54 protein-coding genes and 1 tRNA gene (1 of these 55 running past the window's edge) are annotated in these 56,195 nt (G+C 59.1%); 36 read left to right on the top strand and 19 right to left on the bottom strand.

The window, feature by feature from the left end; genetic code table 11:
- Positions 1-412, bottom strand: the 5' end (the start) of a protein-coding gene (locus ACR0AI_RS10695; RefSeq protein WP_480674138.1) for an SLC13 family permease. Its footprint begins 1,361 nt before the window's first position; only the first 412 of its 1,773 coding nucleotides appear in the window; the start codon lies at positions 410-412; the stop codon falls past the left edge of the window.
- A 110-nt stretch (positions 413-522) separates the two neighbouring features.
- Between ACR0AI_RS10695 and ACR0AI_RS10690 the strand changes: the two genes are divergently transcribed.
- Both ACR0AI_RS10690 and ACR0AI_RS10685 read left to right on the top strand, forming a co-directional pair.
- Positions 523-1,263, top strand: a complete 741-nt coding sequence (locus ACR0AI_RS10690; RefSeq protein ID WP_170352472.1) for a YebC/PmpR family DNA-binding transcriptional regulator — start codon at positions 523-525, stop codon at positions 1,261-1,263.
- 156 nt (positions 1,264-1,419) lie between these two features.
- Complete coding sequence (locus ACR0AI_RS10685; RefSeq protein WP_480674140.1) at positions 1,420-2,700, top strand: MFS transporter; 1,281 nt, start codon at positions 1,420-1,422, stop codon at positions 2,698-2,700.
- A gap of 17 nt (positions 2,701-2,717) precedes the next feature.
- Here the strand turns inward: ACR0AI_RS10685 and ACR0AI_RS10680 are convergent, their stop codons facing one another.
- Together ACR0AI_RS10680 and ACR0AI_RS10675 are read right to left on the bottom strand one after the other, a co-directional pair.
- Positions 2,718-3,407: a nitroreductase family protein gene (locus ACR0AI_RS10680; protein ID WP_480674142.1), complete on the bottom strand. Its 690-nt coding sequence runs from the start codon at positions 3,405-3,407 to the stop codon at positions 2,718-2,720.
- Positions 3,408-3,411: 4 nt separating this feature from the next.
- A complete protein-coding gene (locus ACR0AI_RS10675) occupies positions 3,412-4,329 on the bottom strand; it encodes a LysR family transcriptional regulator ArgP (protein ID WP_480674144.1) in 918 nt (305 codons plus the stop codon).
- 86 nt (positions 4,330-4,415) lie between these two features.
- Here ACR0AI_RS10675 and ACR0AI_RS10670 point away from each other — a divergent pair, with 86 nt between their 5' ends.
- The 6 genes from ACR0AI_RS10670 to ACR0AI_RS10645 all read left to right on the top strand — a co-directional run bounded on the left by ACR0AI_RS10670 (position 4,416) and on the right by ACR0AI_RS10645 (position 10,190).
- The gene (locus tag ACR0AI_RS10670; RefSeq protein WP_480674146.1) at positions 4,416-5,015 is read left to right on the top strand and encodes a LysE/ArgO family amino acid transporter; all 600 of its coding nucleotides are present in this window, start codon (positions 4,416-4,418) and stop codon (positions 5,013-5,015) included.
- A 40-nt stretch (positions 5,016-5,055) separates the two neighbouring features.
- Complete coding sequence (locus ACR0AI_RS10665; protein WP_170766030.1) at positions 5,056-5,964, top strand: DMT family transporter; 909 nt, start codon at positions 5,056-5,058, stop codon at positions 5,962-5,964.
- Between the two features lie 87 nt (positions 5,965-6,051).
- Positions 6,052-6,624, top strand: a complete 573-nt coding sequence (betI, locus tag ACR0AI_RS10660; RefSeq protein ID WP_480674148.1) for a choline-binding transcriptional repressor BetI — start codon at positions 6,052-6,054, stop codon at positions 6,622-6,624.
- Entirely contained in the window at positions 6,621-8,129 is a 1,509-nt protein-coding gene (betC, locus tag ACR0AI_RS10655; RefSeq protein ID WP_480674150.1) for a choline-sulfatase, read from the top strand. Before betI ends, betC begins: the two co-directional genes overlap by 4 nt.
- 83 nt (positions 8,130-8,212) lie before the next feature.
- Positions 8,213-9,871 carry a choline dehydrogenase gene (gene betA / locus ACR0AI_RS10650; RefSeq protein WP_480674152.1) on the top strand — a complete coding sequence of 553 codons (1,659 nt, stop codon included), beginning with the start codon at positions 8,213-8,215 and terminating at the stop codon, positions 9,869-9,871.
- A gap of 79 nt (positions 9,872-9,950) precedes the next feature.
- Positions 9,951-10,190, top strand: a complete 240-nt coding sequence (locus ACR0AI_RS10645) for an HP1242/YdcH family protein (RefSeq protein ID WP_170378021.1) — start codon at positions 9,951-9,953, stop codon at positions 10,188-10,190.
- Between the two features lie 57 nt (positions 10,191-10,247).
- Here ACR0AI_RS10645 and ACR0AI_RS10640 read toward each other — a convergent pair whose 3' ends face one another.
- Together ACR0AI_RS10640 and ACR0AI_RS10635 are read right to left on the bottom strand one after the other, a co-directional pair.
- Positions 10,248-11,648 (bottom strand): helix-turn-helix domain-containing protein, encoded by a 1,401-nt coding sequence (locus ACR0AI_RS10640; protein ID WP_170378023.1) that lies wholly within the window; start codon positions 11,646-11,648, stop codon positions 10,248-10,250.
- Positions 11,649-11,714: 66 nt separating this feature from the next.
- Entirely contained in the window at positions 11,715-12,920 is a 1,206-nt protein-coding gene (locus ACR0AI_RS10635; RefSeq protein ID WP_475220687.1) for a multidrug effflux MFS transporter, read from the bottom strand.
- Between the two features lie 181 nt (positions 12,921-13,101).
- Between ACR0AI_RS10635 and ACR0AI_RS10630 the strand changes: the two genes are divergently transcribed.
- From ACR0AI_RS10630 to ACR0AI_RS10620, 3 genes are all read left to right on the top strand, one after another.
- Positions 13,102-14,634: an acyl-CoA carboxylase subunit beta gene (locus ACR0AI_RS10630; protein WP_480674155.1), complete on the top strand. Its 1,533-nt coding sequence runs from the start codon at positions 13,102-13,104 to the stop codon at positions 14,632-14,634.
- A gap of 212 nt (positions 14,635-14,846) precedes the next feature.
- Positions 14,847-15,224, top strand: a complete 378-nt coding sequence (locus ACR0AI_RS10625) for a DUF6497 family protein (protein ID WP_480554784.1) — start codon at positions 14,847-14,849, stop codon at positions 15,222-15,224.
- A 130-nt stretch (positions 15,225-15,354) separates the two neighbouring features.
- Positions 15,355-15,705, top strand: coding sequence for a hypothetical protein (locus ACR0AI_RS10620; RefSeq protein WP_480674157.1), 351 nt, complete (start codon positions 15,355-15,357; stop codon positions 15,703-15,705).
- 81 nt (positions 15,706-15,786) lie between these two features.
- Here ACR0AI_RS10620 and ACR0AI_RS10615 read toward each other — a convergent pair whose 3' ends face one another.
- Positions 15,787-16,959 (bottom strand): DcaP family trimeric outer membrane transporter, encoded by a 1,173-nt coding sequence (locus ACR0AI_RS10615; protein WP_480674159.1) that lies wholly within the window; start codon positions 16,957-16,959, stop codon positions 15,787-15,789.
- A 650-nt stretch (positions 16,960-17,609) separates the two neighbouring features.
- Here ACR0AI_RS10615 and ACR0AI_RS10610 point away from each other — a divergent pair.
- Both ACR0AI_RS10610 and ACR0AI_RS10605 read left to right on the top strand, forming a co-directional pair.
- Complete coding sequence (locus ACR0AI_RS10610) at positions 17,610-17,813, top strand: hypothetical protein (protein ID WP_170665566.1); 204 nt, start codon at positions 17,610-17,612, stop codon at positions 17,811-17,813.
- Positions 17,814-17,929: 116 nt separating this feature from the next.
- Complete coding sequence (locus ACR0AI_RS10605; RefSeq protein WP_480674162.1) at positions 17,930-19,975, top strand: acetyl-CoA carboxylase biotin carboxylase subunit; 2,046 nt, start codon at positions 17,930-17,932, stop codon at positions 19,973-19,975.
- A gap of 76 nt (positions 19,976-20,051) precedes the next feature.
- Here the strand turns inward: ACR0AI_RS10605 and ACR0AI_RS10600 are convergent, their stop codons facing one another.
- Positions 20,052-20,498 carry a DUF4174 domain-containing protein gene (locus ACR0AI_RS10600; protein ID WP_480674164.1) on the bottom strand — a complete coding sequence of 149 codons (447 nt, stop codon included), beginning with the start codon at positions 20,496-20,498 and terminating at the stop codon, positions 20,052-20,054.
- Between the two features lie 165 nt (positions 20,499-20,663).
- On the opposite strand from ACR0AI_RS10600, the gene scpA reads away from it, so the two are divergent.
- The 6 genes from scpA (at position 20,664) to ACR0AI_RS10570 (ending at position 26,148) form a co-directional block, all read left to right on the top strand.
- Entirely contained in the window at positions 20,664-22,790 is a 2,127-nt protein-coding gene (gene scpA, locus ACR0AI_RS10595) for a methylmalonyl-CoA mutase (RefSeq protein WP_480674166.1), read from the top strand.
- Positions 22,791-22,926: 136 nt separating this feature from the next.
- Positions 22,927-23,529 carry a VOC family protein gene (locus tag ACR0AI_RS10590; protein ID WP_480674168.1) on the top strand — a complete coding sequence of 201 codons (603 nt, stop codon included), beginning with the start codon at positions 22,927-22,929 and terminating at the stop codon, positions 23,527-23,529.
- A complete protein-coding gene (locus ACR0AI_RS10585; protein WP_480674170.1) occupies positions 23,526-24,014 on the top strand; it encodes an N-acetyltransferase family protein in 489 nt (162 codons plus the stop codon). The genes ACR0AI_RS10590 and ACR0AI_RS10585 overlap by 4 nt, the downstream gene beginning before the upstream one ends.
- A 45-nt stretch (positions 24,015-24,059) precedes the next feature.
- A complete protein-coding gene (locus tag ACR0AI_RS10580; protein ID WP_170665555.1) occupies positions 24,060-24,740 on the top strand; it encodes a TerB family tellurite resistance protein in 681 nt (226 codons plus the stop codon).
- A 3-nt stretch (positions 24,741-24,743) separates the two neighbouring features.
- Positions 24,744-25,736, top strand: a complete 993-nt coding sequence (locus tag ACR0AI_RS10575) for an endonuclease/exonuclease/phosphatase family protein (protein ID WP_480674173.1) — start codon at positions 24,744-24,746, stop codon at positions 25,734-25,736.
- A 37-nt stretch (positions 25,737-25,773) separates the two neighbouring features.
- Positions 25,774-26,148 (top strand): hypothetical protein, encoded by a 375-nt coding sequence (locus ACR0AI_RS10570; RefSeq protein ID WP_170378053.1) that lies wholly within the window; start codon positions 25,774-25,776, stop codon positions 26,146-26,148.
- 7 nt (positions 26,149-26,155) lie between these two features.
- Here ACR0AI_RS10570 and ACR0AI_RS10565 read toward each other — a convergent pair whose 3' ends face one another.
- The 5 genes from ACR0AI_RS10565 to ACR0AI_RS10545 all read right to left on the bottom strand — a co-directional run bounded on the left by ACR0AI_RS10565 (position 26,156) and on the right by ACR0AI_RS10545 (position 31,941).
- Positions 26,156-27,700 carry a Ppx/GppA family phosphatase gene (locus tag ACR0AI_RS10565; RefSeq protein WP_480674175.1) on the bottom strand — a complete coding sequence of 515 codons (1,545 nt, stop codon included), beginning with the start codon at positions 27,698-27,700 and terminating at the stop codon, positions 26,156-26,158.
- Between the two features lie 49 nt (positions 27,701-27,749).
- Entirely contained in the window at positions 27,750-28,439 is a 690-nt protein-coding gene (locus ACR0AI_RS10560; protein WP_480674177.1) for a P-loop NTPase family protein, read from the bottom strand.
- Positions 28,440-29,513 (bottom strand): AI-2E family transporter, encoded by a 1,074-nt coding sequence (locus tag ACR0AI_RS10555; RefSeq protein ID WP_480674179.1) that lies wholly within the window; start codon positions 29,511-29,513, stop codon positions 28,440-28,442.
- A gap of 89 nt (positions 29,514-29,602) precedes the next feature.
- Positions 29,603-30,577, bottom strand: coding sequence for an isopenicillin N synthase family dioxygenase (locus tag ACR0AI_RS10550; RefSeq protein ID WP_480674181.1), 975 nt, complete (start codon positions 30,575-30,577; stop codon positions 29,603-29,605).
- Entirely contained in the window at positions 30,577-31,941 is a 1,365-nt protein-coding gene (locus ACR0AI_RS10545; RefSeq protein ID WP_480674183.1) for an FAD-dependent oxidoreductase, read from the bottom strand. Before ACR0AI_RS10545 ends, ACR0AI_RS10550 begins: the two co-directional genes overlap by 1 nt.
- A gap of 168 nt (positions 31,942-32,109) precedes the next feature.
- Between ACR0AI_RS10545 and proS the strand changes: the two genes are divergently transcribed.
- Together proS and ACR0AI_RS10535 are read left to right on the top strand one after the other, a co-directional pair.
- Positions 32,110-33,450 (top strand): proline--tRNA ligase, encoded by a 1,341-nt coding sequence (gene proS / locus ACR0AI_RS10540; protein ID WP_480674185.1) that lies wholly within the window; start codon positions 32,110-32,112, stop codon positions 33,448-33,450.
- Positions 33,434-34,315 carry a glycosyltransferase family 2 protein gene (locus ACR0AI_RS10535; protein WP_480674187.1) on the top strand — a complete coding sequence of 294 codons (882 nt, stop codon included), beginning with the start codon at positions 33,434-33,436 and terminating at the stop codon, positions 34,313-34,315. Before proS ends, ACR0AI_RS10535 begins: the two co-directional genes overlap by 17 nt.
- On the opposite strand, the gene ACR0AI_RS10530 is transcribed toward ACR0AI_RS10535, so the two are convergent.
- Positions 34,312-34,668: a hypothetical protein gene (locus ACR0AI_RS10530; RefSeq protein ID WP_480674189.1), complete on the bottom strand. Its 357-nt coding sequence runs from the start codon at positions 34,666-34,668 to the stop codon at positions 34,312-34,314. The two genes, ACR0AI_RS10535 and ACR0AI_RS10530, sit on opposite strands and share 4 nt — an antisense overlap.
- A 397-nt stretch (positions 34,669-35,065) precedes the next feature.
- Here ACR0AI_RS10530 and ACR0AI_RS10525 point away from each other — a divergent pair, with 397 nt between their 5' ends.
- From ACR0AI_RS10525 to ACR0AI_RS10515, 3 genes are all read left to right on the top strand, one after another.
- Positions 35,066-35,986, top strand: a complete 921-nt coding sequence (locus ACR0AI_RS10525; protein WP_480674191.1) for a DUF6492 family protein — start codon at positions 35,066-35,068, stop codon at positions 35,984-35,986.
- Between the two features lie 79 nt (positions 35,987-36,065).
- A complete protein-coding gene (locus tag ACR0AI_RS10520; RefSeq protein ID WP_480563735.1) occupies positions 36,066-37,361 on the top strand; it encodes a lipoprotein-releasing ABC transporter permease subunit in 1,296 nt (431 codons plus the stop codon).
- Complete coding sequence (locus ACR0AI_RS10515; RefSeq protein WP_480563737.1) at positions 37,354-38,040, top strand: ABC transporter ATP-binding protein; 687 nt, start codon at positions 37,354-37,356, stop codon at positions 38,038-38,040. The genes ACR0AI_RS10520 and ACR0AI_RS10515 overlap by 8 nt, the downstream gene beginning before the upstream one ends.
- Here the strand turns inward: ACR0AI_RS10515 and ACR0AI_RS10510 are convergent.
- Positions 38,024-38,461 (bottom strand): DMT family transporter, encoded by a 438-nt coding sequence (locus tag ACR0AI_RS10510; RefSeq protein WP_480674194.1) that lies wholly within the window; start codon positions 38,459-38,461, stop codon positions 38,024-38,026. The two genes, ACR0AI_RS10515 and ACR0AI_RS10510, sit on opposite strands and share 17 nt — an antisense overlap.
- 98 nt (positions 38,462-38,559) lie before the next feature.
- On the opposite strand from ACR0AI_RS10510, the gene ACR0AI_RS10505 reads away from it, so the two are divergent.
- Positions 38,560-38,964, top strand: a complete 405-nt coding sequence (locus ACR0AI_RS10505; protein ID WP_170461977.1) for a c-type cytochrome — start codon at positions 38,560-38,562, stop codon at positions 38,962-38,964.
- Between the two features lie 3 nt (positions 38,965-38,967).
- Here the strand turns inward: ACR0AI_RS10505 and ACR0AI_RS10500 are convergent, their stop codons facing one another.
- A complete protein-coding gene (locus tag ACR0AI_RS10500; RefSeq protein WP_480701320.1) occupies positions 38,968-39,633 on the bottom strand; it encodes a hypothetical protein in 666 nt (221 codons plus the stop codon).
- Between the two features lie 162 nt (positions 39,634-39,795).
- Between ACR0AI_RS10500 and ACR0AI_RS10495 the strand changes: the two genes are divergently transcribed.
- The 5 genes from ACR0AI_RS10495 (at position 39,796) to ACR0AI_RS10475 (ending at position 43,710) form a co-directional block, all read left to right on the top strand.
- Positions 39,796-40,461: an NnrU family protein gene (locus tag ACR0AI_RS10495; protein WP_480674197.1), complete on the top strand. Its 666-nt coding sequence runs from the start codon at positions 39,796-39,798 to the stop codon at positions 40,459-40,461.
- 70 nt (positions 40,462-40,531) lie between these two features.
- Complete coding sequence (locus tag ACR0AI_RS10490) at positions 40,532-41,053, top strand: DUF2478 domain-containing protein (RefSeq protein ID WP_170489822.1); 522 nt, start codon at positions 40,532-40,534, stop codon at positions 41,051-41,053.
- Between the two features lie 88 nt (positions 41,054-41,141).
- A complete protein-coding gene (locus tag ACR0AI_RS10485; RefSeq protein ID WP_480674199.1) occupies positions 41,142-42,389 on the top strand; it encodes a D-arabinono-1,4-lactone oxidase in 1,248 nt (415 codons plus the stop codon).
- The gene (locus ACR0AI_RS10480) at positions 42,386-43,504 is read left to right on the top strand and encodes an alanine racemase (RefSeq protein WP_480674201.1); all 1,119 of its coding nucleotides are present in this window, start codon (positions 42,386-42,388) and stop codon (positions 43,502-43,504) included. Before ACR0AI_RS10485 ends, ACR0AI_RS10480 begins: the two co-directional genes overlap by 4 nt.
- Before the next feature lie 120 nt (positions 43,505-43,624).
- Positions 43,625-43,710 (top strand) — tRNA-Leu (locus ACR0AI_RS10475).
- A gap of 11 nt (positions 43,711-43,721) precedes the next feature.
- On the opposite strand, the gene ACR0AI_RS10470 is transcribed toward ACR0AI_RS10475, so the two are convergent.
- Complete coding sequence (locus tag ACR0AI_RS10470) at positions 43,722-44,237, bottom strand: hypothetical protein (RefSeq protein ID WP_480539872.1); 516 nt, start codon at positions 44,235-44,237, stop codon at positions 43,722-43,724.
- Positions 44,212-44,964 (bottom strand): helix-turn-helix domain-containing protein, encoded by a 753-nt coding sequence (locus ACR0AI_RS10465; RefSeq protein ID WP_480674204.1) that lies wholly within the window; start codon positions 44,962-44,964, stop codon positions 44,212-44,214. The genes ACR0AI_RS10470 and ACR0AI_RS10465 overlap by 26 nt, the downstream gene beginning before the upstream one ends.
- Positions 44,965-45,567: 603 nt before the next feature.
- On the opposite strand from ACR0AI_RS10465, the gene ACR0AI_RS10460 reads away from it, so the two are divergent.
- The 5 genes from ACR0AI_RS10460 to ACR0AI_RS10440 all read left to right on the top strand — a co-directional run bounded on the left by ACR0AI_RS10460 (position 45,568) and on the right by ACR0AI_RS10440 (position 54,336).
- The gene (locus ACR0AI_RS10460; protein WP_480674206.1) at positions 45,568-48,210 is read left to right on the top strand and encodes a beta strand repeat-containing protein; all 2,643 of its coding nucleotides are present in this window, start codon (positions 45,568-45,570) and stop codon (positions 48,208-48,210) included.
- 132 nt (positions 48,211-48,342) lie between these two features.
- Positions 48,343-50,274, top strand: a complete 1,932-nt coding sequence (locus ACR0AI_RS10455; RefSeq protein ID WP_480674208.1) for a type I secretion protein — start codon at positions 48,343-48,345, stop codon at positions 50,272-50,274.
- 38 nt (positions 50,275-50,312) lie between these two features.
- Positions 50,313-52,529 (top strand): type I secretion system permease/ATPase, encoded by a 2,217-nt coding sequence (locus ACR0AI_RS10450; RefSeq protein ID WP_480701318.1) that lies wholly within the window; start codon positions 50,313-50,315, stop codon positions 52,527-52,529.
- A 2-nt stretch (positions 52,530-52,531) separates the two neighbouring features.
- Complete coding sequence (locus ACR0AI_RS10445) at positions 52,532-53,884, top strand: HlyD family type I secretion periplasmic adaptor subunit (protein WP_480674212.1); 1,353 nt, start codon at positions 52,532-52,534, stop codon at positions 53,882-53,884.
- Between the two features lie 74 nt (positions 53,885-53,958).
- On the top strand, positions 53,959-54,336 hold the full coding sequence (locus ACR0AI_RS10440) for a rhodanese-like domain-containing protein (protein WP_480674214.1): 378 nt from the start codon (positions 53,959-53,961) through the stop codon (positions 54,334-54,336).
- Between the two features lie 9 nt (positions 54,337-54,345).
- Here the strand turns inward: ACR0AI_RS10440 and ACR0AI_RS10435 are convergent, their stop codons facing one another.
- The gene (locus ACR0AI_RS10435) at positions 54,346-55,104 is read right to left on the bottom strand and encodes an alpha/beta fold hydrolase (protein ID WP_480674216.1); all 759 of its coding nucleotides are present in this window, start codon (positions 55,102-55,104) and stop codon (positions 54,346-54,348) included.
- Positions 55,105-55,193: 89 nt separating this feature from the next.
- On the opposite strand from ACR0AI_RS10435, the gene ACR0AI_RS10430 reads away from it, so the two are divergent.
- Positions 55,194-55,568 carry a hypothetical protein gene (locus ACR0AI_RS10430; RefSeq protein ID WP_480674218.1) on the top strand — a complete coding sequence of 125 codons (375 nt, stop codon included), beginning with the start codon at positions 55,194-55,196 and terminating at the stop codon, positions 55,566-55,568.
- Between the two features lie 70 nt (positions 55,569-55,638).
- Here ACR0AI_RS10430 and ACR0AI_RS10425 read toward each other — a convergent pair.
- Positions 55,639-56,195 (bottom strand): PLP-dependent aminotransferase family protein (locus tag ACR0AI_RS10425; RefSeq protein WP_480674220.1); only part of this gene is annotated, 557 nt, incomplete at its 5' end.

Below are 56,195 nucleotides of genomic sequence, written 5' to 3'. Positions count from 1 at the left end.
GCATGAGCGTCAGCCCCACAGCGCGCCCCGCTTTGCGCGCAGTCTGTATGTCAACCGGCATCAGAAGGGCCAGTGCGGCCACGTTGTTCATGAAGGCTGACAAAACCGCGCCGATCCCGCCCATCAGTGCGATATGGGCGCCAAGACCGCGCGAGGCATCCACGAGGGTGCGTGTGATCAGGAACACGGCACCTGACCGGACAAGCCCGGCCGAGACCACCAGCACTAGGGCAACGATGATCGTTGCGGGGTGCCCGAACCCGGCAAAGGCGTTGTCGACTGGCACAACACCCAGAGTGACCCCGATCATCAGGGCGGTGAAGGCCACAAGGTCATACCGGAAACGTCCCCAAAGGAGCATTCCAAAGACTGTAATGAAAAGCGCAAACAGAATGATTTGATCGGTCGTCATGCGGCCACCTTACCCTCAGATGGGCGTCTCGCAAGCCGCTCTCTTGATCCTTTGCCCCGCAAACGTCTATATGAGCGCCGAATACGCTAACATGATGACGAGGACGCACCATGGCAGGCCACTCCAAATGGGCCAATATCCAGCACCGCAAGGGACGTCAGGACGCCGCGCGGTCCAAACTGTTTTCCAAACTGTCGAAAGAGATCACCGTGGCCGCCAAGATGGGCGACCCCGATCCCGACAAGAACCCGCGCTTGCGTCTGGCGGTGAAAGAGGCCAAGTCGAACTCGGTCCCCAAGGACGTGATCGACCGCGCGATCAAGAAATCGGTTGCAGGCGAAGGCGACGAATACGAAGAAATCCGGTACGAGGGTTACGGCCCCAACGGTGTGGCAGTGATCGTCGAGACCATGACGGATAACCGCAACCGAACGGCCTCGACCGTGCGCTCGACCTTTTCCAAGAATGGTGGAAACCTGGGCGAAACCGGCTCGGTCGGGTTCATGTTCGACCGCAAGGGTGAGGTGGTTTATCAGGCGGATGCAGGTGACGCGGATACTATCTTTGAAGCCGCGATCGAGGCAGGTGCCGAGGATGTCGAAAGCTCGGAAGATGGTCACATCATTTGGTGCGCCGATACCGATCTGAACGACGTGTCGAATGCGCTGGAAGAGGCTTTGGGCGAATCCGAATCCACCAAGCTGGTCTGGAAACCAACCACGACCACTGAGCTGGGTCTGGAAGACATGCAGAAGCTGATGAAGCTGGTCGATGCGCTGGAAGATGACGATGACGTTCAGCGTGTGACAACCAATTTCGAAGCGACCGATGAGGTCATGGCGCAGCTCTGATCGCACCAGACATCTGGTACCTGAAAGCCCGGCCCGTTTGGTCGGGCTTTTGTTTTTCAGCCTCCGAAGTGTTGCTTGGCTGATCAGCCTCAAGCGATTACTCTTTGAAATGTGGGCGAGAAAACAAAAGGGCTGGCTTTGATGCCAGAGTGATACATGGCGCGTGACCCGTCAGATCTGGCAAAACGCAATGTCCCGGTCCTGGCCGGGCAGAGCATTCTGTCTCAGGTCGCGTGGACGCTAGGAAGCCCGTCGGTGGTTTTGCCGTTTCTGGCGGTCTCTTTCGAGTTGCCGATGTTCATCGCCGGGGCGTTGGTCTCGGTTCGCATGGTCGGCAGCATGATCGCGGATTTCTTTCTGGCCCGTTCGATTGCCGCGCGGCCCGAGAAGAAACGCGGGATTGCGATGACCGAAATCGCAATCGGAACCTGCCTTTTGGTCGCCATGGGGGTAGCCGCCACAGGCATCGTGCCGCTGATCGCTATTGCCTTCATTGCAGTCTTTTTCCTGATCGGGCTTATCGATGAGGTGCAGAACCTCATGTTAACCGATCTACTGGGCGATCATGTGCATTCGAAATCCCGAATGGTGATGCAGTATTTGCAATTGGGGGCCGGTGGGCTGGGCGCCATAGGGTTGGCGCTTTTGTTGCATGAGTTGACCAAGGACAATCCGCCGTTTTCACGCCACTCAGCCGTCATCGCTGTCTCCGCCACGTTCTTTTTACTGTCTGCCCTGTCGATCCTCGCGATGTTTGAGATCCGCAAAGCCAACAGTTCAGAAGCCAATGAAGCGAAACACTTGGGCCTGTCTTTGAAAGCCAATATCAAGTCCATCTTCAGTATGTTCGAACATGCTTGGTTTCGCCGATACCTGTTCATGCGCATGCCGCTTGTCGTGGTGTCCTTGTCGGTGCCGTTCTTTGCCCTGATCGCGGCCGAGGCGCATCACAGCTCGGCCAAGGGGCTGACCGCGATGATTGTGTCTTCGGCGTCTGGCTATCTAGTCTCGGCCCCGCTTTGGCAGCTGTTAAACATGAAATCCCACCGTACCGTCATGGTCGCAGGGACTTTGATGGTCGCAATTACAGGGATCGTCCTATTGGCGTTTCACTATTTGGGCATCGACCACGAAGTTCACTTGCACGCAATTGCCCTGTTCATCGCAACGGTTGCCGTCACGGGGATCAGCAGCGCGCGCAAGCTCTACTTTCTTGACGTCGCCCCGAAAGAGCAGCGGGTTCAGGCCTCTGCCGCGATCAAAAGCATCGCACGCCTGACCGCTGTTGCAATGTCAGCCGCTTTGGCAGCGGTCGCGCATATGCATGAGGTTTCGCTGGCGGTTGCGTTCATTGTTCTGTGCAGTCTGGTCGCAACCGCTGCCTGTTACATGGTCGTCTTGCCCAAGCCAGCGACACCTGATTTGCAGGGCGGCTGAAGTCACCAGAGGCCCAATCAGAAGAACGACGAAATCTCGTCTAGAGGTTTCTTCATCTTGGCAACGGAGGGGACAGTCGCGGCCTCTGATGGGTGGCCAACAGCGATGATCAATTTGGGCTTTTCCGATGCTGGGCGCCCCAGCGCGTCATTCAGGAATTTCATCGGGTTCGGCGTGTGCGTCAGTGAAGAAAGCCCGGCGTGATGCAGGGCAGCCAACAGAAAGCCCGTTGCGATGTTGACGCTTTCGGGGACGTAGTAGTTTTTGTACCGCGTTCCATCCTCGAACTCACCCCAGCGCTGGGCGAAAACCACGATCAGCCAAGGGGCAATGGTCAGGTGTTCTTTGACAGCGTTGGTGCCGATGGGCTCCAGCGCTTTGATCCACTCATCCCCTGCGCCGCCGGCATAGAAGCGACGCTCTTCTTCCTCGGCCTCTTCCCGGATGTGCTGTTTAAAAGCCGGGTCAGCGATGGCGGCAAAATGCCATGGCTGGTGGTTAGCCCCGGATGGCGCGGTGCCTGCGGTCCGCAAGCAGGTCTCAATCACTTCGCGATCAACGGGGCGGTCGATGAAATCTCGAACGGTATGGCGCTGGCGCATCTTGTCGTAGAATGCTTGAGCGGCCTGCTGCATCTCGGCATCGCTCATCTCGCACCGGTCGGGCAGAGGGATCGGATCATAGCTGAGCGCATCGCGTGAGAACATCTTCTTACTCCGGATTTTTGCCCTTTATCTGGCGGTCGGCATCCGGGATCAAGGCCTTTGCAGCGCCCCGTTTTACGGCTTTGGTCAAGGGGGTTAGGGCAGATGACAACACGCGACCAACCTGCCAATTGAGGGGCACGTCCAAAGGCGCATCGGGCGCGACTTCGCAAAGCCTTCCGTCCCGCAACGCTTCGCGTACCAAGGGCTCGGGGTTCATGCCCCAACCCAATCCAGCAATAGCGGCGTCGACAAACCCATGGGAGGAAGGGACGAAATGCGAAGGTGGCGACAGTCGCTGCCCGGTTTGATTGGATATCCAGACCCGCTGAAGGCTGTCCTTGCGGTTGAATACAAGGCAGGGCGCTTTTGCCAGCGACCGCGCGGACAATCCCTCACTGAACCAGTGCGTGGTGAACTCCGGGCTTGCCGTCGCGAGATACCGCATCGCGCCAAGGGCATGCGTATCACATCCAGTGACCGGTTGCCCTCCGACCGTGATTGCGGCGCTAACCTCGCCCCGGCGTAGCCAGTCTGCCGAATGCTCCTGATCGTCGATCACGAGATCGAACAGCAGGTCCGGCACCTGCGTCATCACATCGATGAACCACGCAGCCAGAACATCGGCCGGAAGGGCGATGCGCACCCGCGCCGGACCGGGGCCGCTCTCCAAGGTCAATTCGCGTGCAAGTTGGGACTCCAGCAGTCCGATATCCTCGGCATGTTTGGCAATCCGCAGCCCGGCAGGCGTGGCGGTGCAGGGGGAGCCGCGATTGATCAGGCTGGTACCGATGCGATCCTCCAACGCTTTGATCCGCTGGGATATTGCCGAGGGCGTGACGGACAGCTCAGAGGCGGCGGCGTCAAAGCTCCCATGCCGCAGAATCGCGGCCAGCGCGTTCAGGTGATGTGGATCGATCAGCATTAGTCAGACTTAATCCTGTTCAGTATCTTTAATTTGATAGGCCGCGGCGAAGCCGCTAGTCAAACCTTCAAACGACAGGAGGTTTCATGTCCGCCCCCCTCATTGCTGGTTTTGTTCTTAGCTTCAGCCTGATTCTGGCCATTGGTGCGCAGAATGCGTTCATCCTCAGGCAGGGTCTGCGGCGCGAGCATGTGTTTATCCTGTGCCTGACCTGTGCCGTATCGGACGCGATCCTGATTACCGCCGGGATTGCCGGGTTTGGCACGCTGGCACAGGCCGCGCCATGGTTCGAGACGGTGATGCGCTTTGGCGGCGCCGTGTTTCTGACATGGTACGGGCTGCGCAGCCTGTGGTCGGCCTGGCAGGGCGGCGCGGTGATGGAACTGGGCGAGAGCCAACGCACAAGCCTGCGGTCGGCGATGCTGACCGTGCTGGCCTTCACCTGGCTGAATCCGCATGTCTATCTGGATACCGTGGTGCTAATCGGCTCGATCTCGGCCCAGTATGACGACCGGTTCAGCTTTGCCATTGGGGCCGTGACCTCAAGCTTTGTTTTCTTCTTCACGCTGGGCTACGGGGCCAGGATTCTATCGCCGTTTTTCGCACGCCCACGCGCATGGCAGGTGCTGGACGCGCTGATTGGGATTGTGATGCTGGGAATTGCGTGGAAGTTACTTGTCATGTGAAGGGTTGTTCTGCCGGTGATTTCGGTGTTCAACCGGGACCATGACAACAGCTTCCGCCCCTTCGCGCCCCGTAGTGGGAATGTTCTGGATGTTTGCTGCGGGTCTGGCCTTTGTGGTGATGACAGCGCTGGTGAAATCACTCGGCTCGACTATGGACCCGATTCAGGCCGCGTTTTTGCGCTATGTCCTCGGGTTGGTGTTTCTGTTGCCTGCTCTGCGGTCGATCCTGGCAACGCGGTTGAGCAAGCGCGATCTTTCATTATTCGGGCTAAGAGGGGTCATCCACGGGGTGGCGGTCATGCTGTGGTTCTACGCGATGACACGCATTCCTTTGGCCGAGGTGACGGCCATGAACTACATGACCCCGGTTTATGTCACCCTTGGCGCGGCCCTGTTTCTGGGTGAGAAGCTGGCCTTTCGCCGGTTGGCTGCCATTCTGGTCGCCCTGATTGGCGTGCTGATCATTCTGCGCCCCGGCTTCCGCGAGGTGTCCAGCGGGCATCTGGCCATGCTGGGAACGGCGCTGACGCTGGGTGGCTCCTACCTGCTGGCCAAACTGCTGGTGCGGGATATCCCGCCCTCGGTCGTGGTGGCCCATCTTTCGATCTGGGTGACATTAGCATTGATCCCCTTTGCAATCGCTGTCTGGTCGCCGCCCACTCTGCGGGACATCGGGGTGCTGTTTCTGGTCGCAAGCTTTGCAACGGCAGGGCATTATTTCATGACATTGGCTCTGCAGGCCGCCCCGGTTGCGGTCACACAACCCGTCACCTTCCTGCAGCTAATCTGGGCGACGATTGTTGGTGCCTTGGTGTTCCACGAAAGCGTTGACATCTGGGTCGTGGCTGGCGGTACGTTGATCCTGACCGCCGTCAGCTTTATTTCCTGGCGCGAAGCGATGCTGAACAAACGCGATGTGACACCATCGGCTTTTGCACCCAAAGCATGAAAACATCCGTCCGAAAACGAGATTGATTGACGAGTCAATAAAAAGCGCCTAGCGTCGTCGGGAAATCCTGTTGCCCAGGGGGACGCGATGCCAAAAGTCGGAATGGAGCCTATACGCCGTGATGCGATCGTTCGTGCGACGATTGCCGAATTGGGCGTGCAGAAATCTCTGGATGTGACCGTTAGCCAGATCGCCAAACGCGCGGGCATGTCCAGCGCGCTGGCGCATCATTATTTTGGCGGTAAGGATCAGATCTTTCTGGCCGCCATGCGGCAAATCCTGACGGATTTCGGTACGGAAGCCCGGACCGAACTGGCCGCCGCAGCCCCTGACCAACGGGCTCAGGCCATCATCCGCGCCTGTTTTGCCCATTCGTGTTTTACCCCGGACGTGATTGCCGCGTGGATGACATTCTATGTCCTTGCGCAAACCAATGACGATGCGCTGCGGCTTTGGAAGGTTTATCAGGCGCGCATCCGCTCGAACCTGATCCATGCGCTGCGCCCGCAAATTGCCGAACCGGTCAACGCGGCCGAGACCATGATCGCCTTGATCGACGGGCTGTATATCCACTCGGCGCTGAGCGCCCCGGAAGAGCCTCAGCTGGCTGCAAATCACGCCTTGCGCGTCCTGAATACTCTGCTCGAGGGCGAAAAATGACAAAACCAAACATTCTGATCCTGATGGTGGATCAGCTGAACGGCACCTTGTTTCCCGATGGTCCGGCCGACTGGTTGCACGCGCCGAACCTGAAGAAACTGGCCGAACGCTCGACCCGTTTTGCCAATGCCTACACGGCCTCACCGCTTTGCGCGCCGGGGCGGGCAAGCTTTATGTCGGGTCAGTTGCCTGCACGCACGGGGGTATACGACAACGCCGCCGAGTTCCGCAGTGACATCCCGACCTATGCCCACCATCTGCGCCGCGCGGGGTACTACACCTGTCTGTCGGGCAAGATGCATTTTGTCGGGCCAGACCAGTTGCACGGGTTCGAAGACCGCCTGACTACCGATATCTACCCCGCTGATTTCGGTTGGACTCCGGATTACCGTAAACCGGGTGAGCGGATCGACTGGTGGTATCACAACATGGGTTCCGTCACCGGCGCGGGTGTGGCCGAAATCTCGAACCAGATGGAATATGACGACGAGGTCGCTTACCACGCCAAGGCCAAGCTCTATGATCTGGCGCGCGGCAAGGACGACCGTCCGTGGGCTATGACCGTCAGCTTCACGCATCCTCATGACCCCTATGTCGCGCGCCGTAAATACTGGGATCTTTATGAGGATTGCGAACATCTGCTGCCCGAGATCGCTGATCTTGGCTATGACAATCAGGACCCGCATTCCAAGCGTATTTTCGACGCCAACGACTGGCGCAGCTTCGACATCACCGAAGAAGATATCCGCAAGTCGCGCCGCGCGTATTTCGCCAATATCTCCTATCTGGATGACAAGATCGGCGAGATCCTCGAAGTGCTGGAGACGACACGCCAAGAGGCGATCATCATGTTTGTCTCGGACCATGGCGACATGCTGGGCGAACGCGGGTTGTGGTTCAAGATGACGTTCTTCGAGGGCTCGTCGCGCGTGCCACTGATGATCTCCGCCCCGGATTTACCTGCAGGCCTGATCGAAACACCTGTGTCGACCATCGACGTGACCCCGACTCTGGGCTCTTTGGCTGGTGTTGATATGGCCGAGATTGCCCCATGGACGGATGGCGAGGACCTCGTGCCTCTGGCCAAAGGGCAAGAGCGGACAGCCCCCGTGGCGATGGAATACGCGGCCGAGGCCTCCTATGCGCCGCTGGTCTCGTTGCGCTATGGCAAGTGGAAATACAATCGTTGCGCGCTGGACCCCGATCAGCTGTTTGATCTTGAGGCCGACCCGCATGAACAGAACAACCTCGCCGATGACCCCGCGCACTCTGGGACCTTGCAAACGCTGCGGGCGAAGTCCGAGGCGCGCTGGGACCTGGACCGGTTTGATGCGGATGTCCGCGCCAGTCAGGCGCGCCGCTGGGTTGTCTACGAGGCGTTGCGGCAAGGTGGTTATTACCCGTGGGACTACCAGCCGCTGCAAAAGGCATCCGAGCGCTACATGCGCAACCACATGGACTTGAATATCGTCGAGGAAAGCCAGCGGTTCCCGCGCGGCGAGTGACCTCTTCTTCTTTTTTAAAAATACGCCCGCCGGAGGCAGAGCAGGTTTCGAAACCTCTCACGGCGGATCTATGGAGACGTGAAATGGAAGCAGATTTTGTCATTGTGGGTGCTGGCTCTGCCGGCTGTGCGATGGCCTATCGCCTGAGCGAGGCCGGGGCCTCGGTCCTGGTGATCGAACACGGGGGCACGGATGCCGGGCCCTTTATTCAGATGCCCGCGGCGCTGAGCTATCCGATGAATATGTCGCTTTATGACTGGGGATTCAGCTCGGAACCCGAACCCAACATGAACAACCGCCGGATGGCCTGTCCGCGTGGCAAGGTGATCGGTGGCTCGTCGTCGATCAATGGTATGGTCTATGTGCGCGGCCACGCGCGGGATTTTGACACTTGGGCCGATATGGGGGCGGATGGCTGGTCTTATGCGGATGTGCTGCCTTACTACAAACGCATGGAAAACTGGCATGATGGCGGCCATGGCGGTGACCCGGAATGGCGCGGCAAGGATGGTCCGCTGCATGTGTCACGCGGTCCGCGCAAAAACCCTCTGTTCCAAGCCTTCGTCGATGCAGGTCAGCAAGCGGGCTATGAAGTCACGGGCGACTATAACGGCGAGAAGCAGGAAGGTTTTGGCCCGATGGAGCAGACCGTCTGGAAAGGACGGCGCTGGTCGGCGGCAAATGCTTATCTGCGACCTGCTCTGAAACGTCCCAACTGCGACCTCGTCAAGGGATTGGCGTCGCGCGTTGTGATGGAAGAGGGCCGCGCAGTTGGTGTCGAACTGGTGCGTGGCGGCAAGAAAGAGGTCATTCGGGCCCGGCGTGAGGTTGTTCTGGCGGCCTCGTCGATCAACTCGCCCAAACTGCTGATGCTCTCGGGTATCGGGTCGGCGTCGCATCTGGCGGAGCATGGTATCGACGTTGTTGCTGATCGTCCGGGCGTGGGCGCAAACCTGCAGGACCATCTGGAGCTGTATATCCAGCAAGCCTCGTTGCAGCCGATCACGCTGTACAAACACTGGAACCTGTTCAGCAAAGGTCTGATTGGGGCGCAATGGCTGTTCACCAAAACCGGTCTTGGGGCCTCGAACCAGTTCGAGAGCGCGGCGTTCATCCGGTCGAACCCAGGTGTTGAATACCCCGACATCCAGTACCACTTCCTGCCGATTGCAGTGCGCTATGACGGTCAGGCCGCGGCCGAGGGGCACGGGTTCCAGGCGCATGTGGGGCCGATGCGGTCTCCTTCGCGTGGGGCTGTGACTTTGCGGTCGAAAAACGCTGAAGACGCGCCGGTGATCCGGTTCAACTACATGAGCCACGAAAAAGATTGGGAAGACTTCCGCAAATGTATCCGCCTCACCCGTGAGATCTTTGGTCAGGACGCCTTCAAACCCTATGCGGGCAAGGAGATCCAGCCCGGCGCCTCGGTGCAGACGGATGAGGAACTGAATGCCTTCATCGCAGAGCATGCTGAAAGCGCCTATCACCCCTGTGGTACCTGCCGGATGGGGCGCGCGGATGACAAGAACGCTGTGGTCGACCCCGAAGGTCGCGTGATCGGCGTAGATGGTTTGCGCGTGGCTGACAGCTCGATCTTCCCGCAGATCACCAATGGCAACCTCAACGCGCCGTCGATCATGGTGGGTGAAAAGATGTCGGATCACCTGCTGGGTAAGGATGTGCTGCCGAAGGCCAATGATCGCCCGTGGATTCACCCGCAATGGGAGGTCGCACAGCGCTGATTTGATCCGCGTCAAAGTGGGGTGGGGCGACATCCGATAAACCTGAATCGCAACGACATTTATTCAGGAGCGAACAGGAATGTCCCACACCCCGCATGAACTGGCCGAAGAGTTTCCGGACAAGGTTGAGGTGATGAGCCAGCTCAAGCAGACGGACGCTCATTTTGCGCGTTTGGCTGATGAGTATCACGAAATCAACCGCCGCGTTCACCGCGCCGAAACCAATATAGAGCCGGTGGAAGAGCTCGCCGAGGGCGAGATGCGCAAGAAACGCGCCGCGCTCAAGGACGAGATCTGGGCGATCGTGTCCAAGGCTTGAGCCCGACAGCGGGGGCTCTGCCCCCGCACCCCCGGGATATTTTTGGCCAGATGAAGATCAAGTGACCTCGTAGGGCAGTGTGCCTCGGGTATGAGTGTCGATGGCCAGCCGTCGTTCCAGTGGCGGAACCGAGCGTTGGTGACAATTGGCGCGCTCGCAGATGCGGCAGGAAATGCCGATCGGTTCATAGGCGCTGGCGTTGTTGATATCCAGATTGTCTGCATAGACCAAGGCTTCGGCGTGGCGGGTTTCGCAGCCCAGTGCGATGGCATAGCGGCGCACCGGCGCACCGAATGAGCCGCCGGGTTTTGACACATCCCTTGCTAGTGAAATGTAGCGGACGCCGTCCGGTGTTTCCGCCAGTTGCCGCAGGAAATGCCCCGGTGTTTCGAAAGCGCGGTGGACGTTCCACAACGGGCAGGCACCGCCAAAACGGGCAAATTGAAGCCGCGTAGCCGAGTGGCGTTTGGTGATCGTTCCGGCCTGATCCACGCGGACGAAGAAGAACGGGATGCCTTTTGCGCCGGGGCGCTGCAACGTGGACAAGCGGTGCGCGACTTGTTCGATCGAGGCACCAAACCGGTTGCTGAGCATTTCCAGATCATGCCGGTCTTCTTGGGCGGCGGCAAGAAACGCGCTGTAGGGCATCAGGGACGCGCCGGCGAAGTAGTTGGCAAGGCCGATTTTGGCGATAGCGCGGGCCTCTTCACTCTGGAATTTGGCGAAGTCGAGCGTCGCTTCCAACAGCTTGTCCTGGCTGATCAGGGCAACCTGAAGCAACAATTGAAAGACCTGCGTTTGGGGTGCAGCGCGCGAGGACAGGCGAAGGGTTCTGCTTTCCTTGTCGTAGCTGCGCAACGGGTTGATGTCTGAGAAGATCACTTGAATGCCGCGTTCTTCCAGGCTTTGAAGCGCGGCCTGACGGATACCGCCAGGGCCGTCGGCTCGTTTGGCGAACAGTTCGGCTGCACGGTCAACCGCGTCGATATAGTTGTCGCAATAGTGGAAGAAGTCGCGAACTTCCTCCCATGGGCTGGCTTGGGTGCGGGAGTCTTCGCGGCCTAGTGCTTCGTCTAGTGAGGCGAGGCGTTCGTGGGTTTGGCGATAGCTTCGGTGCAACTCAATAAAGGCACGGGCAAGGGCAGGAGCGTTTGAGGCGGTCAGGCGCAGATCGGCCAGAGGGGGGATGTCGTCGGCAAAGACCGGATCGGCCAGCGCCTCGCGCATATCCGAGACCAGCCGCTCGCTGTCGCCCGTACTCAGTTCGGTCACGTCCATGCCGAATTCCTGCGCCAAAGCCAAAACGACCGTGGTTGAGATCGGCCGGTTGTTGTTCTCCATTTGGTTCAGGTAGGGCAAGGAAACACCCAGTTTTGTGGCAAACTCCTTTTGAGTCAGTGTTAGGCGCGTGCGCATTTCTCGCAGTTTGGCGCCGGCATAGAGTTTTTGAGTGGCCATGGGTGTGCCTTTGCAAATTTTCTATTTTGGTACGTTAACTTTGCAAACTCCCGGGGGCAAGGCGGCTTAGAGGCCCAATTGTCGTTCGCGCCAAATGACCGAAGCAATGGCGGCGATAGCAAGGATCGCCGTGACCAACATAAGCCAGAGCAGGGGCATTGCGCCTGTTTCAACGGTCAGCAAAGCTCCTGCCAGTGCGCTCAGGCCTGCTCCTCCGCCCAGCATGATGGCGCCGCTGAGGCCCGAGGCGGTGGCGGCCAGATGTGGCCGTACGGACAGGGCGCCAGATGTTGCGTTTGGGATCGTCATTCCATTGCCCAATCCGACGAACGTCATGAAGCCGAAAAAGCTGAGCGCTGTTCCGAAGCCGGTCAGGAACAACGCGGCAGACAGGGCGACGCCTGCGGCGTTCAGCCAGGTTCCCCAAAGCACCATGCGGTTGATGCCGAACCTGACCGAATACCGCCCGCTGAAAAAGTTACCCAAAAAATAGCCCAACGCGGGTGCGCCGAAATAGATACCGACTTCGGCCGCGCTCATGCCAAAGACTTCGGTTCCGATGAAGGGTGCGCCGCCCAGATAGGCAAAGAACGCGCCGGACGAGCACGCAGAGGAGAGGGAGTAGCCCCAGAACCGGGGAGACATGAGCAGTTCAGGGTATTCGCGAAATTGCTGCAGCAGGGTTTTACCGCTTTTGGCTGAGGTTTCCCCGAAATCGACATAGGTCAAGGCAAGGGTCAGGGCGCCCAAAGCGAAGGGCAGCCAGAAATTGGCTTTCCAGCCAAAGCTCTCTTCCAGTAACCCGCCTATGGCCGGGCCAATCATCGGGACAACAGCCATTCCCATGGTGACATAGCCGATCATCGAAGCCGCCTGATCCTGATCATACATGTCCCGAACCGCGGCCCGACTGAGGACCATCCCGACCACCACGACCGCCTGACACATGCGGAAAAGTAGGAACACCTCGGCTGTTGGTGCATAGATACAGCCAAGTGTCGCCAGTAGAAAGAGCGCGAGTCCCCAAAGCAAAACGGGGCGTCGTCCCGCCTTGTCTGCAATTGGCCCGATGATGATCTGCAGGACCGCGTTTACTAGCAGGTAAAGGGCGATCGACAGTTGCATGACCTTGTAATGCGTGTCGAAATGCAGGGCCATGTTCGGCAGGCTTGGCAGAAATAGATTCATGCTCAGCGCCGACAGTCCCGAGAGAAGAACTAAAGTGCCGATTGTGGGTGGTGTGCGATAAGCCGACGACGTTCTGAACTGCATGGTTCGCTTGTATAGCTGTTGAGTAGGCAAAGGCCAGATGCTTGATGCAACGGGCAATAATTCGCAAATTTACAGTTTGAGCAAATGAGATTTTCAAAACTTTGCAAATTTGCCGAAAAAAACTTTGGCTGAAGGGTTGCTCACTGTAGGGTCCGGTCAGATTTCACAGGGGACTATCGCCATGAAAGACATCCTTTCCGAGCTTGAAGAACGCCGCAACGCGGCCCGTCTGGGTGGTGGGCAAAAACGGATCGACGCGCAGCATGGGCGAGGCAAGTTGACCGCGCGCGAGCGGATCGAGCTGCTGCTGGACGAAGGCAGTTTTGAAGAATTTGACATGTTTGTCAGCCATCGTTGCACCGAATTCGGGATGGAAAAACAAAAGCCTGCCGGGGATGGTGTGGTCACCGGCTGGGGCACGATCAATGGCCGTATGGTCTATGTATTTAGCCAGGATTTCACTGTGTTTGGTGGCTCGCTGTCGGAAACGCATGCGCAGAAAATCTGCAAGATCATGGATATGGCCGTGCAGAACGGCGCGCCGATCATCGGGATCAACGACTCGGGTGGTGCGCGAATCCAGGAAGGCGTTGCCTCGCTTGCCGGATATGCCGAAGTGTTCCAACGCAACATTACTGCATCGGGCGTGGTTCCTCAGATCAGCGTGATCATGGGGCCCTGTGCGGGTGGCGCGGTGTACAGCCCGGCGATGACGGACTTTATCTTCATGGTGAAGGACACGTCCTACATGTTCGTCACCGGCCCGGACGTGGTGAAGACCGTCACGAATGAGGTAGTTACGGCTGAGGAGCTGGGTGGGGCTTCAACGCATACCAAGAAGTCCTCGGTCGCGGATGGAGCGTTTGAAAACGATGTCGAAGCTTTGGCCGAGGTGCGCCGGCTGGTCGACTTCCTACCGCTCAACAACCAGGAAAAACCTCCGGTTCGGCCTTTCTTTGACGATCCCAACCGTGTCGAAACCTCGTTGGATACTTTGGTTCCGGACAATCCGAACACACCGTACGACATGAAGGAACTGATCACGAAGATCGCGGATGAAGGCGATTTTTACGAGATTCAGGAAGACTTCGCCAAGAACATCGTCACCGGCTTCATCCGCCTTGAGGGTCAGACTGTCGGTGTTGTGGCGAACCAGCCCATGGTTCTGGCTGGATGTCTGGATATCGACAGCTCACGCAAGGCGGCGCGTTTCGTGCGCTTCTGTGACTGTTTCGAGATCCCGATTCTGACGCTGGTGGACGTGCCCGGCTTCTTGCCCGGAACGCAGCAGGAATATAGCGGCGTGATCAAGCATGGTGCCAAGCTGCTTTATGCGTATGGCGAAGCGACTGTGCCGAAAGTGACTGTTATCACCCGTAAGGCTTACGGTGGTGCTTATGTTGTGATGGCCTCGAAGCACCTGCGTGGTGATTTCAACTATGCGTGGCCCACGGCCGAGATCGCGGTAATGGGTGCGAAAGGCGCGACCGAGATCATCCATCGTGCTGACCTCGGCGACGCTGAGAAGACCGCGCAGCATGTTGCCGACTACGAAGACCGTTTCGCCAACCCGTTTGTGGCGGCTGAGCGCGGCTTTGTGGATGAGGTGATCATGCCGCAATCAACGCGCCGTCGTGTCTCACGGGCTTTTGCCAGCTTGCGCGGCAAGCAGTTGAAAAACCCGTGGAAAAAGCACGATAACATCCCTCTCTGAGCGTGCGGGTGGGGCGACCCACCCAAATCCGCCGAAAATTGCGGTACCCCTCCGCAATTTGCCCGAAATCAAGGCAGAATTGACAACGAGCGAAAAATCGTCGAATGATCCGATCCATCAGACATAGAACCGCGCGGGCACATAGCACTGCGCGCGCGATCCCGGAAGGAGGAGCCTGCCATCGGCGGGTCCGGGGTCGCGCCTTGGGTCTGATGTTTAGCATCCTATCTCTGCCAAGCATTTCAGTGGCCGAAACCTCTCTGCCCGTGCCCTCAGGCCAACCCGTGCATCTGAGCGACGTTCTGTTGGACAACAACCCGGGTGAGCTGTGGGTGCGGTTCCGGTTCATCGCCCCGAAAATCGGCGCGACGGTTGGGCGGATCGGCTATGACGTGGCCTCGAACGATATGGAGCATCTGTGCCAGACGCTGGCGGTTGCCTATGTCGCCCAGCATGATTTGGACCCGGCCTTGGTTGTGATTTCACTGTCCGACCGCCCGATCCAATTCGGCGATGCCGCCCCCGATGCTACTCAGTTTTTCGAAGCCTACCGGCTGGAGCAGTCCCGGTGTATCTGGGAGGGGCTCTGACCATGATCTGTCGTAATGAAAGCAGAGCATCTCAGACAACGGATGCGGCTTTGGAGGTGCGCGCTATGACTTTTTCCCCTTTCGGGTGCGAATTCTTATTCCCGATGACAGCAGTCAACGAGGTGTCAGGATGTTGAAGCATCGGGGTTTTCCGGGCCGTCTGCCAGGGACGGATTTTCAATTCACTATCCGCCGTGCCAACCCTAAGGGCGTGACGCCGATCACCCGGCGTGAGCGGTTCCGCGACCGCAAACCTGCGGACCGTCGCGCAGATGCCGCCTTTATGGAGGCTCTTTGGCAGAACTTCGGGGATCAGCCCTTTGAACGCGGCAATCTGGATGCAGGGCGGCTGAGCTGGCTGTTTGAGCGTGAGGTCGTGCCAGCCGAAGATCCCTTCGACCAGGCTAGCTATGATGCATTGTTGGTCATTGATCTGGACGCGGCAACTGCGTCTTTTCCCGAAGTTTTCGGGGTGGGCTGAGCGGTGATCCACCCTGTGCCTCATATCCTTGCCCGCATGGGTAAAACCCTGCCCGAAGACGGGCAGGGCGGGTATATGGCGTCAGAAGTTCAGCTGCGCGGCGACCTGAACCCGGCTGCCGTCGAAGGTGTCACCGGTTGTTGCGTCGTTGCGCTCCCCATAGATATACTCGGCGCTCAGCGTCAGACTGTCGGTCGCCTGATAGAAGGCGTTGACGTGGATTGTCTCCAACTCGGTGAAGTTGAGGGATCCGCTGCCATCCGAGAAGCTGTTGGTCGCCAGATCATAGTCTTCCCGACCATAGGCGATGCCGACATTCCATTTCGCACCCAGATCCTGACGGAGCTCGATCGTGTAGCCGTCGACGTCGTTGGCCCGGCCGTTGACGATGGCATTGCCAAGGCCGATCAGGTAGGGGCCGATCGCCTGACCAGTCACGTAGTTGACCTGGAACAGACCGCCCTCCCATGGGCGAACCGATCCCGACAGGGTCACGCCCCACTGGTCCACTTCGGTGGCACCATCGCTGGTTTCGGCTTTACCGTAGAGGCCGGAGATACGCGCGACGTAAGTACCGTCATTGTATTCAGCCGCCGCGGTCAAAACCGGGTCGTTCGAGTTCGAGCCGCTGACGTTTTCCTCGAGCGAAACGCTGAACTCAGTGTTCGTGCCGAAGCTGTTGGTATAGCGGATTTGCGGCTGACGGGCGAAGGCGATGCCAACCGGGCCGTTGAATTCAACCGACGTAGGGTAGGTGTCCAGCGGCTGGAAGTTTGTCCAGTACTGACCGATCAGCCAATTGTCACCAATGGTGATGTTGGCATGACGCAGACGCAGTTCGGCCGTGCCGTTGGAGGCAAACAGGTCCAGCTCCAACTGACCGCCGATGTCACCCAGGGCACTGGGCGTGCTGGTGCGCAGGCCGATGCGCGACTGGCGTACGGTGCTGCCGAAGGTTCCGCTGGTTGCGGTCGAAGGCTCGCCGATGACGTTCACGAACGCGGTGTCGCCCTGGTCGAAGTCGAAATCATAAAAGAAGTCGGCCTTGATGTAGCCGTAGAGGTCCAGGCTGGTGTTCCCAAGGCGGAAATCGCCATTGGCGGGGCCTGCGCTGGAGGCCTCGAGGGCTTCGACCCGAGCCCGCAGAGCATCAAGCTCGGCTTGGGTTTGAGCGTCCTGAGCAAAGGCAAGCGTGCTGGTCACACTAAACGCAGTGGCAGCAAGCAGGATTGCCTTTTTTCTCTTTGTAAACATGTGGGTGTTTCCTTGTTTGCGAGTGTGCGTGGCCAAAGTTCCACGCGCCCAGCGATCAGGGAAATCACGAAAGAGGGACTGAAAACGCGTTTTTGCTCAAGTATTTGTGCTGAAAATAAGGTCGTGATTCACGGCAAGGTGAACAGATCGGTTAACCCACGGCATGTGCGCAAAAATAATCTGCGAACAGGTGTGAATGCCCGTGATGCTGCAGGCGCAGAAATCAAGGTAGCGGCAGAGAAATGTAACGAAACTGTGACGGTTTGGGCGGCTTCAACCTGGCAAAACCATACAAGTCTTGTCGGCATGAATTTGCGCGGAGTTTCGCCTGTTGGGCAGATTCTGGCCGGAATCTTATCTGGAAACAATAACTTGTTTGCAGACAAGATTGTGCAGTGCATCTTGATCCAGCCGTGCGACACTACTTTGCCTGCGTCGCACATGCACCTACTATTCCGTACCCCTTCCTTGCGCGGGCAGGCTTGTGTTCCCCACATCATCCTGTCCGCGTTTTTCTTTGCACAAAAAATTGGCCTGAATGGGCATAAACCTGCGCAAAATGCGGATTCGACCCCGTTGTTATTGAATAACGGTGCTGAGTTCCTGCAACTGCCTCTAAGAGCAATACAAAAAACAACGAGGCAGACATCATGCGTATCTCAAAAGTGTTCCTTGCACTGGCAACCTGTGCGGGCCTTTCGGCCTGCGGCGATACTCTCGGCGAACAGGCCATCCTGGGCGGCGGCGCGGGCGCTGTCGGGGCGGCCGTTCTTAGTGCCGATCCGTTGTTCGGTGCGGCCGTCGGGGCCGCAGGCAACGTGCTGTACTGCAAGACGCAGAACACCTGTAACTAACGCGAATTTTCGGGGCGCAAGCCGCCCCGGCCGTCGTCACGCATTGCGCCGACGTGGGGATGCCATCCCTGCGGCGGTTTTTTGCGTTTCCAGAACACCAAGCCAAAGGACGTTCCATGTTCAATAAGATCCTGATCGCCAACCGGGGCGAGATCGCCTGCCGGGTTATCAAGACCGCCCGCAAAATGGGTATCGGCACCGTTGCCATCTATTCGGACGCGGACAAGAACGCTCTGCACGTGTCGATGGCGGATGAGGCTGTCCATATTGGCCCGCCGCCTGCCAACCAGTCGTATATCGTGATCGAAAAGGTCATGCACGCCATCCGCCAGAGCGGCGCGCAGGCTGTCCACCCCGGCTATGGCTTCCTGTCGGAGAACGCCAAATTTGCCGAGGCGCTGGACGCCGAAGGCGTGGCCTTTGTCGGCCCCCCGGTCGGTGCGATTGAAAGCATGGGGGACAAGATCACCTCGAAAAAGATCGCGCAGGAGGCCGGTGTTTCCACCGTTCCCGGCTATATGGGCCTGATCGAAGATGCCGATGAGGCGGTCAAGATCTCGAACGACATCGGCTACCCCGTCATGATCAAAGCCAGCGCCGGGGGCGGCGGCAAGGGCATGCGGATCGCCTGGAATGACGAAGAAGCCCGCGAGGGGTTTCAGTCCTCGAAGAACGAGGCTGCGAACTCGTTTGGCGATGACCGGATTTTTATCGAGAAATTTGTGACCCAACCGCGCCACATCGAAATTCAGGTTTTGTGCGACAGCCATGGAAACGGCATCTATCTGGGTGAACGCGAATGCTCGATCCAGCGCCGGAACCAGAAAGTCGTGGAAGAGGCCCCGTCACCCTTCCTGGATCCCGAGACCCGCAAAGCCATGGGCGAACAAGCCGTCGCACTGGCCAAGGCCGTGGGCTATTCCAGCGCGGGTACGGTGGAATTCATCGTCGATGGCGAAAAGAACTTCTACTTCCTTGAGATGAACACCCGTCTTCAGGTGGAACACCCGGTGACCGAACTGATCACTGGTGTCGATCTGGTGGAACAGATGATCCGCGTCGCCGCTGGCGAAAAGCTGACCATCACGCAGGACGATGTAACGCTGACAGGCTGGGCGATCGAGAACCGTCTGTACGCCGAAGATCCCTATCGCAACTTCCTGCCCTCGATCGGTCGTCTGACCCGCTATCGCCCGCCGCAGGAAACCGCTGCCGGTCCGATGCTGGTCAATGGCAAATGGCAAGGCGACGCGCCCGAGGGTGAGGCTGCCGTGCGTAACGATACCGGCGTCTATGAGGGCGGTGAGATCAGCATGTACTACGACCCGATGATCGCCAAGCTTTGCACATGGGCTCCAACCCGCGAAGCCGCGATTGAGGCGATGCGCGTGGCGCTGGACAGTTTCGAGGTTGAAGGGATTGGCCACAACCTGCCGTTCCTGTCGGCGGTGATGGATCACCCGAAATTCGTCAGTGGTGACATGACCACGGCCTTCATCGCCGAGGAATACCCGGACGGGTTCGAAGGCGTGACCTTGCCCGAAGGCGACCTGCGTCGGATCGCGGCCTCGTGCGCGGCGATGCACCGGGTGGGTGAAATCCGCCGGACGCGAGTTTCGGGCCGGATGGACAATCACGAACGCAAGGTCGGCAAGCGCTGGGTCGTTTCGCTGGAGGGCCATGAGTTTGCCGTTCAGGTCAACGCAGACAAGGAAGGCGCGACCGTCAAGTTCGAGGACGGCTCGACCGTTCGCGTCGCATCAGACTGGACCCCAGGCGATCAGCTGGCGTTGCTGGATGTGGATGGAAACCCTCTGGTTCTGAAAGTTGGCAAGGTTTCGGGCGGGTTCCGCATTCGCAACCGGGGTGCCGATCTGAAGGTCCATGTGCGCCGTCCGCGTCAGGCCGAGCTGGCCAAGCTGATGCCGGAGAAACTGCCGCCGGATACGTCGAAAATGCTGCTTTGCCCGATGCCGGGTCTGGTCGTGAAGATCGATGTGGAAGTCGGTCAGGAGGTCCAGGAAGGTCAGGCGCTGTGCACCATTGAGGCGATGAAGATGGAAAATATCCTGCGCGCCGAGAAGAAGGGTACCGTTGCCAAGATCAACGCAGGCCCGGGCGATAGCCTCGCCGTAGACGAAGTGATCATCGAGTTCGAATGATCATGACCGCGCTTTTGGCATATCCTCAGGTCTCACCGGCGTTCTGCGCCGGTGGTTTGAGGCGTGGCAAAAGCGTTCAGCCGCCCTCGCGCCGTTCGCGGATTTCGCGTTCCCGCAAGGGGGTTTTGTCGATTGAGCGACCGATCTCGCGCACGCTCCAAGGGGACGGTTTGCGCAGTTTGACCACACCGTCCTTGTCGACAAAGACCATCTGGAACCCGCGCGGGCGCAGTTTGGACCGGATCGCGGATCGTGCGGACGGATCGGTATCCGTTAGCACCACGACATCCCGATCCCGCATCGCGTCCTCACCTTCCAGCAACATGTCGATCTGCTGTTGGAACCGGGGATCGGCGGGCGTGTCGGCGAAGACGACAATGGGCCGGTGGGTCCACATGAAATCGCTCAACTCACTGTCGCCGACAGGGCGAACATATTCATCATCAGCAGGTGCTGTTCCGTCGGCGGCCATGGCAGCCAGCGGGATAAGTGCCGAGAAAACAAGGGCAATCGTTTTGTTCATGGGGCCTCCTGTCCCGTTGAATATAGCCTCTGCGCGCGCGAATGCGACCGGCGATTTGCACAAGACGCTCAATTTGTCGCGCGTGGGCCATGCCCGGCATCTGCTGAACCACGATACGCACGGCGTGCAGGCTGCTGCAGGCCGAACTGACGAGAGGATACCTCGATGACCGATAAGAATGACTGGCGCGCGCTGGCCGAGAAAGAATTGCGCGGACGGCCACTGGACGATCTGACCAAGGAAACGCTGGAAGGCATCAGCGTAAAACCGCTTTATACGCAGGACGACACCGCAGATTTGCCGCATATGGGCTCTCTGCCGGGGTTTGGCCCGTTCACGCGCGGTGTCAAGGCGACGATGTATGCCGGGCGGCCTTGGACCATTCGCCAATATGCCGGGTTCTCGACCGCCGAGGAATCGAACGCTTTCTACCGGCGCAATCTGGCTGCGGGTCAGCAGGGTGTCTCGGTCGCCTTCGATCTGGCAACGCACCGCGGTTATGACAGTGACCACCCGCGCGTTGTCGGCGATGTCGGCAAGGCCGGTGTGGCGATTGACAGCGTTGAGGATATGAAAATCCTGTTTGACGGCATCCCGCTCGACAAGGTTTCGGTTTCGATGACCATGAACGGCGCGGTCATCCCGGTTCTGGCAAATTTCATCGTAGCGGGCGAAGAGCAGGGGCACGACAAATCGGTCCTGTCCGGCACCATTCAGAATGACATTCTGAAAGAGTTCATGGTGCGTAACACCTACATCTACCCGCCTGAGCCGTCGATGAAGATCATCTCGGACATTATCGAGTACACGTCGAACGAGATGCCCAAGTTCAACTCGATCTCGATCTCGGGCTATCACATGCAAGAGGCCGGCGCGAACCTTGTGCAGGAACTGGCCTATACCATCGCAGATGGACGCGAATATGTGCGGGCCGCGTTGGATGCGGGCATGGATGTCGATAAATTCGCAGGCCGTTTGTCATTCTTCTTTGCCATCGGCATGAACTTCTTCATGGAGATCGCGAAACTGCGCGCCGCGCGGACCCTGTGGCATCGCGTGATGACCGAGTTCGGGGCGAAGTCCGAACGCTCCAAGATGCTGCGGACACATTGCCAGACCTCAGGTGTCTCGCTGCAGGAGCAGGACCCATATAACAATGTGATCCGCACTGCGTATGAGGCGATGAGCGCGGTTCTGGGCGGCACCCAGTCGCTGCACACAAACGCTCTGGACGAGGCGATTGCCCTGCCCACAGATTTCTCGGCCCGCATCGCGCGAAATACACAGTTGGTCTTGCAGGAAGAGACCGGCGTGACCGATGTGGTCGATCCGCTGGCGGGCTCATACTACGTGGAAAGCCTGACCAATGATCTGATCGAGAAAGCCTGGGCCCTGATGGAAGAGGTCGAGGAAATGGGCGGTATGACCAAAGCCGTCGCCTCGGGCATGCCTAAGCTGCGGATCGAGGAAAGCGCCGCGCGGCGTCAGGCGATGATCGACCGTGGCGACGAGGTGATCGTTGGGGTCAACAAATACCGTAAGGAACAGGAAGACCCGATCGACATTCTGGACGTCGACAACGTGGCCGTGCGCGAATCTCAGGTCGCGCGGTTGGAAGAGATCCGCGCCACCCGCGACGAGGCCGCATGTCGGGCCGCGTTGGACGCGCTGACCAAGGCCGCACAAGAAGGCGGAAACCTGCTGGCTGCTGCGGTCGAGGCCGCCCGCGCCCGCGCATCGGTAGGAGAGATCAGTATGGCAATGGAGAAAGAGTTCGGCCGCCACCGCGCCGAAGTGAAGACCCTGGCGGGCGTTTATGGCGCTGCGTACGAGGGTGACGAGGGCTTTGCTGCCATCCAGAAATCCATCGAAGATTTTGCCGAGGTCGAAGGGCGTCGCCCCCGTCTGTTGGTGGTCAAGATGGGGCAGGATGGTCATGACCGCGGCGCCAAGGTAATCGCAACTGCCTTTGCCGATATCGGGTTCGACGTGGACGTTGGACCTCTGTTCCAGACCCCGGCCGAGGCCGCGCAGGACGCCGTGGACAATGACGTGCATGTGGTGGGTATCTCTTCTCAAGCGGCAGGGCACAAAACGCTGGCGCCGCAGCTTGTTGAGGAACTCAAGAAAGCCGGGGCTGAGGACATCATCGTGATTTGCGGTGGGGTGATCCCTCAGCAGGACTATCAGTTCCTTTATGACAACGGGGTCAAGGCGATCTTTGGGCCAGGGACGAACATTCCCGATGCCGCACAGGACATTTTGCGTCTGATCCGCGACGCGCGGGACTGAGGCGGGGCAGGGGGCTGTCTGCCCCTCTTTGCCTGACGGCAAATTCACCCCCGAAGGTATTTTCAAACAGAATAAGGGCGCGGGTTTAGCTTGCGCCCTTTTGTTCTGTGCGTAGGGTGTCATCGTGGAGGGCGCGATGGAGTTGGATCATATTGCGGTGGCGGGTGCCACGTTGGAAGAGGCCACGGCGCATGTGGAAGATGCGCTAGGTGTCAGACTTCAAGCCGGTGGTAAGCATGAGGCATTTGGCACGCATAATCAGTTGCTTGGCCTGAAGGACGGGCTGTATCTGGAGGCGATTGCCATCGACCCGGATGCGCCTCGGCCTGACAGGACGCGGTGGTTCGATCTGGACCGGTTCGAGGGAGCGCCACGTCTGACCAACTGGATTTGCCGCGTACCCGATATTGAGGCCTCTCTTTCCGTTTTTCCGGATGGCGTCGGGACGCCGATTGACTTGGCCCGAGGGGCCTTGCGGTGGCGGATGGCGGTTCCGCCAAATGGGCGTTTGCCTTTTGACAACTTGTTTCCGGCGCTGATCCAGTGGCAGGGGGATCTTCACCCCGCGCGTATGTTGGAGGATCATGGGTGCCGCCTCAAACGTTTGGTTGTCTACCACCCGGATGCGCTGCGTTTGGCAGAACAACTCGGTCCGCTTGATCCGGTTGTTTTTGACACGGGACCGGCATCTATGCAGGCCGAGATCGAAACACCTCATGGGGTACGTATTTTGCGATGAGGGTCCGTCAGGCCCAACCAGCGGATGCAGCAGAGATCTCTTTGATCACCAACGCGATTATTCGCGACACATTGGTGACCTTCACGACCGATGAACGCAGCGCCGAATCGATTGCCGATGATATCCGGGCGCGGGGCGCATCGTTTCTTGTGGCTGAGGATCAGGGGCAGGTCATTGGCTTTACGACCTATGCCTCGTTCCGATCAGGGCCGGGCTATGCCAAGTGCCGTGAGCATTCGATCCAATTGGCAGACAATGCGCGGGGCCGTGGCGTCGGGCGCTCCCTTATGGAGCGGTTGCAGCAAGTGGCCCGCAGCGAAGGGGTGCATGTTCTGGTCGCCGGGATTTCTTCGGCCAACCCGGGGGCGATCGCCTTTCACTCGGCGCTGGGGTTCGCCGAGGTGGGGCGTATGCCCGAGGTTGGGCGCAAATGGGGGCAGTATCTGGACCTTGTGCTGATGCAGAAAATTCTTTCGCCCGAATGATCTATCGCACCTGACAGTCCTGCAATGGAACGCTAGTGTACGCCCATGTCGATCTGGACCCGCATATCCGACGCGCTGAGCGCTCTTGCCCAAGGTGAAAGCCTGACGGCTGTTTTCGAAAAGCTGCGCTCGCCGCCTGAACGTTCGGTCGCGTTCACCATTGCGGTGATCGCGCTGGGGGCCAAGATGGCCAAGGCCGATGGACAGGTGACACGCGATGAGGTGACGGCCTTCCGCGACGTGTTCCAGATTGCGCGCGAAGATGAAGAGGGCGCGGCCCGTGTCTTCAACATGGCCCGCACCGATGTGGCGGGCTATCAGGACTATGCCCGCAAGATCGCGCGGATGTTCTCGGAGGACAGCACCACGCTTTGCGATCTCATGGAGGGGCTGTTCCACATCGCCATGGCCGACGGGTTCTATCACCCGAACGAGAACCAGTTTCTAGAAGAGGTCAGCCGCATTTTCGGACAGACGGATGCTCAGTTTCTGGCCCTGCGTGCGCGGTTTGTGCCGGATGCGCCGAACGACCCTTATGTGGTTCTGGGCGTCTCGCGCGATATGTCGATCGCTGAGATCAGGAAGGTCTGGCGCAAACTCGTGCGGGAAACCCACCCCGACGCGATGATGTCGCGTGGTGTGCCGGAAGAGGCGATCCGCCTGGCCGAGAAGAAGATGATCGACATCAACCGCGCCTGGGATGAGATCAACGGCGCGACGGTTTAGGCGATGCGTCTGGCGACCTACAATATCGAATGGTTTGCCAACCTGTTTGACCGCAATGACAGACTGATCGTCGACGAAAGCTGGTCGGGTCGGCATGACGTGACCAAGGCCCAGCAGGTCGAAGCCATCGCCAAAGTCCTCACCGCGATTGACGCGGATGCGGTTCTGGTCGTCGAAGCGCCGAATACGGGCAAACGGCAGAACACGGTGCGCGCATTGCAGGCGTTTGCCGAGGTTTTTGAACTTCGCACCTCGCATGCGATCATGGGATTTCCCAATGATACGCATCAGGAACTGGCGCTTCTCTACGACCCGGAGGTTCTGTCGGTTCGCCATGACCCAAGGGCGGCAGATGACGCCCCGCGCTTTGACGCGGAGTTTCGCATAGATCTGGACGTGGATGCGACGCAGGACGTGGTGCAGTTTTCCAAGCCGCCTATGGAGCTGTCGGTCCAAACCAAAGTGGGGTTTGAGTTTCGCCTAATCGGCGCGCATCTGAAATCCAAGGCACCGCATGGGGCGGAGTCCCGGGATGAGGCGATCCGTATCTCGATCGCCAACCGCCGCAAGCAATTGGCTCAGGCGATCTGGTTGTCCCGTCGGGTCGCGCATTACTTGGCTGAGGATGACCCAGTGATCCTGTTGGGTGACTTAAATGACGGCCCCGGTCTGGATGAGTTCGAACATCTCTTCGGGCGCTCCTCGGTCGAGATTCTGTTGCAGGCGGGTCTCTTTGATCCCCATGCGGCTACGGCATATGGGCCGCGTCCCGGATCGGTGCCCGCGACGGCGCGGTTTGCGCGACCCGAGAACGGCACGTTCCTTGAGGCGTTGCTGGACTACATCATGATCAGCGAGGATTTGCAGTCTCGGCGACCTGTCTGGCGCATCTGGCATCCGTTTCGGGATGCGGCCTGCTGGGCCAAACCTGACCTACGAGAGGCCCTTTTGACCGCATCGGATCACTTTCCGGTCACGTTGGATTTTGAGCTGTGACCTTTCAACCGGGCGCGGAAAGGCTTACATTCAGCATATGAAACATATTCTGATGATCGGCGCGATGACAGCCGCTTTTGCGCTGCCTGCAACTGCCGAGGAAGAAGATGCCCCAACGCTGATGGAGCAGGGGGCCGAGTTGTTTTTCGAGGGCCTGCGCCGCGAGATGGAGCCGGCTTTGGATGAATTGCTTGGCCTTGCAGATCAATTTGGCCCCGCGATGCGATCTTTCATGCAGGAGATGGGACCTGCGCTGGCAGAGCTCGCCGCCGAGGTAAAGGATTGGAGCGTCTACGAGATGCCCGAAATCCTACCCAATGGCGACATCATCATCCGCAAGAAACAGACCGAAGATGCGCCTGAAACACCCGAAGCTCTGCCAGAGGCCCCGGACGGAGCCACGGACATCTAGGTGCAGCTCAGCCCTTGATGACCACACGCACTTCGGATTTCAGGGCATTTGCCAGTGAATTCAGGCGGGACTCGGCCACTTCGTTGAACAGGGGCTGCACGGATTTGGGCAGCACCAGATCAAGCTCACGCTTTTTGGGATAAAAGCGTAGCTTGCCCACATGTGCGTCGCTGTCCATGCACAACATGGCCCCGAACCGCATCGCCTTGCCCAGAATCTCGGCCTGTTTTTGGCCCTTTTCATCCAGCAACTCATAGAGCGGCGCAAAACGGTTGCCTTCGCGTTTGTTGCGATAGCGATGTTGCAGCGCAAGGCCGATGAAAACGCGTTCGGAGTGTTTCAGCCCCCCGAGATTGGCGCGGGTGACATAGTCGAAACAGACCTCGGCCCGGTAGTCGGGATGCGCGCGCCAGCTGACGTCGTGCAAAAGGCAGGCGGCCTTGATCAGACGGACCTGTGTCGCAGGCGCGGATTTGAACAGAGGCATCACGAAATCGAACAGCGTGCGGCCCATACCGGGCAGGCGGGCGTCTTTTGCTTCGGAAAAACGGCTGGCCTCGATCAAGGGATCGCGGTCGCGCTGTTCCTGTGACATCTGCTCATACAGCAGCCCTTCACGGATGCCATAGCTTGAGATCGCGATATCCTTGGGTTTGAACGTGCGGATCAGCCGCGCAAGAACGTCCATCGCATAGGGGATCAGCGCCATACGCGAGCTTGAGACCCCGGCCTGACTGCGCAGTTTGTCATGATCGTTCGCGTCGATGAATTTGATCGTTTCGCGCACTTGCTTGGTGGTCATGCGGTATTCGTGCAGGACGTTCAGCGGATAGCCCCGCCGCAGCATGTCCAGCCGAGCAAAAGCACGCCAGCTGCCGCCGACCAGAAACAGCCGGTCGCGCTGCTGACCCATCTGGCTGTGCAGCTCTTCCATGGTGGATTTGATATGGACCTTGCGCGCACGACGCCCGCCCTTGATGTCGCGCAGTTTCAGCGGACCGAGGGCCGAGGTCACGCGGCGGCCCACATCGCCGCCTCCGATCTCGGCCAGTTCCATGGACGAGCCGCCTATGTCGCAGATCAAACCGTAGGCACCGGGCCAGCCCAGCATAACGCCCTGGGCTGATAGGCGCGCCTCTTCCTGACCGTCGATCACAGCCACGTGCAGGCCAGTTTTTGCCTTCACGTCCTGACAGAAATCGGGGCCGTCTTTCGCCTCACGCACGGCGGCGGTGGCTACGACATGCAGCCCCGGCAGGCCGAGATCCTCTGCGATCCGCTGAAAGCGCTGCAGGGCGGCCATCGCCCTCTCACGCCCTCGGGGATTCAGGTGGCCGGTCTCGGACAGGCCCGCGCCCAGCTCGCACATGACCTTTTCGTTGTAGAAATAGGCAGGTGATCGCGCCGCGCCATCAAAGATCACCATCCGGACCGAGTTCGACCCGACATCGACTACGCCCACCCGAGACAGCGCCCTTGTGCCGGGGTCGTCGAACAGAGGTCTTCCGAAAGGCCCCCAATCAGGAATGTCGGTTTCGACGGTCTGGTCCATGTCTTACCCAGAAATTTCGCTGTCAGAATGCGCAATTGGCGCGCTTGGGTCAATCATTCGTATCGCCTTCGTCCGGGTCCATTTTCAAGACGCGGATCGCCAAGGCGCGCGTGATATCCCGTTTCTCGGACAGCGCGAAATCGTCCAGCTGTGCGACCACATCGGCGGCGGTCTCAAAGCGGCGATCCATATGCTTGACCAGATAGGCAATCACCTCGGGGCCGGGGTTCAGCTGCCGGTCGACAAACAGTTTCGCAAGCACCGCGCAAAGTAGCGCGTCATCCGGGGGATCAAGCGCAACGTGATGCGCGCCTTCGACCCGGCTTTGCAGATCCGCCAGCGGCAATTGCCAGAATTTCGGCGCCAGACGACCCGTCATCAGCAGGGCGTGACCCTCGGCCAGAACGAGGTTGTGCAGGTGAAACAGCACTTTCTGCTGCTCGAGATCACCTGCGATCATCGGAACGTCTTCAACCGCAATCGGGCGGCGCGCGAGATCGGGCACGTCTTCATAGCGCAGCGCTTCGGCTTTGATGATGCGCCCGCCCGTTTCGGCCGCCCAGACATGGGCCAGGTGGGTCTTACCTGCTCCTGCCGGACCGCTCAGCACCAGTTTGTTGCCGGGCCAAGAGGTGGCGGAAATCATCGCAACCGCAAGCGCGTTTGCCGGAGAGACAAAGAAATCCTCTCGCCCCAGCGCGGTTTTGGCGGGCAAATCGAAGCTTAATTGTCGGGCCATCTACGCGTTGTCCTGATCCTGGCTTTCGAGGCCGGTATAAAGGCGGCTATCCAGATAAACCGACGTGCCGAACCGCGCCAGCACACCCAGCGCTGCGGCAACCGGAACGGCGACCAGCATTCCTACAAAGCCGAAAAGTGCGCCAAAGACCGACAAGGCCAGCAACAGCCAGACCGGATGCAAGCCGACCGAGTCGCCGACCAGCTTGGGCGTCAGGAAGTTGCCCTCGGTCACTTGTCCCAATGCAAAAATGCCTGCGACCAGCCCGATATGCGCCCAATCCCCCCAGAACTGGAACAGCGCCAGCCCGATGGCCAACGTGCCGCCGATCAACGCGCCCAGATAGGGGATGAAGGTCACCAGTCCCGCAATGAAGCCGACGATCAGGCCAAATTGCAGTCCGACCAGCATCAGTGCAACCGCATAGTAAGTGCCAAGGATCAGGCAGACCGTGCCCATGCCCCGCACGAATGAGGCCAGCACGTTGTCGATCTCACCGGCAAGACGTTTGATGGTAGGGGCGTGGTCGCGGGGCAGCAGCTCTCCGATCCGGGCGACCATGCGGTCCCAATCCAGCAAGAGGTAGACCGAGACGACAGGCACGATGACAAGCAGCACCACCACGTTGATTGCCGAGCCAAGCGAGGCCACAACGGATTCCAGAACATCCCCAGTCTTGGATTTTAGCGTTTCACCCAACCCGACAAGGAACTGGTGCGAGCTGGATTCGCGGTCCAGAATCGAAGGGAATTGCTTCTCGATGAAGGCGCGCAGCTCCTGGAACAGGCTGGGCACTATGTCGACCAGGTCGATCAACTGTGTGACCAGAGCTGGCACAACCATCAGAATCGCCAGTACAAATCCAAGGACGCCAACGACGGTGATGATCCCGGTGGCGGCCATCCGCGACAGACCCAGCTTTTCCAGCCGATCGGCGACGGGGTCGAGGAAATAGGCGATTGCGCCGCCGATCACGAAGGGCAATAGCACATCGCCCAAGGCCCACAGGATCACGACAAAGACAACCGCGGCGATGCCCCAGTATCTCAGCTGATCCTTAACCGGCAAAGCCATGGCGCATCCCTTTGTTGCACAGCGTTGCCATGTTCTTGGCCCATGACGCGCGGCGATGCAAGCGGTTCATGGGCCTTGGTTTCTGCAGGTCAGTCGGTCAGGGTGCCCAGTTCCGGAGTATCCCCTGTCGCGGTCTCGTCCGGCCAGTTGGTGCGCCAGATTTCAGCGGACCAATGGCCGCAATGAACGGCGGGGCGATCAAAGCCGGGCAGGGCGGGCAGCAGAGTTTCGACAACCACATCATGGCGCGGAACGGCGAAATAGGGGAACGAGTACCGCTCGCGCCCTGATCGGTTGACGACGCGGTGCGGCGTGGATTTCAATCGACCGCCCGACCACAGTTCCAGCATGTCGCCGATATTGACGACAAAGCCACCGGGCGGGCAGTCCGGCGTGATCCAGTCTCCGGTGCGGGTTTGCACCTCCAGCCCTCCGACGGGATCGGGGGCGATGATGGTCAGGGCATCCGTGTCCTTGTGCGGATGGATGCCATAGCCGCCCTCATCCGGAGCCTGCGGAGGGTAGTGCAGCAGGGTCATGTTGGTCATCGGGTCTCGGAACGCGTCGCGCAATTGGCGTTCCGGCAACTCCAGCCCGGTTTCTAGCGCTGCGAGCAGAAGGTCTGCCACGTCATCCAGCATCGACCAGTAGGTCAGGATGACTTCGCGCGACCCCGGCACTTCGACCGGCCAGATGTTTGGGCCATAGAGGCCACAGTCTTGACGGATCGCAGCATCGGCGTCGACTTCGTGATGCAGCTTGTAGCCTTCGTATTTGTCGGCTTTGCCCGAGCCGTCATTTGGCGTGAAGAACCCCATTGGGATAAACCCGCGATAGTTCTCGCGGGTGATGGCTTGTTGCCATTTAGAGGCCTCTTCGACCGCAAAGATCGCGCGCGCCATGTCGCGCACCGCGTCAACATTTGCCTGGGGAATGCCAGTGCCCTTGATGGACAGAAATCCGATCTCCGTGCAGGCCTCCATGATCTGCTGCACGGTTTGGTCCCGGTCGGGATGCGTGGCGTCGCGCAGAGGGCTGAGGTCGATTGTCGGAATGTAGTCCATCAGTGAATCCTGACGCCTTGTCGGTCCAATTCAGCGTGGACCGGGGCAAGGTTCATGCTGTGCAGCTCCTGATTGCTTTTCAGCGACAAGGCCGCCGCGATGCCGGCCCCTTGTCCCATGACCGCGCAGCACGCCATGTTGCGTGTGGCCGCATGGGCCACCTTGTCGGCCCCGTGCGAACGTCCGGCAACCAAAAGCCCTTTGACACCTTTGGGCAGCATCGAGCGATAGGGTACCTGCATATAGCGGCCAGTGGTCGGCAGGATCAGGATGCCGTAGCCGTCGATGAACTCGGGATAGATACCAATCGTATCCTCAAACCGGCCCTGATGGCGCGCGTCCTCTTCGGTCATGTTGTAGACCGCGTCGATCTTGCGCGTGTCGCGGATGCCGATGGTCATCCCAAAATTCCGCAGGCGCGCGTTTTCACAGCCGGGCATGAAGCGACGCAGCGCCTCGATGGCGAGCATGGATTGACGCCGGCCTTCGATCTCACCCTTTGTGAGGCTGTCAGGGTCGGTGCCGTCGATTTCGGCCAGATGGATGAGGTTCATATAGGTCAGCTCACCCGTGTCGTGCATCGCACCCCATGTGCCTGCGATGGTGTTCAGATGAGGCGGGATCAACCCTTCATCAATTGCCTGCTGGAAAGGTTTGTGAACGAAGGGAGAGAACATGTCGTCCTCTTTGCCCGAGGTTTCGATGTTCCATTCGCCACCGCCACCCCAGTCTTTATAGGTCTGCGGGTCGGCTTTGACGCCTTCCATAAAGGCGCGTTTGTCGACACCGGCGAGATGGAACATTACCGAGGCAGCCATCATATCCTCGCGCGCGGTCTTGTAGGTGGGGGCGCCAGCGCGGTGGGCGACATCGGCGTCGCCGGTCGCGTCGATCACGACCTTAGCCAGAATCGCCTCGCGACCGGCTTTGGATTCGGTGATGATGCCGGTGATCCGGTCGCCCTCCATGATCGGGGCCACGAACTGTCGGTGCAGCATCGGATACACGCCCGCCTCTTCGACCAGCTTGTCGGCCACCAGCTTGAATCCTTCGCTGTCCAGCTCATAGCTGAGCGACTGGCTTTCCGGCACTGCGGCGCCCATGTCTTTGGCGCGGGTTTCGAACTCCATGCCGATGCCGCCAGCCTCGACTGTTTGTTCGTGGCGGTACCACGCGAATCCTTCCACCCCCACGGCGGTGATGTTGCCGCCCATGCAGCCGAAACGATCGACCAGCGACACTTCCGCCCCTGCGCGTGCGGCAGCCAAAGCGGCGGCAAGGCCTGCGGGGCCAGAGCCGACGACCAGCACATCCGTCTGGTGAACAACAGGGATTTGACGGGCGGGTTCCGAGATTGTCTGCATCGGTGCCTCATGATTTTACATTTCCGTCACACTTTAGGTTCCTGATTGGCTGGTCAATAAAAAATGCGACGGACCTTGGGTCGCAAAATCACCAATGGCCGATTGCCCCCGGCGGGGGTTTGGCATAATCACCTTGAAAAGCTCAAACCCACCTTTGAAGGTCACCCAATGCGCCTTAGCCGTTACTTTCTGCCCGTTCTCAAGGAAAACCCCTCCGAGGCCCAGATCGTCAGCCACCGGCTGATGTTGCGCGCCGGGATGATCAAGCAGGCCTCGGCCGGGATCTATTCCTGGCTGCCGCTGGGCTTCAAAGTCCTGCGCAAGCTGGAAAACATCGTGCATGAGGAACAGGCGCGCGCGGGCCATATCGCGATCCAGATGCCGATCCTGCAATCGGCGGATCTGTGGCGCGAATCCGGTCGCTATGATGACTACGGGCAAGAGATGTTGCGGATGCAGGACCGTCACGGTCGCGACATGCTGTATACGCCCACGGCTGAGGAGCTGGTGACCGACATCTTCCGCGGCCATGTCAGCAGCTACAAGGACCTGCCGCTGACCCTCTACCAAATCCAGTGGAAATTCCGCGATGAAATCCGCCCGCGTTTCGGCGTGATGCGAGGGCGCGAATTCTACATGAAGGACGGTTATAATTTCGACCTGACCAAAGAAGACGCGCTTCACGCCTATAACCGCCATCTGGTGAGTTACCTGCGCACCTACGAACGCATGGGCCTGCAGGCTATTCCGATGCGCGCCGATTCCGGCCCGATTGGCGGCGATGACACGCACGAGTTCCTGGTTCTGGCCGACACTGGTGAATCCGAGGTCTTCTATGACAGCGCCGTCACTGATCTGACCTTTGGCGACCGTCAGATCGACTATGATGACCGCGCGCAATGTCAGGCGATTTTGGAAGAGTTCACCTCAAAATACGCGCGCACGGACGAAACCCATGATGAGGCGCTTTTCAACCAGATCCCAGAAGAGCGCCGCCGCGTGGCGCGCGGGATCGAAGTGGGGCAGATCTTTTACTTCGGCACCAAGTACTCAGAAGCCATGGGCGCGACCGTTCAAGGCCCCGATGGCAAGCCGGTTCCGGTTCACATGGGTAGCCACGGCATTGGTGTTAGCCGCCTGATCGGCGCGATCATCGAGGCCAGCCACGATGACAAAGGCATCATCTGGCCCGAGGGTGTGACACCGTTCCATTGCGGCATTGTCAACCTGAAGCAAGGTGATGAAGAGGCGGACGCGGCCTGTGACAAGCTCTATGGCGCCCTGACCGCTCTGGGTCTTGAGCCGCTCTATGACGACCGCAACGAGCGGGCAGGGGGAAAGTTCGCCACCATGGACCTGATCGGCCTGCCATGGCGCATCACCGTCGGGCCGCGCGGCCTGAAAAACGGTGTGGTCGAGCTGACCTGCCGCCGCACGGGCGAAAGCGAAGAACTGAGCCCCGAAGCCGCCGTCACCAAAATTGCCGGGATTTATGAGCAGATCGCCTGATCCGCTCATCTCGGTCATCACCGCGACCTACAACCTGCTGTCCCAAGGGCGGCAGGACAGTTTCAAAGGCGTTGTTGATTGCATGCAGCGCCAGAGTTGCGCGCGGGCCGAGCATATCATCCAGGATGGTGCCTCAACCGACGGCACTGTCGCTCTGTTGCACGAGTTGACCGAAGGGATGCCGCGCACGAGCGTAATCAGTGAACCAGATGACGGTTTGTATGACGCGATGAACAAGGGCGCGCAGGCAGCAAAGGGCGAGTACCTATTGTTTCTGAACTCTGACGACTCACTGGCCTCGGATGATATTCTCAACCAAGCCGCAGATCGGGTGGAGGCGACCAAGCCTGACTTCCTATATGGCTCAACGCTGCGCCGGTATGAGGATGGTGGCGAGACGATGGAAAAACGGATGTCGCTGAAAGCCATCCTGCAGCGCATGCCGTTCTGCCATAACTCGGTCTTCATTCGTCGTGATGTGTTTCAGGCGCTGGGCGGGCACGATAACCAGTTCAGTATTGCTGCCGACTATGACCTGATGCTGCGCCTGATTGGTTCGGGCTATCAGGGTGAGCGTATGGATGAGCCGATCTCACTATTCTGGGATCGTGGCGCGACCAGTGATCAGGACGCGACTGGCAAGGATTACGCTCGGGTCTGGATGAATTACTACGCGGGATTCAAATCCGCGAAAGCCCTCAGTCTGAATGATTTCGCCGGGTTCTATCGACGTGGCCACATGCCGGCTCGTCTGATCTGGGAGCTGTTACGGCGACCCGACACACCCGAGCCGATCAAGATCGCCGCGCGCCACAGTCTGGCAAAAACCCTGCGCCGGTCCGTTCAATTCTGGCGCAGTTTTTAGGCCCGTACGACTGGCCGCGCAGTCAGAATGTCGCCGTCTGCGTCGTTCCCGCGGGCCACAACGATCGGACGCCCCATGCGGCGTACCAGGTCGCGAAGCTCAAAGCCCAGAAACCGGATCCCGCAGATGCGTGCGCCGGTGTCGCGGTCGGTTACGCAAAGACGCCCTTCGCGAAAGGCAAGACGATAGCCCTTGTCCCTTAGGACCTCGGCCAAATTGTTCCAGCTAACTGCGCTTGCAAAGATCGGACGGATCGCCGCACGAAGCAGTGCCGCAGTCTCACAATCCAAATCTGATGAAGGTTTGTGGGCCAAAATCGGGCCCGTCCCAAGTGTTGTATTTTGAATATTCATGAGCGACCCCCGCTCTTTCAAATGTGTTCCCCCAAAGTCAGGGTGACAAAGTTTCTGATATTAAGCAAAAAGCGAAATAAAATTGCTTAATTGTTGTGGCATTTTGAGTTCAGTGCCTCACGCAATGCCGATATTGACTTCATAGCTGAAACAATAGCGGCCTGTCTGTGAAGGTCGTCACAACCTCTGGTGTAACCAATTGGCGGGCAAGACTACTTTTACCCTGCCAAAGGACCGGTAAGTGATTCGTTTCGATCTGGAGGCAGTGCAATTTGACCTCGGCAGATTTGCTGATAGACGAGGGCACGCCCCAGAGAAAGGCCACAGGTTCGTGCTGAGTTTCGCCACTATTGTCTATTCCAAGGATTATCCGCTGCTCAGGCTTCAGGCGATGTCTATGGCCAGGTTTGTTGCGCCGGATCAGGTGGCCTCGATCCATGTTATTCTGAACGATATAGATGAGGCTGGGCTAGCAGCGACGATCGAACCGATCCTGCAGTACTATGGCCCGCTGCGTCCTAAAGTGCGGATTCTGAAGGGCGAAGAGGTGTTGCTGGGCGAGGGGCACACTGCCCGGCGGCCGCTGAAAGATCGTATCCTCATCGAAGACCGCTATCGCCTACCTCTGATCCGCAAAGGCGGATGGAGGGGCAACAATGGCTACCGCATGCAACAGGTACTGAAACTGGGCGCGGCGCGGGTGGCAGAGGCCGAGAACATCGTCATTCTCGACACCAAGAACCTGTTCCTACGGTCGTTCGAAGAAGGCGAGTTCTTCTCTCCCCAAGGACCAGCCCGCATTCAGTTCATGTCAGTTCACAGCGACTATCACCGCAATTGGTTGTTCCAGAGCCTTGAGGCTTTGGGCGTTGGACAAACGCTGACGGACGATCTGCGCACCACGACGTTTTCCACGCCCTTCCCGGTACGCCGGACGCTGATCCTTTCGCTGCTTGATGAGATCAATACACGCTATGGCTCGGTTCAGGCGCTGTTTGCGTCTAAGCGGCGGCCATCGGAGTTCATGTTGATGAACGCCTTTTGTCTGAAGTCACCTGATGGCTATGCGCCCTGGTTCGAACCCGCTGACCCTGCGCATATTGGGATGTGGCCGACTTATTCCACGGATGAACTGGCTAAGCTGGTCGCGCGGCTGCAGGACGACAGATCGCTGACCCTCGGGCTGCACAACAGGGCGGTTGCAAACTTGCCAGAGGATTTGCGCGGGCAAGTCTATGCGGCCCTTGAAACGCGTGGCATATGCGATCGCCACGTGACCGAAGAGGTTCTGCAGCAAACTTCCGCGCTTTCGAGCTGACCCATAAGGACAAGCGGCTTGACCCTCGGGCGAAATGCCGAAAGGGTCGCGCCAAACCAGAAAATAACCCGGAGCAGGCATGGCCAAAACACCCCCGCCTTTCGCCCCTTTTGAATGGAAGATCGCCTGGCGCTACCTACGTGCGCGTCGGGCCGAGGGCGGCGTCAGCGTGATGACCTGGATCTCGCTGATCGGGATCACGCTGGCTGTTTTTGCCCTGATTGCGACCCTAGCGGTGCGCTCGGGGTTCCGGGCTGAATTCGTTGGCACCATTCTGGGGGCTAACGCACATGTGACCGTCTATTCCTCGGGTGAGATCGACGCGCAAGGACGGGTTGACCGGACCATAGCGGATTTTGAGGATCGTACGGCGCGTCTGGCGCAGGTGCCCGGCGTTGAGAGGGTTGCGCCCTTGGTCAAAGGGCAGGTGCTGATCACCAACCGCGACCGCAGCAGTGGGGTTCAGGTCTTTGGGATGCGACCGGACGATCTGCGCGACTTGCCGGGGATTGCGGAAAGCGAAGAAACGGTTGGCGATCTGTCCCAGTTCCAGACGGGCGAAGACGTTATCGCCATCGGTTCAGGCGTGGCCCGTAGCATTGGTGCCACCGTTGGCGATACCGTCAAACTGACTTCGCCCAACGGTGTCAAAACCGCCTTTGGAACGTCGCCACGGGTGAATGCATATCGCGTTGTCTACGTGTTCTCGGCCGGGCGCTACGATATCGACCGCACGCGGGTTTACATGCCGTTCTCGCAGGCGCAGAGTTTCTTCAATCGTGAGGGCGTCGCCGACGAGATCGAGGTCATGGTCGAACGCCCCGAAGACCTCAATCCGATCCTGATCCCCATCCTTGAAGCCGCAGGCGAGCGCAGCCAGATCTGGACATGGCAGGACGCCTCGGGCGGGTTCCTGAGGGCACTGGAGGTCGAGGACAACGTGATGTTCATCATCCTGTCGATCCTTGTTTTGATTGCGGCAATGAACATCGTCTCGGGCCTTATTATGTTGGTTAAAAACAAGGGCCGGGACATCGGAATCCTGCGCACTATTGGTCTCAGCGAGGGCTCTGTCCTGCGGGTGTTTTTCATCTGCGGCGCCTTCACGGGCATCATCGGCACGGTCATGGGGGTGATCCTGGGCTGCCTCTTCGCGCTCTATATCGACCCGATCTTTTCGTTTGTAAACTTCGCCATGGGCGGTGGTGTCTGGGATCCATCCATTCGTGGAATCTACGCTTTGCCCGCCGAACTTCACCTCAGTGACGTTCTCAAGGCGATTGGCTTGTCTCTGGGCCTGTCTTTTCTTGTCACCTATTTCCCCGCCCGCCGCGCCGCGCGGCTGAACCCGGTTGAGGCGCTGCGTTATGAATGATGTGAGCTTGCGGCTGAACGGCCTGACGAAAACCTACCTGCAGGGCACTCCGGGTGAGGTGCAGGTTTTGCGCGGGATTGATCTGGAGTTGCAGGCGGGTGAGGCCGTCGCGCTTGTTGCGCCATCGGGTGCGGGCAAGTCGACCCTTTTGCATATCGCCGGGCTGCTGGACACGCCGGACAGTGGCAACGTTGAGATTGCGGGTCAGGATCTTGCAGGAAAAGGCGACCGCACACGCACGGCTGTGCGGCGTCAGGATGTCGGGTTCGTCTACCAGTTCCACCATCTGCTGCCCGAATTCACAGCGCTGGAGAACGTCACCCTGCCACAACTCGCCAACGGTGTGTCCGAGCGGGACGCGCAGGGCAGGGCGATGTCCCTGTTGGACCGCGTCGGAGTCGCCCAACGCGCCGATCACCGACCGGCGGCGCTGTCCGGGGGTGAACAGCAGAGGGTCGCGTTCTGTCGCGCTCTGGCCAACGCGCCGCGCGTTTTGCTGGCGGATGAGCCGACGGGCAACCTTGATCCGGATACGTCGGATCAGGTGTTTGAGGCCCTGATGACCTTGGTTCGCGACCAGGGCCTGTCTGCTCTGATCGCCACGCATAATCTGGACCTGGCTGCACGGATGGACCGGATCGTCAGGCTGGAAGGTGGGGTGCTCAAGCCAGTTGAGTGATCGCCACTCCGATTGCCATCACCGCAATACCTCCTGCGCGCATCAGGGTAAGTGGCGTGACCTGCGCGCCAAACAGGCCGAAATGGTCGATGGCGGCCGTGCTGATCAATTGTCCCAATAGGACAAAGAACACGGCATTGCCGACGCCGAAATGCGGCGCGACATGGGTGATCGACAGGACGTAGAAAGCGATCAGAACGCCCGCGAGCAACAGGTGTTTTGGCGCTTGCGACAATTTTGACAGCGCCTCAAAACCGGGAAAGACCACCATCACCAGTGCGGAAGACCCGAAGGCGATGGCAAACAGGATCACAGCCGCTGTGGTTGGCGAGCCAATGAGCTTGCCAAGCGCCGCGTTCAAAGCGGCTAGGATTGGGACTCCGATCCCGGCGGCCAACATGATGGCTGCGTATTGTGTCATGGCCCGAACCCTCTTTACCCGTATTCGTTGATCTGGATCATTGCGCCAAGCCGCGCAGCGGGCAACCCTGTTGACAGCAGTTGTGGTAGGAGGATGCGATGATCACAAAGCTATGTTTTGCAACGGCGTCAGCTCTGATTGCCATGTCTGTCCCCCTCTGGGCGCAGGATGCAGAGAAAGGCGCTGAGCTTTACCAGCACTATTGCGCCACCTGCCATGGGATTGATGCGACCGGCCATGGGCCGATGGCGGGTGTGCTTGTCATTCAGCCGACCAACCTGAAGACACTGGCAAATGCAGACGGTGTTTTCCCTACGGCCCGCGTGGTGGGGCGGATTGACGGGCGTGATCCGTTGGTGAGCCATGGCAGTCCGATGCCAGTTTATGGCCCGTATTTCGAAGGGCAGGACACGGCGATCAAAACGCCCGATGGGCAGCCGATCCTCACCAGCCAGCCCATCGTGGATCTGGTGGAGTATCTGAAAACCCTGCAGGACAGCTAAGCCTTAGCTGCAGATGCCTTCGATCTTTGCCTCACTCCAAGGGATTGCAATGTCCCGCTCACGGCCGGTCTGTGGCAGCGGGGACAGATCGAAGTGCTCCCCCAGCATATCGTGCAACCTTTTGGTGCGCTGCGCCTGAGGGTCCAGTGCACGACAGCAGACATATTCCTCGACAATCGCGCCCTGCTGTTCAAACCCGTAGGACAGGAAATCGGGCGAGGTTTCCAGATCGAACAGATACGGATCCTTGCGCCCGCCATGTTCTGCTGCGGCCCGCAGTGGGTGATAGCCTGTGGTCTCGCGATTCTGCCATTGCCAGATATGGGTCAGTTCGTGCGCCAGCAGCATGGCGGCGATCAGGTTCATCTCTTCGGGGTAGTCGGACATATAGTCCTCAAGATACCAATCGCGCGCGAAATAGACCTTGTTGAACAGGGCAACGGCGGCCGGTTTTCCGGTAACCACACCAGACTCGACAGGGGGCAGGATGCGCTCCCGGCAGGCCTCACGCGGGCGGGCTTCGCGGAAATAGGTGACCGGCACAACAGGGGCCCCTTTGACCAGCCGGACGCTATCCAGATCCAAGGTCGTGCCTTGCACCGCGCTTGCAAAGCCACGCTCCTGCTCGGTCAGGGGACGCCCGCAGGAAGACAGAAGTAAAAGGAGCATAAACAGAATGCGCAAGGCCATGAGGTCAACCCTAGTGCGTCACTTGCGTTGCGCAAGGCGATTTCACGTAGACGTGGCCGGGCCGCAGCCGGTACTTAATCTGGCATAAGACCAAATCGGCACGATACCGCTACACGGGTCGAAACATCTATCGGAGAGTCCATGTCCAGTTGGGTGCCATTCATAACGGCTTTGACGGCGTTTTTCCTGAGCCACGCCATTCCCGCGCGGGCACCGGTGCGGGCCAGATTGATCACAGTTCTGGGGCAAAGTGGGTATCTGCTGGCGTATTCGCTGTTGTCCCTCATTGTCCTTGCATGGCTGATCGTGGCCGCAGCGAATGCGCCCTATGTCGAGGTCATCCCCCCGTGGCCGGTGCTGCGCTGGGTGCCATTGGTCGTGATGCCGGTTGTGTGCTGGCTGGCTGTGGCCGGACTGACGATCACCAACCCGTTTTCCTTTGGTGGGCTTGGTATGGCGGCTTTTGATCCGGACCGCCCCGGTATTCTGCGCACCACCCGCCATCCGCTTCTGGCGGCGCTGATGCTGTGGGCCGGGGCGCATCTTCTGGCGAATGGCAGTTTGTCTCACGTGATCTTATTTGGCCTGTTCGCCGGTTTTGCCGCGCTGGGCATGACGCTAATCGACCGCCGGACAGCCCGGTCTTTTGGTGCGGATTGGCCGCGCCTGTCGCGCAATACCGCAAGGTTTTCACTGCGCGCGCCCTCACCTTGGCCGCCCCTTCACGTGTGGCTTGCCTCGCTTGCCGTCTTTATCGTTCTGATCGCCTTGCACGGTGCTGTGATCGGCGTCTCGCCACTTCCCTGACGCAAGGAGTGGTCGACCAGTGTGTCCCGTGCTATCTGATATGCCGAAGTCTGACTTACGAGGTCCAAAAATGCATCTGGCCTATGTTACCACCACCGATCGCGGCGCGACCGACCGCTTGTTAAGCGCCGTGGCCGCACACCTGCTGGCGCGTGGTGCCAAACTGGCGGGGGTCGTGCAGACCAATACGGAATGCACCGATAGCAGCAAATGCGATATGGATGTGCAGGTATTGCCCGATGGCGAGACCATCCGTATATCGCAATCCTTAGGCGAGCATGCGCGCGGCTGCCGTCTCGACCCTGCGGCGCTCGAGCAGGCTGTGGGACAGGTCATGGCAACGCTTGCAGATGACCCGCAGTTGATGATCATCAACAAGTTCGGCAAGCACGAGGCCGACGGGCGCGGTTTCCGCCCCGTCATCGCCGAGGCGCTGGCGCAGGACATTCCTGTTCTGCTGGGCGTGAACGGATTGAACGATGAGAAGTTTCAGGCCTTCACGGGCGGCGCGGCGGAACAGCTATCCCCGGATCTTGAGGCGATTGTCAGCTGGTTCGAAAAGGTCTCGGCCCAGCGGGCGGATGCCGCCTGAGGGCAGCCTCACGTAGCGTAATGCGCTGATATCCTGACTTGTTTGGTTGTGCCTTGGCTGCAATCCTCTCTCTGGGAGGACTATAAGCATGTGGTCAAACTGGGCCGGGAACGAAACCGCCACCGCTCCGATTGTGCGCCCTTTGGGGTTGGATCAGCTGCGGGCGACGGTTGCGGAACCTGAGAACCTGCGGGTCGTCGGGGCAGGGCACTCCTTTACCCCAATCGTAGGCGGGGCCGAGCGGATACTGGATCTGTCACAGTTGCATTTGCCTACGGTTGGACCGGTCGAAGATGGGCAGGTCTGGGTCAATGCCAATGCCCGTCTGCGTGATCTTTCGCTCGCTTTGGCCGAGCAGGGCGTGGCGTTTCGCAATTTGGGTGACATAAACACGCAGTCTCTGGCCGGGGCTGCGTCCACGGCTACTCACGGCACTGGGCGAACATTGCCTTGCATTGCGGCCGAGATTACGGATGCCAAGTTTATTGGGGCGACCGGTGATATTCTGACCACTTCGCAAATCCCACTAGACTTGGCGCAGGTGACGCTGGGCCTCTTGGGTATTCTGACCGAGGCGCGGATCAATGTCGTGCCGAAATACAATCTGCGCCGTCAAGTCACGCTGACCGATCTGCCGGATGTCTTAGCCAACATGCATCAGAACTGGACCGATAGCCGGAATTTTGAGTTCTTCTACATCCCCTTTACCGGCAAAGCGGTCGAATTGCGCCACGCCCTCACCGACGCGCCCGAAAGCAAGGCACCGCGCGATCTGGATATGCTTGCGGTCAAGGTGCTGAAGCTCGCCCGCAACGCGGGACGCTTCAGTCCCGGCCTGCGCAAGCTTTTGCTAAACCTGCTCACGCTGGCCCAGTCGGATGAAGACTACGTCGGCGAAAGCTGGCGGGTGCTGTGCAGCGATCGGCATATCCAGTTCAAGGAGATGGAGTATCATCTGCCCGCTGATGTCGCTGGTGATGTGTTGGCCGAGGTACTTCTCCGTCTGGAGCGTGATCACAAAGAAATCTATTTCCCGATCGAAGTGCGCCAGACGGCAGGTGATACAGCCTGCCTGTCGCCTTTTCAGGGCGGCCCACGGATCTCGATCGCGCTGCACACGGATGCGGGTGAAGACCACAGCCGCTATTTCAACGCGCTGGAGTCTCTGTTTCTTGAGGCCGGAGGGCGCCCGCATTGGGGCAAGATGCACAGTCTTTCATACAAAGACTTATCCGGCCTGTATTCGGATTTCGACCGGTTCTGCGCCCTGCGTGAGGAATTGGACCCACAGGGCAAATTCATGACGCCCGCCTTGGCCCGGCTATTCCGGCCATGAGCGATCCCTACCTCACCCGGTTGTCCGAGGCATTGCGCACCCACGGGGTCGACCAGCCTGTCGTCGCAATAGACCTGGATCGGGTCGAGGCAAATTGCCGGGCAGCACAGGCCGCAGCTGACCCCGGTCTGGACCGGCGCTTGGTGGCAAAATCCCTGCCTTGCCTACCGTTGCTGGATCATATCCGCGGGCTGATCCCCAGCTCAGGTCTGATGAGCTTCTCCGAACCGATGCTGTTGGCTCTTCTGCAAGCGGAACAAGAGACAGATCATCTGATCGGAAAACCGCTACCCGTAACCTCTGCCGCGCGTTTGTTGCAGTCTTGCCCGGACGCCACAGACCTAGTGCAATGGCTGATCGACACTCCCCAACGCTTGCGTGACTATCTGACCTTGGCGGAGACAAGCCAAACGGCCCTGCGTTTGTCGCTTGAGGTGGATATCGGCCTGCATCGTGGCGGGTTGAAAGTGGATCAGGTTTCCGAACTCGCACGAGCTATCTCAGCGCATCCAAACGCGCGTCTAAGCGGGCTTATGGGGTATGAGGCGCATCTGGCGAAGCTGCCTGGTCTCCTCAAGTCCCGCGCGAGCAAGTCGAGCGCTAAGGCGTTTGCTCAAGCCGTGGCTTCGCTGCCTGAAGGTGCGGACTATTGCCTGAACACTGGCGGTAGCCTTACGTTCCAGAGCTACCGCGCACCCGGGCCAGCCACCGAGGTTGCGTTTGGCTCGATCCTCGTGAAGCCATCCGATTTCGACCACGCGACCACCACTTGCTTTCAACCGGCTGCGTTTCTGGCCACCCCTGTTCTCAAGACCATGCCTTCAAACCCTTTGCCCGGATTGGAATTCCTGCCCCAGCGCAAAACCCATATCGCGATCTTCGGAGGGTATTTCCCCGGCCAACCCATTCACCCCGTCGGATTCACCTATTCCTCGGTCTTCGGGCGGTCGAGCAATCAGGAGGTTTGGACCGGCCGCGCTGGCCATGCCGTCAAACCCGGTGACATCGCGTTGATCCGTCCGAGCCAGAGCGAGGCTGTTCTGAACCTGTTCGGATCGGTTTTGGCGGTGCGCGAGGGGCAGGTGATCGCGGAGTGGCCATGCTTGCCGCATTGACTCCGATAGCACAGCGATACTTGTGCAATTTTTCAACCGTTTTTCAGTGCGAAGCGCATTGAATTCGCAAAGCTATGGGCGTAGTTCTCAACGCGTGCCGACCGCGGGTCGACACAGGTTGCCCGCGTGGTGGAATGGTAGACACAAGAGACTTAAAATCTCTGGGCCGGAAGGCCGTGCCGGTTCGAGTCCGGCCGCGGGTACCACACACAGCTCCTTAGACCGGATAGTCGAGCCTTGTAATCAGCTGCCAGATATCTCGGTTCAGGGTGGACAAATCTTCGACAACCTGTTCGATCTCGAGCAAGGCCTCACCGTCCAAAGTATCCGTGCGACCCATTTTGATGTCTGTTTTCCGGTCCGCAATGCGCATCAGAATGGTCTTAGGGTTGCCGCTTTCGGGATCAAAGGAATAGATGCAGTGATTGAACCGGTTGCGGATGCCGGACAGTTTTCCAAGCCGTTTGGTGTGCTCCAGGATCGGGTCCCGAATACCCTCGGGGCGGCCATCCATTTTCGCGAGCCGCTCAACCAGATCAATCCGGGCGCGGGTCGTGTTCAGGGTCAGAAAGATGATAACGGCAGAGTCTTTGCTGGTTCCAGCCAGACCGGCAATCAGGTGGATCAACAGGCTTTCGGTGTTGGTCCACATATAGTTTAACCGCCCCACCAACAGGATAAGCCGGTCAAACCGTTCTTCCACGAGATCAGCCAACACGGGGGCTTTGCGCATCAAACGGCGCAACCTCGAAATAGAAATGAGCAGCCGCAGTGCGGTTGCTGACCCCGATCTTGCCGACCACGTTATGCATATGCAACTTGACGGTATGTTCCGTGATCCCCAACCCGGCGGCGATGACTTTGTTGCTCTGCCCTTGAGACACCAACCTGAGGACCTCCTTTTCCCGTTTTGTCAGCCTGTCGAAGAGTTCAACCTGCTGTGAGTCGGCGGGCTTGGGCGTTACAGATGATGCTGGGGCCTTGCAGGGGTTCGCTTGGGGGCCAGCGACACAATCCGCGAGGAAGCTGGGCAGGTGCAGCTGCTCATGCATAAGCAGCCTCAGGATCGACCGCCACACATCAGGGGCGACGTTCATAGGCAGAAAGCCGATCTCGCCGTACCGACTGCGATCCCAGCGTTCAAACAGATGCCGGGCTGCAGCGTCCTTGCGGTAGGAAAACGCGAGGCAGCCAAACGGAACCTGTGCCGCGTATTTACTCGGCCGTTCCAGCAGATCCTCTAGCATGACCTGATCTACGACCAGAACGCGGCTGGCCTTTGCTTTGGCCGAGGTCAAGTCGTCCAGTGAATCGAAACGCGAGGCGCGAACATCAAATTCGTTCTGGACGCTTCTCAGGGTTTGATTGGAGAGAAAAAGCTCTCGGCCAATGAAGTGAATGGAAAGGTCTTCGGTCTTGGTGTTTTGGTAGGCGTATTCACGTTTAGACGGGTCAATCATTACTGTCCCCCCCCACTTATAAAAACCAAACTGCTTTTTCGCAGTTTTACACAAGAAATTCAGGTAATTCGTAAGTCAAAATAGTCTATCAAATACAAGCTAATTGTAGACGAAATATGGGGTTTCAGCAACCTGAGATTGGAAGCTGGCAATAGGTCGTAGAACCATTGATTAGGGTTGTGTTCCGGCCATTTCGGGTAAGTAGAGGGAATTCAACGGCTTCTTTCGTATAGGCCCAATCGGTAGGGTTTTAGGTCCGCTTTTCGGCGAAAATTCTTAACGAGCTGGCAATATTCCCGGATTTCAACAGACTAGCCGTTCTAGAGCTTTTCGACAGCTTGGCAGCTTTGTCAAAGGCTGCGACGCTTCCTCTACTTCAGATTGCGAAGGTTTTTCCTTTAACGCCCGCTTTTCGCGCATTTTCGCGAATCTCTTTTCAGCGGGGACGTCGGCTTAGCCGGGAAAGGAGGTGCAAAGAGCTCGGAACCAGTAGACCGCAGGGATATGCGCTTAGGCATACCGTGCGGATTTTTGTTTCAACCGCACAGGTAACCACCTTTGAGATGAATGGTGGTCAGGTGCGCCAATAGAGTGGAAATCAATATGTCTGACCGTAGAATTCTATCCCCAGTCACAACCGTCGAAGAAATTGATGTCGAAGACATGGACCCGGTCGTTGATGAACCGGTTGTTGAAGATCCCGAAATGGAGATGGCTGCAAACGCCCAACAGCAGCAACAGCAACAACAGCAGTCCGTTGACAACACTACCGGCGGTGACGACACCAACACCAATGGTGGCAACGACAGCAACACCAATGGCGGCAATGACAGCAACACCAATGGTGGCAATGACAGCAACACCAATGGTGGCAATGACAGCAATACCGTTCGCGACAATGGCAACAGCACCAATGACAATGTGAACCGGGTCGATATCGACTTTGGTGAAGGTGAGTGGATTCCGCGCGACGATGACAAGGTCGATGTGGACATTGCCGATGATGCCTCGACCGGCGACGTGATCACGGCCGGAGACGACGTAAACTATGATCCGGGCGACGATCTGAACCTGGACTTCTCGTTGAACGGCGAAGGCAACGACATGGCGTCGTTCAACAACCAGTATGCCAGCCTGACGGACAATGACACGCTGAACGGAGCGACAGTGTCCAACACCGGCACTTTCGAACAGAACGGCCATGCGACCGGAGGTAACGCAACTGCGGAAGAGGGCATTGATTCCTCGTCTGATGGTGGAGCGTCCGGTAGCGGCGGCACCAGCCATGGCGGCGAAGCCTGGGGTGACACCTATGGCAGCACTTCGATGGCCCTTGGTGGCCACTCTGGAGATGCCAACGGCGCGGCAACTGGTGGTGCAGGCGCAAGCTCGGGCGAGGCGCACAACGGCAGCATCGGTCTGGGTCTTTCCGGCGCGCACGCAGATGGCACTGGTACTGGCGCGGCAGGCGGCAATGCCAACAGCAACTCGACCGCGAACAATACCGGGTCGTCCAGTGCAAGTGGCTCCGGCAATGGCGGAGAAGGTGGCGCGGCCGGATCTCTTGGTCTTGGCTTGGGTCTTGGCCTGTCTGGTTCGAACGCTGACGGCAACGCCAACGGCGGCGACAATACGTCTGGCTCGCTAGGAACCGGCTTGGGTCTCGCAGGAACAGATGCATCCGCACAAGGCTCGAATGCCGGCAGCGGCAATGCGCAATCCAGCGGTAGTGCCGATAACACAAGCTCCGGCAGCAATCAGGCCAACGGCGCGTCCGCAGGTAGCAACAATGCTGCGGGTATCGCGGGTTCTGGCGCTCTGGGTGCCAATGACGCAGATGGTGGCAATGGTCCCGGCGGCAGCGGCACTGGCGGTGCAGGAACCGGCGGCAATGGTCCGGGTGGTTCAGGCACAGGTGGTAATGGCCCAGGCGGAACCGGCACAGGTGGCAACGGTCCGGGTGGAACCGGCTCAGGTGGCAACGGACCGGGCGGAACTGGCACGGGTGGCAACGGACCGGGTGGTTCGGGCTCCGGTGGCAATGGTCCGGGCGGTGCAGGCCCAGGCGGCGCAGGTCCTGGTGGTACATCAGGTACAGCCGAAGGTGCCCTGTCTGCGCTGAACCAGCAGAACCTTGGTCTTGGCCTGAATCTGGCCGATCCTGATCCGACAACTGGCGGTGGCGGCACAGCCGGAGATGCAACCGGAACCGGTGGCGCCGGATCTGGCGGAGCAGGCTCGGGCGGCAACGGCCCCGGTGGTACCGGAGCGGGCGGCAACGGACCTGGCGGAGCTGGTTCTGGCGGCAATGGCCCTGGTGGCGCGGGTGCTGGCGGGAATGGTCCCGGTGGTGCAGGTGCTGGCGGTAACGGTCCTGGCGGTGCAGGCACTGGCGGCATGGGCATGGGCGGCAATGGCCCAGGCGGTGCAGGTGCCGGTGGCGCAGGCGGAGGCCGCGTTGACACAAGTTCGGACGCGCAAGGCGTTGGCGACCAGTCTGCGACAGGTCCTGACATCTCGCAAAGCCCGGGCGACGTGACAGGTGCGACCAACAACCTGCAAACCCCCGATGGTTCGGGCGGAGCCGGTGGCAGCAATGCGACTGATGGCACGGCCGAAGCAACCGGAACCGGTGAATCGACTGCCGAAGGTACTGGTGGCGCAGGTGGTATGACCTCGCCGACGTCGACATCGACCGGTAGTGGTGCTGGATCCGCGGATGCGACCAACACTGCTGGCGATGGTGGTGATAACGAGGTGTTTGCAGAAGCTGACACCGATGGAACCGCTGACAGTCTGGCCGAAGCGATTGCCGGATATGGCGGCGCAGGGTCGGCTGACAATGATGCGACCTCGACCGGTACCGGCAGCGCGACAGGTTCGGCCATGTCCGGTGACGGCGGCTATGGTGGAGCGGCCACAGCGGCTGGCGGCACCAGCGGCGCGGTCATGGGAAGCTCGACCGGCGGCATGACAAATGGTGCAACCAATAGCGGTGGCGAAGCCTCGGGCGCCAATTCTGGCGCAGGTGGTGCAGGCGGAAACGCCGGTACCTGGGGCTCCGACAACGGTGGCGATGGCATCGTGAACGGCGAATCCTATGCCTCGGCTGCGGCTGTTGTCGATACGGCGGCGTTCAACCAGTCGATCGTCATGGGCGCAAACGTCCTTGGTAACTCGGTCGATACGACCATGGTGGGCGGCTCGATGACGTCGTCCTACGCCAGCGACGATACCGAGGTCTAAGACCCGTTTCGGGCTCTGCCATTTTCAGAGCCCGAGCTTTTTTCAAAACCGCCGGGGGCGCGCCACGTGGCCCCGGCTAAGCAAACCCAAAGCGGAAATTTTCGGCCGTCGCGGGTGACAAGGAACCTTAATATGTCCCTCGACAGTATTACTGAAACGATTGCACATTTTGTTGGAACTTTTGAGCTGACAATCGAACAAGGACGATTGAGAGACCAGTATGAAGAGTTCACCGCGCTAAGGCGGAAAGTCGAACTTGAAGATCTGTCAGACCCCACGAGAATTGAGGTCAAGGCCACGTTGAAGGCCGATCCGGGCAACTATGCCCCGATCCCTTTCAAATTCAACACACCTCCGGCCGAGCTGCCGCCACCACCCCCGGCAAACGGCCCGAACTATGAGACAAACATTTTCCTCGACCCACCGGAGGGTCCTTCTGAGGCGGTACGCGAGGCGGCATTGGGTCCGTCGGAAGCACCGCCTTTGATGCTGTTCCAGTTTCAGAACGAACTGATTGGATCAGCAGTCACCTACACCTTCCAGACACTGTTCCTGCGCGACAATGATGTCGTCGGAGAAGGGGAGTTCCGCGATGTCGACGCCCTAATCAGTGCAGGGCAGGACATGCTTGAGGCCGCGCTGACTTTCCATGCGGTGGCGGCGCCGTCCTTTGCGTTGGCCGATTATGCTTCGCTTGAACTGCTCTCTGAGATTGCCGAGCAGATTGTGAACCCGATGAACTCTGATATCGATGGTGTCACGGTTCACCAGTTCCAGGGCGAAGACGCCGTTGGTGTGATCATAAACGGCGGAAAGGTTGAAGAGGCCCTGGAATGGGACGACCTGCTTCCGGCCTATCACCAACCAGATGAGGAAACCGAAACGCCGGATATGCTGCCCGTAGAATGGGACCGCTCGGATGACGAAGACTTTGCCGACGGCCATATGGTCATCGCGGGCGGCAACCTTGCGGTCAACGAAGTGGCGGCAACGATTGCCTGGATTGATGCGCCCTATATAGCCGTGGGCGGAAAGGCGATGGATCTGACTGTGATCAGCCAGGTCGCCGTAGTTTCCGACTGGGACCAGATCGAACAAGGCGGGAGCAGCGGAACCAAGGTGGTGCAGTCAGCCTCGGTCGGCGTTGAGGCGAAAGCCGCCTATTGGCTGAAACAGGCTGAGGGAGCCGAAGAGCAACCTGCGTTTGCCTCGGTCGATTGGATCAGTGGCGATCTGGTCGTTGCGAATTTCATCAAACAAGAGATCGACGCCACGGATATCGACCACATCCAGGCCGACATTTCGGCCAGCACGACGCTTTATGCAATGGGCGACAACCAGATGGTCAACGTTACCGAGATTGTCCAGCTGGGCAGCTACTATGATGTGATCATGATCAACGGCAATATGATCTCAGTCGATATGCTGTTCCAGACCAACGTGTTGATGGATGACGATATCGTATCGGGCGGCTCGATCTCGCCGCAGGGTGATGAAAACCTTGTCATGAACGAAGCCTCCGTGTCGAAAACGGGCGAGGACAGCCACAAGGTGCTGCATCAGGATATGGCCAATGCCATGGCGCTGGGTGAAGCGGATATGGACGCGCTTGAGGACGCATTGCTTAACGATCCCATGTTTGCTGGGATGGAGCAGATCCGTGCCCTGAAAATTGAGGGCGATCTGATGCAGGTCAACATCATGGAACAGGTCACCATGCTGCTGGATCAGGACGATGTACACGTGTCTGGGCCCAAGGCTGCCGAGACGGAAATCATCGCGGGCAGCAATGCCCTGCTGAATGCGGCAAATGTTGCCAAGGCCGGGATCGACTCGGTCGTGATGGCGGCTGAGGAGACCTATTCAGATCTGCTCCTGCATCAGGCCAGCCTGTATGATGTACCTGATCAGGATGACATCTCTGAGCTGACAAATGACGCCATCGCCGTGTTGATGGAAGAGGCCAATAGCGAGCTGGCTAAGATCCACGAAACCGTCGCCAAACAAACAGCCCCGACCGAGATGGCGGGCGCTGACGACGGCCTGCAGACCATGCTGGCCTGATTTCCTGTAATTATAGCGAGTGACCGGAAGGTTTGTTTATGTCGATTGTGTTTTCGTCACGCCGCACCATCTGTTCCAGCCCATTAGATCGAAATGGCGGCGTTGCCGTGTCCGAGGTGCCACGCACTGAAAAGGGATCGAATACGAAGCCAAGATCCAAAAATTCAGCCCTGCTTCTGCTGCATGACGCGCTGCGTGTCGATACGGCCGATGCCTTGAAACACAAGGAGAAAATGGCAGCAGAAACCTGCATTGAAGACTCAAAGAACACTCACCGCGCCGATGCTCCCCTTCGGCGCGAACAGCCGTACCCTTCGCAAGATACGAACTTGGAAGGTGGCGGCGCTGGGGTGGCCGAAGCCGAGGCCTCTGATCCTGTTGACACCAACATACCCAAAGCGCGCAAGACCCCCTCTGCGCGCACAGATGGTGGGGATCGCATAGGCACTACGATTGAGGCCAAGGCAAACGAGCCGTTGCCGCCGACCAAATCCGGCGGTGGTGACGGCAATGGGCCACCCCACACCTTTCACAAGCGAACCCCGCCCGAGGATTTCCGGCGCACGTTGCGGGTCTCGATGCGCGCGATCTACCGCAATCTGGTGTTCGTTCTGGTGCTGACCTGCGCCACCAATATTCTGATCCTCGCCATTCCGATCTACCTGTTTCAGATTAGCGACCGGGTCCTGACCAGTCGGTCCCTGGATACGCTGATCATGCTGACCACGATCGTTGCTGGCGCGGTGATTTTTCAAGCGGCCTTAGATGCGGTCCGTCGGTTCATGCTGATGCGCACGGCGGTCGAAGTGGCCGCGCGGCTGGGCGCTCCGGTGCTGAGCGCTGCGGCCCATGCTTCATTGCATGGCAATGGTCGCGAGTATCAGACCCTTGGGGATCTGCAGCAGGTGCGCGGGTTTTTGGTCTCGGGCACGTTGATCTCGTTTCTGGATGTGCCCTTTGCACCGCTTTTCATCCTGATGATCTTCTTGGTGCATCCGCAACTGGGCATGATCGTTGTCGTAACGGCCCTGCTTTTGATGACGATTGCCCTGATCAACCAGAAAACGACCGCGAAACCGTTTGCCGAGGCGAACAAAGCCCAGTCCATGGCGAACCAGCATCTGGATTCGATGTCGCGCAACAGTCAGATCATCAACGCGCTGGCGATGATCCCCGAGGCCGTTCGGATCTGGGGCCGCGACACCGCGCAATCGTTGACTTGGCAAGTGCGTGCGCAGGATCGCAATGTGATCTTTGCTGCTATATCGCGGGCCGTGCGTCTGCTGACCCAGATCGCGATCCTTGGGTGGGGGGCATTTCTGGCCCTGCAAGGTGAGATCACCGGAGGCATGGTCATTGCAGCCTCGATTATCGCCGGGCGTGCATTTGCACCGATTGAAGGCTCGATTGAGGGGTGGAACGGCTTCCTTCTGACCCGCGGGGCTTACGGGCGGATCAACGCACTGCTGTCTAACTCGGCGCTTCAGTTCGAAAAGCTGCGTCTGCCGCGTCCCGAAGGGCGGCTGGATGTTGAACGCCTTCTCTATGTGCCGGGCGGGACCAAACGCGTCGTGCTGAACGGGATCACCTTCGCGCTCAATCCCGGTGAGACGCTGGCGATCATCGGTAATTCCGGCGCGGGCAAGACGACGCTGGGCAAGACGCTTGTGGGTTCGATCCTGCCGACCTCGGGCAGTGTGCGGCTGGATCTGATGGACATCCGCAACTGGGACCCGCGCCAGTTTGGTGAAAGCATCGGCTACCTGCCGCAGGACGTGCAGCTGTTCCCCGGTACCATCAAGGACAATATCGGTCGGATGCGAGAGGACGCGACCGACGAACAAATCCACGACGCTGCCGTTCTGGCCGATGTCCACAACATGATCGCAACCCTGCCGCAAGGATATGAAACCGTGGTCGCCGCTGACGGATCGCCCCTGTCGGGCGGGCAGAAACAGCGCATTGCTCTGGCGCGCGCCTTCTTTGGCAATCCGCGTCTGGTGGTGTTGGATGAGCCGAACTCGAACCTCGATGTAGCGGGGGATCAGGCGCTGGCGCGGGCGATAGCTCAGGCCAAGGACAGCAAGATCACAGTCGTTGTGATTACGCAAAAGCCAACGCTTCTGAACGTGGTGGACAAGATCATGCTGCTGACCGACGGGCGCGTCGCCTTGTTCGGCCAGCGTGAACAGGTGCTGCAGCAACTGAATGCGCCACGAAAACAACCCGGCATTGAAGGCCAACAGGGGGGCTGATCATGAACGATATCGTACCCGTCAACACGTCTCCGTCCGAGCCGACCGTCTGGTATTCCGAAGTGCCGCGCTCAATCAACCGCCTGATCGTGGTGGGGTTCGTGATGCTGGTCGTGTGTTTCGGCGGCTTCGGCGTCTGGGCCTTCAGCGCGCCGTTGGCAGCGGCCGTTATCGCGCAGGGCAGCTTTGTTGCCACGGGCCGCAACAAGATCGTTCAGCACCTTGAAGGTGGGATTATCGAGGACATAAAAGTCTCGGAAGGTGAGGCCGTGCAGGCCGGTCAGGTACTGATGACTCTGGACCAGACCTCGGCTGAGGCCAATGAGAGAGAGCTGTTCATTCGCAAGATCCGCCTGCAAGCCATGACCGAGCGGTTGCTGGCGGAATATGGCGAGCGCGAAAAGCTCAACTTCTCCCCCGACCTCATCGAGGCATCAAATGATGTTGAGGTGATGACGATCCTAGATGGCCAACGGCTCAGCTTTGATGTCTCGCGCAAAACGCTGCTGAACGATGTCGCGCTTCTGGCGCGCAACATGGAGGCCTTAAGGATCCGCGCCAGCGGGTTTGAGGCTCAGTTGAAGAGCATGCTGAGACGCTCGGAGATCTTGCAAGAAGAGTTCGAGACAAAGGAAGCCTTGTTCGAAAAAGGATTGGTGCGCAAAGGCGATCTCAACACGATCCGCCGCGTTCAGGCCGAGGCCGATGGCCAGCAGGCGCGCCTGCAGGCCGAAGCTGCCGAGATCAACCAGATGCTGTTGAAATACGAAGAGCAGATCTCCCGCACCCGTTCAGCCTATCGCGAGGCCGCGCTGGATGAGTTGGGTGTGATCGAAGCCGACCTTGAAAGTGTGCGTGAGAAATCCCGACAGGCCCGTAGCGTTCTGGCCCGCGCGGTCGTGCGCGCGCCCGTCACCGGGACCGTTGTGCGCCTGCACTACCACACACCCGGCGGCGTGATCGAAACCGGCGAGCCTATCGCCGAAATCCTGCCTGCAGACGCCCCTCTGATTATCGAGGCTCAGATTCCTCGCACCGAGATTGACAGCGTCGTCACCGGCCAGGACGCGACGGTGCGCCTAATCGCGCTCAATCAGCGCACAACCCCAGTTTTGAGCGGTCAGGTCTTCTATGTCTCAGCCGACGCGCTGGTCGAGGATTCCCAAGGCGTCCCGCAAGAGGTCTATCTGGCGCGAATCTCCCTGACGCCCGAAGAGCTGAAGCGCGTCAGGGGGTTCGTGCCCACTCCGGGCATGCCGGCCGAAATCATGATCCAGACCGAAGAACGCACTTTTGCCGCCTATATCGCCAAGCCTGTTTCAGACAGCATGTCTCGGGCGTTTCGCGAGCAATAGAGTGATTTGGCTACACCAACCCGTCGTCGCATGCTAATCCTCGCATGTGTAGGCAAATAAGGGGGGCGGTGCAAATGCCACTAACAGTCAAGGACATGATGGAGGCGGCCAATGCGGTGGTCGCGCGCATCGAAGTGGATCAAGCCAAGGCGCTGATCGAGGGCGGAGCGCTTCTGCTGGATGTCCGCGACGTGGTCGAGCTTCAGCAATCAGGTCGTGCAACCGGCGCGCATCATATCCCGCGCGGCATGCTTGAGTTCCGTGCCGATGACACGCTGAAATCCCATGACTCCGAGCTACGCAAAGATCGGGCCGTTATCCTCTATTGCGCCGCCGGTGGGCGTGCGGCGCTTGCAGGCAAGCTCCTCAAGGATATGGGCTATGACGAGGTCTACAACCTTGGCGGCCTTGCGGATTGGGTCAATGGCGGCGGCGAGACTGTGCCCGCCTAAAGGCGCAGGTTATGCGTTCAGGAAAGCCCTGACGGCGGCCTCAAATTCTCGGGGTTTTTCGGCATGCAGCCAATGCCCGGCCCCGGGGATTTTGGCAAAACGCGCGGCGGGAAACAGGGCTTTGATCTTGTCGCGGTGTTCGGGCAGAACATAGTCGGAATTGGCCCCGGCCAGAAACAGCGCCGGGCCATCCCAATGTCCGTCTACTTCGGGGAACCCCATTATCTTGGGCATCTCGGATGCCAGAGCATCAAGGTTCAGAAGCCAGCGTTTCCCCTCGATATCCAACGATTGGGTAAAGAAGCTCTGCAAAGCCGGGTCAACCCCTTGCTCTGCCAGCTGTTCTGCCGCGTCGGACCGGCGCGAGACCCGCGAGAAATCGACCGCGCGCATCGCCTCGATGAACTGGATCTGGCTATGGCTGTAGGTCACCGGCGCAATATCGGCGACCACCAGTTTGCGGACCAGATCCCCACGCTGCAAAGCCAGCATCATGGCCGCCTTGCCCCCCATCGAATGCCCCACGACATCGGCTGATCCGCCAAGGCTCTCGATCACTTCCGCCAGATCGGACGCCAGATCAGGATAGTCGTGCTCATCGCTCCACAGGCTCTGCGAGTGGTTGCGCATGTCGACAGCAATCACCTGCCGCTCGTCGGAAAGACGCCGCGCGATGACGCCCCAGTTGCGGGCCGAGCCATAAAGCCCGTGCGCAATCAACAGGGGAGGGGTGTCCTTCGGGTCGCCATGGATGATCGTGTTCAGCATAGTCTTGTGATACGCGCGACTGCACCGAACAACCAGCCCCATTGTCGCCCCAGTGCAGGGCGGTTAAGTTGTCCCGTCAGGAGGCGCAGATGACGCAGGAAACAGATATCCAGACCCAGATCGCGCAGACCATTCAGTTGCTGCGCAAGAAACTGGGGGTCAAGGACAAGACGCTGATCGCCTCGGTGCGCCGCGCCAAGCGACGTTTGCCGCGCAATGTTTACAAGCAGGCCATGGTGTTGGCGCAAGCCGAACCGATGGCAGAACATCCGAAACTGCGTCTGGTTCTGGACGGGCCGAAGCTTGAGAAAGCCTCGGATGAGGTGCAGAGCCATCTGAATGCCATCAATCTGGCGGACCGTCGATTGGGTTGGTTTCTGAGCTTTCTTGGCTCAGTCGCGTTGGGCCTGATCGCTTTGGCAGCATTGGCGATGATTGTGTTGCGCTGGCGCGGGTACATCTGACCAAAACGTTATTGCAACGAAAAACGGCGCCATTTCTGGCGCCGTTTTCATTTTCGGTTTCCAGTAAGAATTACAGGTTCGGATAGATAGCGAAGCGAGCGCAGAGGTCGGCGACTTCGGCTTTGACCTTGGCCTCGACTTCGGCATTGCCGTCTTCGCCATTGGCGGCCAGACCGTCGACCACTTCGATGATCCAGTCCGCGATCTGGCGGAACTCAACCTCGCCGAAGCCGCGTGTTGTGCCGGCGGGCGAGCCCAGACGGATGCCCGAGGTGACGGTCGGCTTCTCAGGGTCAAACGGCACGCCGTTCTTGTTGCAGGTGATATGCGCGCGGCCCAAAGCTTTCTCGGTCGCGTTGCCCTTCACGCCTTTGGGACGCAGGTCGACCAGCACAACATGGGTGTCGGTGCCGTGGGTCACCGTGTCCAGACCGCCCTTGATCAGCTGATCCGACAGCGCCTGCGCGTTGGTGATCACCTGCTGGATATAGGTCTTGAATTCGGGGCGCAGAGCCTCGCCGAAGGCAACCGCCTTACCTGCGATGACATGCATCAGCGGGCCACCCTGAATGCCGGGGAAGATCGCCGAATTCACTTTCTTAGCGATATCTTCATCATTGGTCAGGA

The organism is Ruegeria sp. BG3 (assembly GCF_056538485.1).
Note: the sequence above shows the minus strand (reverse complement) of the source record. Positions and strands in the feature narration are given on the sequence as shown.

Bases quoted from the DNA above. Each gene is read 5' to 3' on its own strand.
- ACR0AI_RS10600 (WP_480674164.1), bottom strand. From the start codon at position 20,498: ATGAACAAAACGATTGCCCTTGTTTTCTCGGCACTTATCCCGCTGGCT.
- ACR0AI_RS10580 (WP_170665555.1), top strand. From the start codon at position 24,060: ATGTCGATCTGGACCCGCATATCCGACGCGCTGAGCGCTCTTGCCCAA.
- ACR0AI_RS10590 (WP_480674168.1), top strand. From the start codon at position 22,927: ATGGAGTTGGATCATATTGCGGTGGCGGGTGCCACGTTGGAAGAGGCC.
- ACR0AI_RS10505 (WP_170461977.1), top strand. From the start codon at position 38,560: ATGATCACAAAGCTATGTTTTGCAACGGCGTCAGCTCTGATTGCCATG.
- scpA (WP_480674166.1), top strand. From the start codon at position 20,664: ATGACCGATAAGAATGACTGGCGCGCGCTGGCCGAGAAAGAATTGCGC.
- ACR0AI_RS10545 (WP_480674183.1), bottom strand. From the start codon at position 31,941: ATGCAGACAATCTCGGAACCCGCCCGTCAAATCCCTGTTGTTCACCAG.
- ACR0AI_RS10645 (WP_170378021.1), top strand. From the start codon at position 9,951: ATGTCCCACACCCCGCATGAACTGGCCGAAGAGTTTCCGGACAAGGTT.
- ACR0AI_RS10485 (WP_480674199.1), top strand. From the start codon at position 41,142: ATGTGGTCAAACTGGGCCGGGAACGAAACCGCCACCGCTCCGATTGTG.
- ACR0AI_RS10455 (WP_480674208.1), top strand. From the start codon at position 48,343: ATGTCCCTCGACAGTATTACTGAAACGATTGCACATTTTGTTGGAACT.
- ACR0AI_RS10430 (WP_480674218.1), top strand. From the start codon at position 55,194: ATGACGCAGGAAACAGATATCCAGACCCAGATCGCGCAGACCATTCAG.
- betI (WP_480674148.1), top strand. From the start codon at position 6,052: ATGCCAAAAGTCGGAATGGAGCCTATACGCCGTGATGCGATCGTTCGT.
- ACR0AI_RS10570 (WP_170378053.1), top strand. From the start codon at position 25,774: ATGAAACATATTCTGATGATCGGCGCGATGACAGCCGCTTTTGCGCTG.
- ACR0AI_RS10465 (WP_480674204.1), bottom strand. From the start codon at position 44,964: ATGATTGACCCGTCTAAACGTGAATACGCCTACCAAAACACCAAGACC.
- ACR0AI_RS10565 (WP_480674175.1), bottom strand. From the start codon at position 27,700: ATGGACCAGACCGTCGAAACCGACATTCCTGATTGGGGGCCTTTCGGA.
- ACR0AI_RS10640 (WP_170378023.1), bottom strand. From the start codon at position 11,648: ATGGCCACTCAAAAACTCTATGCCGGCGCCAAACTGCGAGAAATGCGC.
- ACR0AI_RS10480 (WP_480674201.1), top strand. From the start codon at position 42,386: ATGAGCGATCCCTACCTCACCCGGTTGTCCGAGGCATTGCGCACCCAC.
- ACR0AI_RS10515 (WP_480563737.1), top strand. From the start codon at position 37,354: ATGAATGATGTGAGCTTGCGGCTGAACGGCCTGACGAAAACCTACCTG.
- proS (WP_480674185.1), top strand. From the start codon at position 32,110: ATGCGCCTTAGCCGTTACTTTCTGCCCGTTCTCAAGGAAAACCCCTCC.
- ACR0AI_RS10615 (WP_480674159.1), bottom strand. From the start codon at position 16,959: ATGTTTACAAAGAGAAAAAAGGCAATCCTGCTTGCTGCCACTGCGTTT.
- ACR0AI_RS10490 (WP_170489822.1), top strand. From the start codon at position 40,532: ATGCATCTGGCCTATGTTACCACCACCGATCGCGGCGCGACCGACCGC.
- ACR0AI_RS10620 (WP_480674157.1), top strand. From the start codon at position 15,355: ATGTTGAAGCATCGGGGTTTTCCGGGCCGTCTGCCAGGGACGGATTTT.
- ACR0AI_RS10610 (WP_170665566.1), top strand. From the start codon at position 17,610: ATGCGTATCTCAAAAGTGTTCCTTGCACTGGCAACCTGTGCGGGCCTT.
- ACR0AI_RS10665 (WP_170766030.1), top strand. From the start codon at position 5,056: ATGACAACAGCTTCCGCCCCTTCGCGCCCCGTAGTGGGAATGTTCTGG.
- ACR0AI_RS10450 (WP_480701318.1), top strand. From the start codon at position 50,313: ATGTCGATTGTGTTTTCGTCACGCCGCACCATCTGTTCCAGCCCATTA.
- ACR0AI_RS10470 (WP_480539872.1), bottom strand. From the start codon at position 44,237: ATGCGCAAAGCCCCCGTGTTGGCTGATCTCGTGGAAGAACGGTTTGAC.
- ACR0AI_RS10630 (WP_480674155.1), top strand. From the start codon at position 13,102: ATGAAAGACATCCTTTCCGAGCTTGAAGAACGCCGCAACGCGGCCCGT.
- ACR0AI_RS10560 (WP_480674177.1), bottom strand. From the start codon at position 28,439: ATGGCCCGACAATTAAGCTTCGATTTGCCCGCCAAAACCGCGCTGGGG.
- ACR0AI_RS10670 (WP_480674146.1), top strand. From the start codon at position 4,416: ATGTCCGCCCCCCTCATTGCTGGTTTTGTTCTTAGCTTCAGCCTGATT.
- ACR0AI_RS10520 (WP_480563735.1), top strand. From the start codon at position 36,066: ATGGCCAAAACACCCCCGCCTTTCGCCCCTTTTGAATGGAAGATCGCC.
- ACR0AI_RS10445 (WP_480674212.1), top strand. From the start codon at position 52,532: ATGAACGATATCGTACCCGTCAACACGTCTCCGTCCGAGCCGACCGTC.
- ACR0AI_RS10460 (WP_480674206.1), top strand. From the start codon at position 45,568: ATGTCTGACCGTAGAATTCTATCCCCAGTCACAACCGTCGAAGAAATT.
- ACR0AI_RS10585 (WP_480674170.1), top strand. From the start codon at position 23,526: ATGAGGGTCCGTCAGGCCCAACCAGCGGATGCAGCAGAGATCTCTTTG.
- ACR0AI_RS10550 (WP_480674181.1), bottom strand. From the start codon at position 30,577: ATGGACTACATTCCGACAATCGACCTCAGCCCTCTGCGCGACGCCACG.
- ACR0AI_RS10635 (WP_475220687.1), bottom strand. From the start codon at position 12,920: ATGCAGTTCAGAACGTCGTCGGCTTATCGCACACCACCCACAATCGGC.
- ACR0AI_RS10625 (WP_480554784.1), top strand. From the start codon at position 14,847: ATGTTTAGCATCCTATCTCTGCCAAGCATTTCAGTGGCCGAAACCTCT.
- ACR0AI_RS10675 (WP_480674144.1), bottom strand. From the start codon at position 4,329: ATGCTGATCGATCCACATCACCTGAACGCGCTGGCCGCGATTCTGCGG.
- ACR0AI_RS10685 (WP_480674140.1), top strand. From the start codon at position 1,420: ATGGCGCGTGACCCGTCAGATCTGGCAAAACGCAATGTCCCGGTCCTG.
- ACR0AI_RS10510 (WP_480674194.1), bottom strand. From the start codon at position 38,461: ATGACACAATACGCAGCCATCATGTTGGCCGCCGGGATCGGAGTCCCA.
- ACR0AI_RS10495 (WP_480674197.1), top strand. From the start codon at position 39,796: ATGTCCAGTTGGGTGCCATTCATAACGGCTTTGACGGCGTTTTTCCTG.
- ACR0AI_RS10530 (WP_480674189.1), bottom strand. From the start codon at position 34,668: ATGAATATTCAAAATACAACACTTGGGACGGGCCCGATTTTGGCCCAC.
- betA (WP_480674152.1), top strand. From the start codon at position 8,213: ATGGAAGCAGATTTTGTCATTGTGGGTGCTGGCTCTGCCGGCTGTGCG.
- ACR0AI_RS10440 (WP_480674214.1), top strand. From the start codon at position 53,959: ATGCCACTAACAGTCAAGGACATGATGGAGGCGGCCAATGCGGTGGTC.
- ACR0AI_RS10690 (WP_170352472.1), top strand. From the start codon at position 523: ATGGCAGGCCACTCCAAATGGGCCAATATCCAGCACCGCAAGGGACGT.
- betC (WP_480674150.1), top strand. From the start codon at position 6,621: ATGACAAAACCAAACATTCTGATCCTGATGGTGGATCAGCTGAACGGC.
- ACR0AI_RS10500 (WP_480701320.1), bottom strand. From the start codon at position 39,633: ATGCTCCTTTTACTTCTGTCTTCCTGCGGGCGTCCCCTGACCGAGCAG.
- ACR0AI_RS10525 (WP_480674191.1), top strand. From the start codon at position 35,066: ATGGCCAGGTTTGTTGCGCCGGATCAGGTGGCCTCGATCCATGTTATT.
- ACR0AI_RS10605 (WP_480674162.1), top strand. From the start codon at position 17,930: ATGTTCAATAAGATCCTGATCGCCAACCGGGGCGAGATCGCCTGCCGG.
- ACR0AI_RS10680 (WP_480674142.1), bottom strand. From the start codon at position 3,407: ATGTTCTCACGCGATGCGCTCAGCTATGATCCGATCCCTCTGCCCGAC.
- ACR0AI_RS10535 (WP_480674187.1), top strand. From the start codon at position 33,434: ATGAGCAGATCGCCTGATCCGCTCATCTCGGTCATCACCGCGACCTAC.
- ACR0AI_RS10435 (WP_480674216.1), bottom strand. From the start codon at position 55,104: ATGCTGAACACGATCATCCATGGCGACCCGAAGGACACCCCTCCCCTG.
- ACR0AI_RS10555 (WP_480674179.1), bottom strand. From the start codon at position 29,513: ATGGCTTTGCCGGTTAAGGATCAGCTGAGATACTGGGGCATCGCCGCG.
- ACR0AI_RS10575 (WP_480674173.1), top strand. From the start codon at position 24,744: ATGCGTCTGGCGACCTACAATATCGAATGGTTTGCCAACCTGTTTGAC.